Source organism: Streptomyces sp. NPDC036813, assembly GCF_055609245.1.
Genome location: NZ_JBVJPV010000017.1, coordinates 1 through 57671 on the forward strand (window position 1 = coordinate 1; position 57671 = coordinate 57671).

General features: G+C 71.1%; 45 protein-coding genes and 5 tRNA genes (1 of these 50 running past the window's edge). 33 read left to right on the top strand and 17 right to left on the bottom strand.

Going from position 1 to position 57671, the window contains the following annotated elements; all coding sequences use genetic code 11:
* Positions 1-231: 231 nt before the first annotated feature.
* Positions 232-1236 (bottom strand): aldo/keto reductase, encoded by a 1005-nt coding sequence (locus ACZ67Q_RS30385; RefSeq protein WP_471188646.1) that lies wholly within the window; start codon positions 1234-1236, stop codon positions 232-234.
* Between the two features lie 76 nt (positions 1237-1312).
* Here ACZ67Q_RS30385 and ACZ67Q_RS30390 point away from each other — a divergent pair, with 76 nt between their 5' ends.
* The 6 genes from ACZ67Q_RS30390 (at position 1313) to serA (ending at position 11506) form a co-directional block, all read left to right on the top strand.
* Positions 1313-2278, top strand: coding sequence for a 2-hydroxyacid dehydrogenase (locus ACZ67Q_RS30390; protein WP_471188648.1), 966 nt, complete (start codon positions 1313-1315; stop codon positions 2276-2278).
* Positions 2279-2802: 524 nt separating this feature from the next.
* Positions 2803-5919 carry a putative bifunctional diguanylate cyclase/phosphodiesterase gene (locus ACZ67Q_RS30395; RefSeq protein WP_471188650.1) on the top strand — a complete coding sequence of 1039 codons (3117 nt, stop codon included), beginning with the start codon at positions 2803-2805 and terminating at the stop codon, positions 5917-5919.
* Positions 5920-6132: 213 nt separating this feature from the next.
* Positions 6133-7992: an acetolactate synthase large subunit gene (locus tag ACZ67Q_RS30400; protein WP_471188653.1), complete on the top strand. Its 1860-nt coding sequence runs from the start codon at positions 6133-6135 to the stop codon at positions 7990-7992.
* 21 nt (positions 7993-8013) lie between these two features.
* A complete protein-coding gene (gene ilvN / locus ACZ67Q_RS30405; RefSeq protein ID WP_361627826.1) occupies positions 8014-8538 on the top strand; it encodes an acetolactate synthase small subunit in 525 nt (174 codons plus the stop codon).
* Positions 8539-8656: 118 nt separating this feature from the next.
* Positions 8657-9655 carry a ketol-acid reductoisomerase gene (ilvC, locus tag ACZ67Q_RS30410; protein ID WP_471188656.1) on the top strand — a complete coding sequence of 333 codons (999 nt, stop codon included), beginning with the start codon at positions 8657-8659 and terminating at the stop codon, positions 9653-9655.
* 261 nt (positions 9656-9916) lie between these two features.
* Positions 9917-11506: a phosphoglycerate dehydrogenase gene (gene serA, locus ACZ67Q_RS30415; RefSeq protein WP_471188658.1), complete on the top strand. Its 1590-nt coding sequence runs from the start codon at positions 9917-9919 to the stop codon at positions 11504-11506.
* Positions 11507-11583: 77 nt separating this feature from the next.
* On the opposite strand, the gene ACZ67Q_RS30420 is transcribed toward serA, so the two are convergent.
* Complete coding sequence (locus ACZ67Q_RS30420; protein ID WP_471188660.1) at positions 11584-13107, bottom strand: MFS transporter; 1524 nt, start codon at positions 13105-13107, stop codon at positions 11584-11586.
* Positions 13108-13204: 97 nt separating this feature from the next.
* Between ACZ67Q_RS30420 and ACZ67Q_RS30425 the strand changes: the two genes are divergently transcribed.
* The gene (locus tag ACZ67Q_RS30425; protein ID WP_471188663.1) at positions 13205-13795 is read left to right on the top strand and encodes a TetR/AcrR family transcriptional regulator; all 591 of its coding nucleotides are present in this window, start codon (positions 13205-13207) and stop codon (positions 13793-13795) included.
* A gap of 104 nt (positions 13796-13899) precedes the next feature.
* On the opposite strand, the gene ACZ67Q_RS30430 is transcribed toward ACZ67Q_RS30425, so the two are convergent.
* On the bottom strand, positions 13900-15117 hold the full coding sequence (locus tag ACZ67Q_RS30430) for a PucR family transcriptional regulator (protein ID WP_471188665.1): 1218 nt from the start codon (positions 15115-15117) through the stop codon (positions 13900-13902).
* A 162-nt stretch (positions 15118-15279) separates the two neighbouring features.
* Here ACZ67Q_RS30430 and ACZ67Q_RS30435 point away from each other — a divergent pair, with 162 nt between their 5' ends.
* Positions 15280-16206 (top strand): proline dehydrogenase family protein, encoded by a 927-nt coding sequence (locus tag ACZ67Q_RS30435; RefSeq protein ID WP_471188668.1) that lies wholly within the window; start codon positions 15280-15282, stop codon positions 16204-16206.
* A gap of 41 nt (positions 16207-16247) precedes the next feature.
* Positions 16248-17879: an L-glutamate gamma-semialdehyde dehydrogenase gene (pruA, locus tag ACZ67Q_RS30440; protein ID WP_471188671.1), complete on the top strand. Its 1632-nt coding sequence runs from the start codon at positions 16248-16250 to the stop codon at positions 17877-17879.
* Between the two features lie 72 nt (positions 17880-17951).
* Here pruA and ACZ67Q_RS30445 read toward each other — a convergent pair whose 3' ends face one another.
* Positions 17952-18158 carry a DUF5988 family protein gene (locus ACZ67Q_RS30445; protein ID WP_471188673.1) on the bottom strand — a complete coding sequence of 69 codons (207 nt, stop codon included), beginning with the start codon at positions 18156-18158 and terminating at the stop codon, positions 17952-17954.
* An 869-nt stretch (positions 18159-19027) separates the two neighbouring features.
* On the opposite strand from ACZ67Q_RS30445, the gene ACZ67Q_RS30450 reads away from it, so the two are divergent.
* The 3 genes from ACZ67Q_RS30450 to ACZ67Q_RS30460 all read left to right on the top strand — a co-directional run bounded on the left by ACZ67Q_RS30450 (position 19028) and on the right by ACZ67Q_RS30460 (position 21640).
* On the top strand, positions 19028-19159 hold the full coding sequence (locus ACZ67Q_RS30450; RefSeq protein ID WP_361627802.1) for a hypothetical protein: 132 nt from the start codon (positions 19028-19030) through the stop codon (positions 19157-19159).
* An 82-nt stretch (positions 19160-19241) separates the two neighbouring features.
* Positions 19242-20285, top strand: a complete 1044-nt coding sequence (locus tag ACZ67Q_RS30455; RefSeq protein ID WP_471188676.1) for a 3-isopropylmalate dehydrogenase — start codon at positions 19242-19244, stop codon at positions 20283-20285.
* 266 nt (positions 20286-20551) lie between these two features.
* Positions 20552-21640 (top strand): branched-chain amino acid aminotransferase, encoded by a 1089-nt coding sequence (locus tag ACZ67Q_RS30460; RefSeq protein ID WP_103782915.1) that lies wholly within the window; start codon positions 20552-20554, stop codon positions 21638-21640.
* 117 nt (positions 21641-21757) lie between these two features.
* On the opposite strand, the gene ACZ67Q_RS30465 is transcribed toward ACZ67Q_RS30460, so the two are convergent.
* Positions 21758-23200 carry a cytosine permease gene (locus ACZ67Q_RS30465; RefSeq protein WP_471188679.1) on the bottom strand — a complete coding sequence of 481 codons (1443 nt, stop codon included), beginning with the start codon at positions 23198-23200 and terminating at the stop codon, positions 21758-21760.
* Positions 23201-23346: 146 nt separating this feature from the next.
* Between ACZ67Q_RS30465 and ureA the strand changes: the two genes are divergently transcribed.
* The 7 genes from ureA to ACZ67Q_RS30500 all read left to right on the top strand — a co-directional run bounded on the left by ureA (position 23347) and on the right by ACZ67Q_RS30500 (position 31197).
* Positions 23347-24051 carry an urease subunit gamma gene (gene ureA / locus ACZ67Q_RS30470; protein WP_471188682.1) on the top strand — a complete coding sequence of 235 codons (705 nt, stop codon included), beginning with the start codon at positions 23347-23349 and terminating at the stop codon, positions 24049-24051.
* The gene (locus tag ACZ67Q_RS30475) at positions 24048-25760 is read left to right on the top strand and encodes an urease subunit alpha (protein ID WP_471188685.1); all 1713 of its coding nucleotides are present in this window, start codon (positions 24048-24050) and stop codon (positions 25758-25760) included. Before ureA ends, ACZ67Q_RS30475 begins: the two co-directional genes overlap by 4 nt.
* Before the next feature lie 11 nt (positions 25761-25771).
* Positions 25772-26812 (top strand): agmatine deiminase family protein, encoded by a 1041-nt coding sequence (locus tag ACZ67Q_RS30480; RefSeq protein ID WP_471188687.1) that lies wholly within the window; start codon positions 25772-25774, stop codon positions 26810-26812.
* A 34-nt stretch (positions 26813-26846) separates the two neighbouring features.
* Positions 26847-27455, top strand: coding sequence for a TetR/AcrR family transcriptional regulator (locus tag ACZ67Q_RS30485; protein WP_471188690.1), 609 nt, complete (start codon positions 26847-26849; stop codon positions 27453-27455).
* Positions 27456-27570: 115 nt separating this feature from the next.
* Positions 27571-28839, top strand: a complete 1269-nt coding sequence (locus ACZ67Q_RS30490) for a TolB family protein (protein WP_471188692.1) — start codon at positions 27571-27573, stop codon at positions 28837-28839.
* A gap of 307 nt (positions 28840-29146) precedes the next feature.
* On the top strand, positions 29147-30757 hold the full coding sequence (cimA, locus tag ACZ67Q_RS30495) for a citramalate synthase (RefSeq protein WP_471188696.1): 1611 nt from the start codon (positions 29147-29149) through the stop codon (positions 30755-30757).
* 14 nt (positions 30758-30771) lie between these two features.
* Positions 30772-31197, top strand: coding sequence for a VOC family protein (locus ACZ67Q_RS30500; protein ID WP_471188699.1), 426 nt, complete (start codon positions 30772-30774; stop codon positions 31195-31197).
* 15 nt (positions 31198-31212) lie between these two features.
* On the opposite strand, the gene ACZ67Q_RS30505 is transcribed toward ACZ67Q_RS30500, so the two are convergent.
* Positions 31213-31809 carry a GPP34 family phosphoprotein gene (locus ACZ67Q_RS30505; protein ID WP_471188702.1) on the bottom strand — a complete coding sequence of 199 codons (597 nt, stop codon included), beginning with the start codon at positions 31807-31809 and terminating at the stop codon, positions 31213-31215.
* Positions 31810-31876: 67 nt separating this feature from the next.
* Positions 31877-33742 (bottom strand): ricin-type beta-trefoil lectin domain protein, encoded by a 1866-nt coding sequence (locus tag ACZ67Q_RS30510; protein WP_471188704.1) that lies wholly within the window; start codon positions 33740-33742, stop codon positions 31877-31879.
* A 236-nt stretch (positions 33743-33978) separates the two neighbouring features.
* Between ACZ67Q_RS30510 and ACZ67Q_RS30515 the strand changes: the two genes are divergently transcribed.
* A complete protein-coding gene (locus ACZ67Q_RS30515; RefSeq protein WP_471188707.1) occupies positions 33979-36996 on the top strand; it encodes a glycoside hydrolase family 3 protein in 3018 nt (1005 codons plus the stop codon).
* A gap of 51 nt (positions 36997-37047) precedes the next feature.
* Positions 37048-38418: a hypothetical protein gene (locus ACZ67Q_RS30520; RefSeq protein WP_471188709.1), complete on the top strand. Its 1371-nt coding sequence runs from the start codon at positions 37048-37050 to the stop codon at positions 38416-38418.
* 86 nt (positions 38419-38504) lie between these two features.
* On the opposite strand, the gene ACZ67Q_RS30525 is transcribed toward ACZ67Q_RS30520, so the two are convergent.
* Positions 38505-39122, bottom strand: coding sequence for a YceI family protein (locus tag ACZ67Q_RS30525; RefSeq protein WP_471188712.1), 618 nt, complete (start codon positions 39120-39122; stop codon positions 38505-38507).
* 345 nt (positions 39123-39467) lie between these two features.
* On the opposite strand from ACZ67Q_RS30525, the gene ACZ67Q_RS30530 reads away from it, so the two are divergent.
* Together ACZ67Q_RS30530 and ACZ67Q_RS30535 are read left to right on the top strand one after the other, a co-directional pair.
* Complete coding sequence (locus ACZ67Q_RS30530; protein WP_471188715.1) at positions 39468-41063, top strand: acyl-CoA carboxylase subunit beta; 1596 nt, start codon at positions 39468-39470, stop codon at positions 41061-41063.
* A 56-nt stretch (positions 41064-41119) separates the two neighbouring features.
* Positions 41120-41314, top strand: coding sequence for an acyl-CoA carboxylase subunit epsilon (locus ACZ67Q_RS30535; protein ID WP_471188717.1), 195 nt, complete (start codon positions 41120-41122; stop codon positions 41312-41314).
* A 164-nt stretch (positions 41315-41478) separates the two neighbouring features.
* Here the strand turns inward: ACZ67Q_RS30535 and ACZ67Q_RS30540 are convergent, their stop codons facing one another.
* The 8 genes from ACZ67Q_RS30540 to ACZ67Q_RS30575 form a co-directional block, all read right to left on the bottom strand.
* A complete protein-coding gene (locus ACZ67Q_RS30540; RefSeq protein WP_026084856.1) occupies positions 41479-42060 on the bottom strand; it encodes a GTP-binding protein in 582 nt (193 codons plus the stop codon).
* The gene (locus ACZ67Q_RS30545) at positions 42041-42613 is read right to left on the bottom strand and encodes a DUF742 domain-containing protein (RefSeq protein WP_103781643.1); all 573 of its coding nucleotides are present in this window, start codon (positions 42611-42613) and stop codon (positions 42041-42043) included. The genes ACZ67Q_RS30540 and ACZ67Q_RS30545 overlap by 20 nt, the downstream gene beginning before the upstream one ends.
* Positions 42614-42711: 98 nt before the next feature.
* Positions 42712-43125: a roadblock/LC7 domain-containing protein gene (locus ACZ67Q_RS30550; protein ID WP_004983065.1), complete on the bottom strand. Its 414-nt coding sequence runs from the start codon at positions 43123-43125 to the stop codon at positions 42712-42714.
* 10 nt (positions 43126-43135) lie between these two features.
* Positions 43136-46387, bottom strand: a complete 3252-nt coding sequence (locus ACZ67Q_RS30555; protein ID WP_471188722.1) for a sensor histidine kinase — start codon at positions 46385-46387, stop codon at positions 43136-43138.
* A gap of 429 nt (positions 46388-46816) precedes the next feature.
* Positions 46817-47404 (bottom strand): GTP-binding protein, encoded by a 588-nt coding sequence (locus ACZ67Q_RS30560; RefSeq protein ID WP_469816281.1) that lies wholly within the window; start codon positions 47402-47404, stop codon positions 46817-46819.
* The gene (locus tag ACZ67Q_RS30565) at positions 47385-47780 is read right to left on the bottom strand and encodes a DUF742 domain-containing protein (protein ID WP_361627748.1); all 396 of its coding nucleotides are present in this window, start codon (positions 47778-47780) and stop codon (positions 47385-47387) included. Before ACZ67Q_RS30565 ends, ACZ67Q_RS30560 begins: the two co-directional genes overlap by 20 nt.
* Positions 47781-47891: 111 nt before the next feature.
* Positions 47892-48305, bottom strand: a complete 414-nt coding sequence (locus tag ACZ67Q_RS30570) for a roadblock/LC7 domain-containing protein (protein ID WP_023546525.1) — start codon at positions 48303-48305, stop codon at positions 47892-47894.
* A 9-nt stretch (positions 48306-48314) separates the two neighbouring features.
* Positions 48315-52097: a sensor histidine kinase gene (locus ACZ67Q_RS30575; RefSeq protein ID WP_471188745.1), complete on the bottom strand. Its 3783-nt coding sequence runs from the start codon at positions 52095-52097 to the stop codon at positions 48315-48317.
* A 613-nt stretch (positions 52098-52710) separates the two neighbouring features.
* Between ACZ67Q_RS30575 and ACZ67Q_RS30580 the strand changes: the two genes are divergently transcribed.
* The 9 genes from ACZ67Q_RS30580 to ACZ67Q_RS30620 all read left to right on the top strand — a co-directional run bounded on the left by ACZ67Q_RS30580 (position 52711) and on the right by ACZ67Q_RS30620 (position 56712).
* Positions 52711-52893 carry a hypothetical protein gene (locus ACZ67Q_RS30580; RefSeq protein ID WP_471188747.1) on the top strand — a complete coding sequence of 61 codons (183 nt, stop codon included), beginning with the start codon at positions 52711-52713 and terminating at the stop codon, positions 52891-52893.
* Between the two features lie 181 nt (positions 52894-53074).
* Entirely contained in the window at positions 53075-53860 is a 786-nt protein-coding gene (locus tag ACZ67Q_RS30585) for a fumarylacetoacetate hydrolase family protein (RefSeq protein ID WP_471188749.1), read from the top strand.
* Positions 53853-55337 carry a glutamate--tRNA ligase gene (gltX, locus tag ACZ67Q_RS30590; protein ID WP_471188752.1) on the top strand — a complete coding sequence of 495 codons (1485 nt, stop codon included), beginning with the start codon at positions 53853-53855 and terminating at the stop codon, positions 55335-55337. The genes ACZ67Q_RS30585 and gltX overlap by 8 nt, the downstream gene beginning before the upstream one ends.
* A gap of 86 nt (positions 55338-55423) precedes the next feature.
* Positions 55424-56155, top strand: a complete 732-nt coding sequence (locus ACZ67Q_RS30595) for an HAD family hydrolase (RefSeq protein WP_471188754.1) — start codon at positions 55424-55426, stop codon at positions 56153-56155.
* Between the two features lie 92 nt (positions 56156-56247).
* A tRNA-Gln gene (locus ACZ67Q_RS30600) sits at positions 56248-56319 on the top strand.
* Positions 56320-56340: 21 nt separating this feature from the next.
* Positions 56341-56413, top strand: a tRNA-Glu gene (locus ACZ67Q_RS30605).
* Positions 56414-56442: 29 nt separating this feature from the next.
* Positions 56443-56515, top strand: a tRNA-Glu gene (locus ACZ67Q_RS30610).
* 21 nt (positions 56516-56536) lie between these two features.
* A tRNA-Gln gene (locus ACZ67Q_RS30615) sits at positions 56537-56608 on the top strand.
* A 28-nt stretch (positions 56609-56636) separates the two neighbouring features.
* Positions 56637-56712, top strand: a tRNA-Glu gene (locus tag ACZ67Q_RS30620).
* A gap of 67 nt (positions 56713-56779) precedes the next feature.
* Here ACZ67Q_RS30620 and ACZ67Q_RS30625 read toward each other — a convergent pair.
* On the bottom strand, positions 56780-57424 hold the full coding sequence (locus ACZ67Q_RS30625; protein ID WP_471188756.1) for a MerR family transcriptional regulator: 645 nt from the start codon (positions 57422-57424) through the stop codon (positions 56780-56782).
* An 82-nt stretch (positions 57425-57506) separates the two neighbouring features.
* On the opposite strand from ACZ67Q_RS30625, the gene ACZ67Q_RS30630 reads away from it, so the two are divergent.
* Positions 57507-57671, top strand: the 5' end (the start) of a protein-coding gene (locus ACZ67Q_RS30630) for a DUF4188 domain-containing protein (RefSeq protein WP_471188759.1). It continues 345 nt past the right edge of the window; 165 of the gene's 510 nt are visible here — the first part of the coding sequence; it begins with the start codon at positions 57507-57509; its stop codon lies off the right edge, out of view.

Here is a 57671-nt window from a genome sequence, read left to right on the forward strand (position 1 = left end):
GCACCCGCAGCCGAAGAACAACCAGGCGCCGCAGGCACACGCACCCGCAGCCGAAGAACAACCAGGCGCCGCAGGCACACGCACCCGCAGCCGAAGAACAACCAGGCGCCGCAGGCACACGCACCCGCAGCCGAAACACAACCAGGCGCCGCAGGCACACGCACCCGCAGCCGAAACACAACCAGGCGCCGCAGGCACACGCACCCGCAGAAGACACCCCCGCAGCCACCCTCAGTCCCAAGACCCCCGAGCCCCCGGCAACCCCCCCAGCTCCAAAAGGTCCGCAGAACTCAACCCCACCCCCACCGCCCCCGCGTTCTCGGAAACCCACCGCTCCCGCTTGGCCCCCGGCACCGGCACCACATGCCGCCCCTGCGCCAGCACCCACGCCAGCGCCACCTGCGCCGGCGTCACAGACTCCCCGTGCCGCCGCGCGACCCTCCGCAGCCCTGCGACGATCGGCTGGTTCGCCGCCATCATCTCCGCCGTGAACCGCGGATGCCGCGCCCGCATGTCGTCCGGCTCGAACCCCTCGCCCGGCGTCAACGTGCCCGTGAGGAACCCGTTCCCCAGCGGCATCGCCGCCAGGAAACCCACCCCGCGCGCCTCACACCACGGCAGCAGCGTCCGCACCGCCTCCGGCGACCACACCGACAGCTCCGCCTCGACCGCGCTCACCGGAAACACCTGCTGCACCCGCTCCAACTGCCGCAGCGTCCCCTCGTACAGACCGCGCCGGCCACCGCCCCGCCGCCCACCGCGCACCCCCACCGCGCACAGCCCCAGCGCCCGCACCTTCCCGGCCTGCACCAGTTCCGCCATCGCGCCCCACGTCTCCTCGACGGGCACCTCGGGGTCGGCACGGTGAAGCTGGTAGAGATCGATGACATCGGTCTGCAGCCGCCGCAGCGACGCGTCGCACGCCCGCTTCACATACCCCGGCCGCCCGTTCGCCACGATGTGCTGATCACCCACGAGCAGCCCGACCTTCGTCGACACGAACGCGTCCGCCCGCCGCTCCTTCAGCACCCGCCCGAGCAGCAACTCGTTCGTGAACGGCCCGTACATGTCCGCGGTGTCCAGCAGCGTCGAGCCCAGATCGAGCGCCCGGTGAACCGCCCTGACCGACTCCTCGCCCCGCTGCCGCGACCCGCTGTACGCCCAGCTCATCGGCATGCATCCGAGTCCGACGGCCCCCACGGAGAGTGCCGCCGCGCCGATCGTCCTGCGCTCCACCTGTGCGTGACCCTCCCTCTCCTGGCGTCCCCAACCTAACCTCTGCGCCTGCGGACACCTGACATAGCCTCCACTCATGACTGCTGACGTGACCGCCGACGTGTGGCTGCCCATCCCGCCCGACGAGATCGAGGGCCTTCCGGAGGGCCCGGCCTACCGTTTCTGGAACGGCGAGCCGGAGTTCCCCGCCGACCCGGCCGACTGCGCCTTCTACGTCGTGCCGTACATGAAGCCGAGCGGTGTCGGCGTACGCCCGCTGCCCGAGATGCGCGGTGTCCAGGTCGTCCAGACGCTGTCCGCCGGCATCGACCACGTCCAGCCCGGCCTGCCCCACCTCCGCCCCGGCGTCCGGCTGTGCAACGCCCGCGGCGTGCACGAGGCGAGCACCGCCGAACTGACCCTCACCCTCATCCTGTCCTCCCTGCGCGGCATCCCCGACTTCGTGCGGGCGCAGGAACGAGGCGAGTGGCTCGGCGGCTTCCGCCCCGCACTCGCCGACAAGACCGTCCTCATCGTCGGCTACGGCTCGATCGGCGCCGCGATCGAGGACCGGCTCGTGCCGTTCGAGCTCGCGCGGGTCGTGCGCGTCGCACGCTCCGCGCGCACGACGGAGCGCGGCCCTGTGCACCCGCTCACCGATCTGCCCGCCCTGCTGCCCGAGGCGGACGTCGTCGTGCTGTCCACCCCGCTCACCGACGCCACCCGGCACCTCGCCGACGCCGAGTTCCTGGCCCGGATGAAGGACGGCGCCCTGCTCGTCAACGTCGCGCGCGGCCCCGTCGTCGACACCAAGGCGCTGCTCGCCGAACTGGAGAGCGGGCGTATCACCGCGGCCCTGGACGTCACCGACCCCGAGCCGCTGCCGCGCGACCACCCCCTGTGGCGTGCGCCCGGCGTGCTCATCAGCCCGCATGTCGGAGGCCCCACGTCCGCCTTCATGCCCCGCGCGAAGCGGCTGCTCGTCGACCAGTTGACCCGTTTCGTGAACCGCGAGCCGCTGCGCAACGTGATCCTTACGACGGGGGAGGACGGCGGCGCGTAACCGGCCCCGGAGCCACACAAGCCCCACCGGCTCCGGTTCGGGTACCCTCCGCAGTCTCCCGAACGCGGGCCGTTCCCATGTTCCCACTGGTCGTCACGGAGCGTAGAGGAACTATGTCCCTGAGTGACGAGACTGGTGTATCGTCCGGACAGGGGCTGCGCCGCGCGCCGTTCGGCGCCGGGGATGGACATCTCAGAGTTGTGAGGGGGGCGACGGGCGATGTACGGCCTTTGGACCGATGACCCGACGCTGTCGGACCGCCGACGACGACCCTGGCGCACGGCGGCACGCACAGGGGGTCACCACGCCGACCACACCACGCACAAGAGCCGAACCGGCCATACCGGCCACAACGGCCAGCACCACGGCGGCCATCCGCACCACGGCGGCAGCCGGCGCAGCCACCGCAGTCACCACAGCCGGCACGCCCCGCACTCCCGCAGGCCCGGCGCCCGCAGGAGGAACGCCCACCCACCGCACCGGGACCCCCGGGACCCGGGAACGGCGCGGACCGGGAGGCCACGGTGAGCTCGCCCCCGCCCTCCGTGACCACCCTGGACGGCGCGCTGCGCACGCCGCCGCCCGTACCCGCGCCGCTGTCACGCCCGCCCGCCGGTGACGGCGCGCGCAACTTCGTCCACCAGCTGCTCCTGGCCCTCGTCTGCGCGGCGTACGCCGTCTGCTCCTCGTTCGACTGGGGCTCGCGGGAACTCGCTCTGATCATGGGCGACTTCGGGCTCGCCGTCGCGGCGGGTGCGGCGTCGGTCTCCTGCTTCTTCTACGCCCGCATCCGCCGGGTCCGCTTCCGGCCCGCCTGGATGCTGTTCGCCTTCTCCTCGGCCATGGCCGCCCTCGGCAACGGCGTGTGGGGCTGGTACGAGGTCGTGCTGGACCGGCCCGTGCCCAGCCCCTCCATCGCCGACCTGTTCTTCCTGTGCTTCGCGCCGCCCGCCATCGTCGGTCTGCTGGTGCTGGCCAAGCGGCCGGTGTCGAAGGCCGGTTGGGTGTGCCTGGCGCTGGACGCCTGGCTGATCGCCGGCTCGCTGCTCACCCTGGCCTGGAGCCTCGCGCTCGCCCAGGCGGCGAAGTTCGACGGCCCCAGCGTCACCCACGCGGCCCTGTCGCTGGCGTACCCGCTGCTGGACATCGCGCTGGTCAGCATGGTGCTCGTGCTGCACTTCCGGCGGTCGGCGGTGAACCGCACGGCCGTCAACACGGCGATCGGCGCGCTCGCCCTGACGGTGATGTGCGACGCGCTGTTCACGTCGCCGCTGCTGCACAACAACTACCGCTCGGGGCAACTGCTCGACGCGGGCTGGTTCGCCGGCTCACTGCTGCTCGCCTACGCTCCCTGGGCCGCGCCCCGGCACCCGCGAGGGAAGGCCGCCCACGGGCACACCCGCGTGGTCCACGAGCACCTGCCCGGCAGCCGGCGCGGCGAGCACCCCGGAAGCCCACGCGCCGAGCACCCCGCAGAGCACCACCCCGGCGGGCAGCGCGGCGGCCACCATCCGGTGCCCGAGACCTATGCGCCCGCCCTCGCGGCAACGGCCCCGGCTCCCGCGAGCCCGCCGCCCGCGCACGGGGCCGCCCCGGCCGGCGACCACGGCCGGTACATGGCCACCCGGCCCATCACCGGCTCCCTCGCCGCCCTCACGCCGTACCTCGCGGCCGCGGTCTGCACGCTGGGGATCCTCTACAACGTCCTCAACGGCCACAGCGTCTCGCGCGTGGTGCTGCTGACCGGCGGCACGGTCGTGCTCGCGCTCGTGGTCCGCCAGGGCATCATGCTGCTGGACAACATCACCCTCACCCAGGAGCTGGCGCAGAAGGAGAACCACTTCCGCTCCCTGGTGCAGGGCTCCAGCGACGTCATCATGATCGCCGCGCCCAGCGGCATCCTCCGGTACGTCTCCCCGGCCGCCGCCGGCGTCTACGGCTGCCCGGCCGAGGACCTGGTGGGCACGGAACTGGCCGGCCTGATCCATCCCGAGGACCTGGGGTGCGTGGTGCACGAGGTGCGCCGTTTCCTCGCCGCCAACCCGCAGGAAGAACCCACCACCCGCATCGAGTGCCGCTTCCGCTCCGGTGACGGCGGCTGGCTCAACGTCGAGTCGACCGTCAACCGCCACCAGGGCGGCCTGATCTTCAACAGCCGGGACGTCACGGAGCGCGTGCGCCTGCAGGCACAGCTCCAGCACAACGCCGAGCACGACCCGCTCACCGACCTGCCCAACCGATCGCTGTTCACCCGGCGCGTGCAGCAGGCGCTGTCCGGCCGCCGGGCCAGCGACCGCGGGCTCGCGCTGCGCAACACCGCGGTGCTCTTCATCGACCTCGACGGCTTCAAGGCCGTCAACGACACCATCGGCCACCAGGCCGGCGACGAACTGCTCGTGCAGGCCGCCCGAAGACTGCAGGACGCGGTCCGGCAGGGTGACACCGCGTCCCGGCTCGGCGGCGACGAGTTCGCGGCGCTGATCGCCGGCGACAACACCCGCGACCGAACCGAGCGGGAGCGCCACATCCTGGAGCTCGCCGACCGCCTCAGGCTCACGCTCTCGCAGCCGTACGAGATCGACGGCAGCGACGTCCGGGTCGCCGCCTCCATCGGCGTCGCCTTCGCCGAGCCGGGCCTCGGCGCCGGTGAGCTGCTGCGCAACGCCGATCTCGCGATGTACCGCGCCAAGGCGGGCGGCAAGGGCCGCGTCGAGCTGTACCGGCCCCAGATGCAGCAGGACGTCGTGCGCAAGGCGGAGCTGGCCGGCCGGCTCAGGGCGGCGCTGCACGACGGCGAGTTCTGTCTGCTGCACCAGCCGGTGGTGCGGCTGGAGGACGGCCGGATCACGGCGGTGTCCGCGCAGGCGCGCTGGCGTTCCTCGCAGGGCGTGCTGTTCACGCCCGCCGAGTTCCTGCGGGTCGCGGAGGACAGCGACAAGACCGCCGAGCTGGGCCGCTGGATGCTCCAGGAGGCCGTCGAGCAGGCGGCCGAGCGCACCGGTTCCGGCCGCGCCGTGCCGGTGGCCGTACGGGTCTCGGCGCGGCGGCTGCTGGACCGGTCGATGCCGCTGGGTTCGATCGAGGCCCTGCTGACCCGGCACGGGCTGCCCTCGGGGGCCCTGGTGATCGAACTGGCCGACCTGGACCCCCGAGTGCCGCTGGAGGAGCTGGAGCGGCGTCTGGCGGCCCTCAAGCGGCTCGGCGTACGCATCGCCCTGGACGGCTTCGGCAGCGGCTACGCGGCCATCACGGCGCTCAGGCGCCTGCCCGTCGACGTGCTGAAGCTGGACCGCGGCCTGGTGGAGGGGATCGTGGAGTCCGCCCGTCTGCACAAGATCACCGGCGGGTTGTTGCGGATCGCCGCCGACCTCGGGCTGCAGTCCGTCGCGGAGGGGGTGGACCTGCCCGAACAGGTCGTCGCCCTGCGCGCGATGGGCTGCACCCACGGCCAGGGCATGGCCTTCGCCGGCCCGCTGGACGAGTACCGGCTGCGCAGAGCGCTCACTTCCGGCCACTGCCCGGTGCCGCGCGGACCCGCGGAGCCGGCGTTCGCGGGCGGATTTCGCGCAGGTGTTCCGGCCGTTCTGGGAGGCGGGACGGCTTTGCGCTCACATGATGAGACTCCCGTCCCACCCACTTGACACCGGGTGCGTGCCGGGGGGAGGGTCAGTGCCATGCGCACCCGAATTCTCGTACTTGGACAGCGCGTCGGCTGACGCTGAGCCCTGATCGCTCAGCGACCCCCACCCGGCGCGCTCCCCTCGCTTGCCTTACGGCACGAGGGGTTTTTTGTTGCACAGGCAGCAAACGCACACCGCCCAAACTTCGCAAAAACCCTCAGCATCGAGAAGAGAATGCCGATGACCGAGCAGGCCACCGGGGCCCATCATCCGCAGCCGCGGCCCCGTTCCGGAGGACAGCAGCCTTCGCCCGTCGAGCACGTCACGGGTGCGCAGTCCCTCATCCGCTCCCTCGAGGAGGTCGGCGCGGACACGGTATTCGGCATTCCGGGCGGTGCGATCCTTCCCGCCTACGACCCGCTGATGGACTCCACCCGGGTGCGCCACGTCCTGGTCCGCCACGAGCAGGGCGCCGGCCACGCTGCCACCGGCTACGCGCAGGCCACCGGCAAGGTCGGCGTCTGCATGGCCACCTCGGGCCCCGGCGCCACCAACCTGGTCACGCCGATCGCCGACGCGCACATGGACTCCGTGCCGATGGTCGCGATCACCGGCCAGGTCGCGTCCACCTCGATCGGCACGGACGCCTTCCAGGAGGCGGACATCGTCGGCATCACCATGCCGATCACCAAGCACAACTTCCTCGTCACCAAGGCCGAGGACATCCCGCGGGTCATCGCGCAGGCGTTCCACATCGCCTCCACCGGCCGCCCGGGCCCGGTCCTGGTCGACATCTCCAAGGACGCCCTCCAGGCGAAGACCACCTTCACCTGGCCGCCCACCATGGACCTGCCCGGCTACCGCCCGGTGACCAAGCCGCACGCCAAGCAGATCCGCGAGGCCGCGAAGCTCATCACCGCCGCGAAGCGCCCCGTCCTCTACGTCGGCGGCGGCGTCCTGAAGGCCAAGGCCACCGCCGAGCTGAAGGTCCTCGCCGAACTGACCGGAGCGCCCGTCACCACCACCCTGATGGCGCTCGGCGCGTTCCCCGACAGCCACCCGCTGCACGTGGGAATGCCGGGCATGCACGGTGCGGTCACCGCCGTCACCGCGCTGCAGAAGGCCGACCTGATCGTCGCCCTCGGAGCCCGCTTCGACGACCGTGTCACCGGCAAGCTGGACAGCTTCGCGCCGTACGCGAAGATCGTCCACGCCGACATCGACCCGGCCGAGATCGGCAAGAACCGTGCCGCGGACGTGCCGATCGTGGGCGACGCCCGCGAGGTCATCGCCGACCTGATCCAGGCCGTGCAGAAGGAGCACAGCGAGGGCAACCAGGGCGACTACAGCGCATGGTGGAAGGACCTCAGCCGCTGGCGCGACACCTACCCGCTCGGCTACGACCAGCCCGAGGACGGCTCGCTGTCCCCGCAGCAGGTCATCGAGCGCATCGGCCAGCTCGCCCCCGAGGGCACGATCTTCGCCGCGGGCGTCGGCCAGCACCAGATGTGGGCCGCGCACTTCGTCAAGTACGAGAAGCCGGCGACCTGGCTGAACTCCGGCGGCGCCGGAACCATGGGCTACGCCGTCCCGGCGGCCATGGGCGCCAAGGCCGGCGCACCCGACCAGACGGTGTGGGCGATCGACGGCGACGGCTGCTTCCAGATGACCAATCAGGAGCTGACCACCTGCGCCCTGAACGGCATCCCGATCAAGGTCGCCATCATCAACAACGGCGCCCTCGGCATGGTCCGCCAGTGGCAGACGCTGTTCTACAACCAGCGCTACTCCAACACCGTCCTGCACTCCGGCCCGGAGCACGACGGCAAGGCGCCCGCCCAGGGCACCCGCGTCCCCGACTTCGTCAAGCTGTCGGAGGCCATGGGCTGCCACGCGATCCGCTGCGAGGACCCCGCCGACCTCGACAAGGTCATCGAAGAGGCGAACTCCATCAACGACCGCCCGGTCGTCATCGACTTCATCGTCCACCAGGACGCCATGGTCTGGCCGATGGTCGCCGCCGGCACCTCCAACGACGAGATCATGGCCGCCCGGGACGTCCGCCCCGACTTCGGCGACAACGAAGACGACTGACGGCAAGGAAGAGCAGAAACCATGTCCAAGCACACGCTCTCCGTCCTGGTGGAGAACACGCCGGGCATCCTCGCCCGCATCGCCGCCCTGTTCTCCCGGCGCGGCTTCAACATCGACTCGCTCGCGGTCGGCGTCACCGAGCACCCCGACATCTCCCGCATCACGATCGTGGTCGGTGTCGAGGAGCTGCCGCTGGAGCAGGTGACCAAGCAGCTCAACAAGCTGGTCAACGTGCTCAAGATCGTCGAGCTGGAGCCGTCGCAGGCCGTGCAGCGCGAACTCGTCCTGGTGAAGGTGCGCGCCGACAACGAGACGCGCTCCCAGATCGTCGAGATCGTCCAGCTCTTCCGCGCCAAGACCGTCGACGTCTCCCCGGACGCCGTCACGATCGAGGCGACCGGCTCCAGCGACAAGCTGTCCGCGATGCTGAAGATGCTCGAGCCGTACGGCATCAAGGAACTCGTGCAGTCCGGCACGATCGCCATCGGCCGCGGCGCCCGTTCGATCACGGACCGGTCGCTGCGCGCCCTGGACCGGTCGGCGTAAGGCCGGATTCGGGCGGTCGGGTGACACCGGCCGCCCGTATACCGAGACCCCGAAACTTCCCCTCCCCCCGCCGTCATACGGTGGGACGCAACACCCGTACACAAGGAGAGAACCCAAAGTGGCCGAGCTGTTCTACGACGCCGACGCCGACCTGTCCATCATCCAGGGCCGCAAGGTCGCGGTCATCGGTTACGGCAGCCAGGGCCACGCCCACGCGCTGTCGCTGCGTGACTCGGGTGTCGACGTGCGTGTCGGTCTGCACGAGGGCTCCAAGTCCAAGGCCAAGGCCGAGGAGCAGGGCCTGCGCGTGGTGACTCCGGCCGAGGCCGCCGCCGAGGCCGACGTCATCATGATCCTGATCCCGGACCCGATCCAGGCCCAGGTCTACGAGGAGTCCATCGCTCCCCACCTGTCGGACGGCAAGGCGCTGTTCTTCGCCCACGGCTTCAACATCCGCTTCGGCTTCATCAAGCCCCCGGCCGGCGTGGACGTCGCCCTGGTCGCCCCGAAGGGCCCGGGCCACCTGGTCCGCCGCCAGTACGAGGAGGGCCGCGGCGTCCCCGCGATCGCCGCCGTCGAGCAGGACGCCACCGGCAACGCCTTCGCGCTGGCCCTGTCGTACGCCAAGGCCATCGGCGGCACCCGCGCCGGTGTCATCAAGACGACCTTCACCGAGGAGACCGAGACCGACCTGTTCGGTGAGCAGGCCGTCCTCTGCGGCGGCGCCTCCGCCCTGGTGAAGGCCGGCTTCGAGACCCTGGTCGAGGCGGGCTACCAGCCCGAGATCGCCTACTTCGAGTGCCTGCACGAGCTGAAGCTGATCGTGGACCTCATGTACGAGGGCGGCCTGGAGAAGATGCGCTGGTCCGTCTCCGAGACCGCCGAGTGGGGCGACTACGTCACCGGCCCGCGCATCATCACCGACGCCACCAAGGCCGAGATGAAGCAGGTCCTCGCCGAGATCCAGGACGGCACCTTCGCCCGGACCTGGATGGACGAGTACCACGGCGGTCTGAAGAAGTACAACGAGTACAAGCAGCAGGACGCCGAGCACCTGCTGGAGACCACCGGCAAGCAGCTGCGCAAGCTGATGAGCTGGGTGAACGAGGAGGCGTAAGCCTCGGGCGAAGGGGCCGGAGCGAGACCGCTTCGGCCCCTTCGGCGAACCTCGGGTAACGTCGGTGGTACGGCGTTGTCCACCCCGTCCAGCCACGGATGGGTGATCCTTCCGCGGAGGCGTATTACGGCCCCCGCCACGCCACTAGACTGCTGCACAACACGCGTCAGGCCCACAGCGTCGTGCGTCTTCCGCGGTAGCCCCCCTCCACCGCCTGCGGCCGTCGGGACGGCCGTCCGCATCGCACATGTGAGGACTCACGTGAGCTCGAAACCCGTCGTACTCATCGCTGAAGAGCTGTCGCCCGCCACCGTCGACGCCCTCGGTCCGGACTTCGAGATCCGGCACTGCAACGGCGCGGACCGCGCCGAACTGCTGCCGGCCATCGCCGAGGTGGACGCGATCCTGATCCGCTCGGCCACCAAGGTCGACGCCGAGGCCATCGCCGCCGCGCGCAAGCTCAAGGTCGTCGCCCGCGCGGGCGTCGGCCTGGACAACGTCGACGTCTCCGCCGCCACCAAGGCCGGCGTGATGGTCGTCAACGCCCCCACCTCCAACATCGTGACCGCCGCCGAGCTGGCCTGCGGTCTGATCGTCGCGACCGCCCGTCACATCCCGCAGGCCAACGCCGCGCTGAAGAACGGCGAGTGGAAGCGGAGCAAGTACACGGGCGTGGAGCTGGCCGAGAAGACCCTCGGTGTCGTCGGCCTCGGCCGCATCGGCGCGCTGGTGGCCCAGCGCATGTCCGGCTTCGGTATGAAGGTCGTCGCCTACGACCCCTACGTGCAGCCGGCGCGCGCCGCGCAGATGGGCGTGAAGGTCCTCTCCCTGGACGAGCTGCTCGAGGTCTCCGACTTCATCACCGTCCACCTGCCGAAGACCCCCGAGACGCTCGGCCTGATCGGCGACGAGGCCCTGCGCAAGGTCAAGCCGAGCGTGCGGATCATCAACGCCGCGCGCGGTGGCATCGTCGACGAGCAGGCCCTGTACTCCGCCCTCAAGGAGGGCCGGGTCGCCGGTGCCGGTCTCGACGTGTACGCCAAGGAGCCCTGCACGGACTCCCCGCTGTTCGAGTTCGACCAGGTCGTGTGCACCCCGCACCTCGGCGCGTCGACCGACGAGGCCCAGGAGAAGGCGGGCATCGCGGTCGCCAAGTCCGTCCGCCTCGCGCTCGCCGGTGAGCTGGTCCCGGACGCGGTGAACGTCCAGGGCGGTGTCATCGCCGAGGACGTCAAGCCCGGTCTGCCGCTCGCCGAGCGCCTCGGCCGCATCTTCACGGCGCTCGCGGGCGAGGTCGCGGTCCGCCTCGACGTCGAGGTGTACGGCGAGATCACCCAGCACGACGTGAAGGTGCTCGAGCTGTCCGCGCTCAAGGGTGTCTTCGAGGACGTCGTCGACGAGACGGTCTCCTACGTCAACGCCCCGCTGTTCGCGCAGGAGCGCGGCGTCGAGGTCCGCCTGACCACCAGCTCGGAGTCGGCCGACCACCGCAACGTCGTCACCGTGCGCGGCACGCTCGGCACCGGCGAGGAGGTGTCGGTCTCCGGCACGCTGGCCGGCCCCAAGCACGTCCAGAAGATCGTCGCGGTCGGCGACTACGACGTGGACCTGGCGCTCGCCGAGCACATGGTCGTGCTGAAGTACGAGGACCGTCCCGGTGTCGTCGGCACCGTCGGCCGCATCCTCGGCGAGGCGGGCATCAACATCGCCGGCATGCAGGTCGCCCGTGCGGCGGTCGGCGGCGAGGCGCTCGCCGTCCTCACCGTCGACGACACCGTGCCGGCGGGTGTGCTGGCCGAGGTCGCCGAGGAGATCGGTGCCACCTCGGCCCGCTCGGTGAACCTGGTCTGATCCACCTGGTCCGACCCCTGCCGCAACGCCGGGTGGGGCTGAGGAGAACCTCAGCCCCACCCGGCGTTCGTGCGTCGTCAGGCGGCGATCTCGACCTCCGCCTGCTCCCGCACCCGTACGCCCCGCAGGGTGACGGCCGCGGCCACGCCCGCCCCCGCGAGCAGTACCGCACCCGCGATCGCCGCGCCCTGCATCCCGCTGGTGAACGCCTCCCGTGCCACCGCGGCCAGTCCCGGCACCTTCCCGGCGACGGCCAGCGCGCCGCCCAGGGTCTCGCGGGCCGCGTCCGGTGCCGAGGCCGGGATGCCGTGACGGTAGAGGGCCGTTCCGATGGAGCCGAGCACCGCCATTCCCAGCGCACCACCGAACTCGGCGCCCGTCTCCAGCAGGGAGGAGGCGGAGCCCGCCCGCTCGGCCGGGGCGGTGCCCAGTGCGAGATCGGTCATCTGGGAGATCACCATGACGATCCCGGAGGCCAGCACCCCGCACGCGGCCAGGACCAGCCACATCGAGTCGGTGCCGGCGAGGGCCAGCATCCCGTATCCGGCGGCGCCGATCAGGAAGCCCGCGGTGACGACATAGGCCCGCTCGACGCCCTTCTGCACCAGCGAGGTGGCCAGCGGCGCCGCCATGCCGATCGGCACCGACGGCAGCAGCGCCCACAGGGCCGCCTCCATCGCGCTCTTGCCGAGCACCGACTGCAGGTACTGCGTGGTGAAGAAGGCCGAGCCCATCATCCCGAAGGACGAGACCAGGTTGAGGACGACGGCCGGCGCGAACCCCCGTCCGCGGAACAGCTCCGGCGAGATCATCGGTGACACGGCCGTGCGCTGGCGGTGGACGAAGAGCGCGGCGAAGAACAGGCCGACGGTGATCGAGACGACGTACTCCGCGTGCCAGCCCTCGGACGGGATCTCCTTCAGGCCGTAGATCACGGGCAGCACGGCGGCCATGGACAGCGGCACGGACACCCAGTCGAAGCGGCCGGGCCGGGGGTTCTTCGACTCGGGCAGCAGGACGGGCCCGAGGACCAGCAGCAGTGCCATCGCGGGCAGGTTGACCAGGAAGACCGAGCCCCACCAGAAGTACTGGACGAGGACGCCGCTGAGCACCGAGCCGAGCGCGATGCCGCCCGTCATCACGCCGGACCACATCCCGATCGCCTTCGCGCGCTGCGCGGGGTCGGTGAACATCGTGCGGACGATCGCCATGGTGGACGGCATCAGGGTGGCCCCGCCGATGCCGAGGACGGCGCGGGCCGCGATCAGGGTCTCGGCGCTGTCCGCGTACGCGGCGACCAGTGAGGCGGCGCCGAACGCGGCCGCGCCGATCAGCAGCAGCCGGCGGCGTCCGATGCGGTCGCCCAGCGAGCCCATCGTCATCAGCAGGCCGGCCAGCACGAACGCGTAGATGTCGAAGATCCACAGCTGCTGGGTGCCGCTCGGCGCCAGATCGGCGCTGATCGCGGGGATCGCGAAGTACAGCACCGAGACATCCATCGAGACCAGCAGCAGCGGAAGCATCAGCACGCCGAGGGCGGTCCATTCACGGCGTCCGGCTCGGGCGGCCGGGAGCGGGGTGGTGCTCTTCGGGTTCGTCATGGCAGTGACTGTACGCACGTATTAAACGGTTGTCTAGAACGCTTGTGTAAGTCAGTCGTATAGGACGTCTGTATGGATCGGCGGTAGGCTGCCCGCCATGGGACACCGTGAGGATCTGCTCGAGGGCGCCAAGCGCTGCCTGCTCCAGAAGGGCTTCCTGCGCACGACGGCGCGCGACATCGTCAAGGAGTCGGGGACCAACCTGGCCTCGATCGGCTACCACTACGGCTCGAAGGACGCCCTGCTCGTGCAGGCGTACGTCGAGCTGATCGAGGGCGTCGGCGAGACCTTCGACCCCGGCCGGGGCGCGGACGCGGGGACGGCCGCCCCGCCCGGATCGCTGGAGCGGTTCCAGGAGATGTGGGCGGCCATCATCCGGGCCGTGCCCGAGTCGCGGGCGATCTGGCTGCTCAGCTTCGAGCTGCTCTTCCAGGGCGACCGGCTGCCCGAGGTGCGCAAGCTGCTGGCCGAGGCCCAGGTGGAGGGCCGCAAGGGCATCCTGGCGATGTTCAACGGCGTCCCCGAGAGCGAGCTGGACGAGGCGTCGGTCGACACCGAGGGCCGCTTCTACCAGACCCTGCTCAACGGCCTGATGGTCCAGTGGCTCTTCGACCCGGACTCGGCGACTGACGCGGACCAGCTCACCGAGGGTTTGCGCCGGGTCATCAGGGGTGCTGCGCCGAACTGACACCGAGGGAAGCCCGCGAAGTGGGCGCGGGGAACTGCGCGACAGACCATGACGAAACCGCAGACGAAACCCGGCCCAAGCGGCGCAGACGCAGGCGCCGCAGGTCAGAGCCGCGCAGCCTTCAGCGCCATGTGCAGCAGCAGCCGGTCCTCCCCGTCGTCCAGGTCCAGGCCCGTCAGCTGCTCGACCCGGGACAGCCGGTAGTACAGGGTCTGCCGGTGGATGCCCAACTGGGCCGCCGTGCGCCCCGCCTGGCCCGCGCAGTCGAGGAACACCTCGGTGGTGCGGGCCAGTTCGCGGTGGGCGGCGGTGAGCAGCGGCGCCACCACCGGATCCGCGGCCGTCGCCGGCGGCAGGGAGATCAGCAGCCGGTACGGCCCGATACCGGACCACTCGGCGACGGGGCCGAAGCGTGCGTCGGCCAGCGCCGCGCGCGCCGCCGCCGACGCCTCCTGCCAGGCCGCGCCCAGCTCGGCGATGCCGGTGCGGGCCGCGGCGATCCCGGCGACGGCCCCGGCGGCGACGGACGCCGAGGCGCCGACACCGGCGCCCGCCCGCTCCCGCAGCCGTGTGGCCACCGACACCGCCGGCGTCACCGTCTGCGTCGACCGCAGCCGCACCAGCACCGCCAGACAGTGCTCGGTCACGCCCCACGGCACCGTGCACAGCGCCTCGGCCCCCGGCAGGGTCCGCACCGACGGCGCCTCGGCCGGGTCGGCCGACGGCCAGGGCGCCACGCACACCACCGTGTGCGGCCCGTCCGCCCGCACCCCCAGCGCCGTGCGCAGCTCCGCCACCGCCGCGTCCCGCTGCCAGCCCGGCTCCGCAGCCAGCACCGCCCGCAGCTCCCGGGTCAGGTCGGCGCCGTGCTGCGCCTCGTCCGCGAGCAGCGCGCCGATGCGGGCCGTCACCTCCATGGCGGCGGCCAGCTGGGCGTCGCTCGGCCCGGGTTCGCCGTCCAGCAGCCAGACGTAGCCGAGGACGACCCCCCGATGGCGCACCGGCAGGCAGATCCGGCCCCGGTACACCCCGGCGTCCGGGGTCGGCGGGATACGGACCGGGCCGGTGGCCCGGGTGATGCCGAAGCCCTCGAACCAGGCGCGGACGGCCGCCGTGGAGCGCCGGGTGAGGATCGAGCGGGTGCGCACCGGGTCCAGGACCGTCGGATCGAGGTCGCCCTCGTCGTCGTAGGCACCGAAGGCGATCAGTTCGAAGTCACGGTTCTCCAGGGTCGCCGGAGCGCCGAGCAGCTCCGAGATCTCGTCCACGAGCTCCTGATAGTCACCCCTGTGTTCCGCTGTCACCCGGGCATTCTCCCGCATCTCGCCCCGGCCTTCATACATCTGTCTGAGATCCCGGGCACGGATGCGTGACAGCTGTCGATGGCAGACGATCGGAGCAATCCTTAGGTTTCACGGTGGTTCTCCGTGCCGTACCCGGATCGTGGGTTTTCGGCCTGGTTTTGTTCGTAGTGGAGGTGCCCCGTGCTGGGTCCCGTGATTCTCGCCGCGTCGCGCAGCGACCGGATGCGACGCCTGATCTCGGCGGCCCCGGTGACCAAGCAGGTCGTCGACCGCTTCATCCCCGGGGAGACGGTCGACGACATCGTCCCGATCATCGAGGACCTCACCGCCAAGGGCCTGGAGCTGACGATGGACGTCGTCGGCGAGGACATCACCAGCCCCGAGCAGGCCGCCCACGCCCGGGACGCCTACCTGGCGCTGATCGACCACCTCAAGGACCTCCAGCTCGGCGAGCGCGTGGAGATGTCCGTCAAGCTGTCCATGTTCGGCCAGGCCCTCTCCGGCGGGCACGAGCTGGCGCTCGCCAACGTCCGCCCGGTCGTCGAGGCCGCCGCCGCGATCGGTACGACCGTGACGCTCGACGCCGAGGACCACACCACCCTCGACTCGATGTTCGCCATCCACGAGGAGCTGCGGAAGGACTTCCCGCAGACCGGCTGCGTCATCCAGGCCTACCTCTTCCGCACCGAGGCCGACGCCCGCCGGCTCGCCGCCGCGGGCAGCCGGGTCCGCCTGGTCAAGGGCGCCTACAAGGAGCCCGCGTCCGTCGCCTACCAGGACAAGCACGAGATCGACAAGGCGTACGTCCGGGTCCTGCGGATCCTGATGGAGGGCGAGGGATACCCGATGATCGGGTCCCACGACCCGCGCCTGATCGCCATCGCCCAGGAACTCGCCCACCGCGCCGGGCGCAAGCTCGACGAGTACGAGTTCCAGATGCTGTACGGCATCCGCGGCGATGAGCACCTGCGGCTGGCCGCCGAGGGTCACCGCATGCGCGTCTACACGGCCTACGGCACCGACTGGTACGGCTACTTCATGCGCCGCCTGGCGGAGAAGCCGGCGAACCTGCAGTTCTTCCTGCGCAGCATGGTCAGCAAGGGCTGAGCCCGCACCCCCACCCGCTCAGTTAAGGAGTTACGGAACCCATGGACGCTGTGACCCAGGTCCCCACCCCCGTCAACGAGCCGGTGCACGGCTACGCCCCCGGCTCGCCCGAGCGTGCCCGGCTGGAGGCCAAGCTCAAGGAGCTGGCCGAGAACCCGATCGACCTGCCCTGCACCATCGACGGTGAGCAGCGGATGGGCGGCGGCGAGCCGTTCCAGGTCGTGCAGCCGCACAACCACAAGGCCGTCCTGGGCACCTTCCGCCACGCCACGAAGGCGGACGCGCAGGACGCCATCGACGCGGCCCTCGCGGCCGCCCCCGCCTGGCGTGCGCTGTCCTTCGACGACCGCGCGGCGATCTTCCTGCGCGCCGCCGAGCTGCTGTCCGGCCCGTGGCGCGAGACGCTGGCCGCGTCCACCATGCTCGGCCAGTCCAAGACCGCCCAGCAGGCCGAGATCGACACCCCGTGCGAGCTGGTCGACTTCTGGCGCTTCAACGTCCACTACGCGCGGCAGATCCTGGCCGAGCAGCCCCCGGCCAACTCCCCGGGCGTGTGGAACCGTCTGGACCACCGTCCGCTCGAGGGCTTCGTCTACGCGATCACGCCGTTCAACTTCACGGCCATCGCGGGCAACCTGCCCACCGCGCCCGCCCTCATGGGCAACGTCGTGGTGTGGAAGCCGTCCCCGACGCAGACTCACGCCGCCGTGCTGCTCATGCGGCTGCTGGAGGAGGCGGGCCTGCCCAAGGGCGTCATCAACCTGCTCACCGGCGACGGCATCGAGGTCTCCGAGGTCGCGCTGAACCACCGCGACCTGGCCGGCATCCACTTCACCGGCTCGACCAAGACCTTCCAGTACCTGTGGAAGACGGTCGGCGCCAACATCGAGAAGTACCGTTCCTACCCGCGTCTGGTCGGCGAGACCGGCGGCAAGGACTTCGTCGTCGCCCACCCGTCGGCCGACCCCGCGGTGCTGAAGACCGCCCTGACCCGCGGTGCCTTCGAGTACCAGGGCCAGAAGTGCTCGGCGACCTCCCGGGCCTACATCCCGGCGTCGATCTGGAACAACGGCTTCAAGGAGCAGTTCGCGGCCGAGGTCGACGGCATCGCCATGGGTGATGTCACCGACCTTTCGCACTTCATCGGCGCCGTCATCGACGAGCGCTCCTTCGCCAAGAACAAGGCCGCGATCGACCGGGCCGCGGCCGACCCCTCCTGCACGATCGTCGCGGGCGGGTCCTACGACGACTCGGTCGGGTACTTCGTCCGGCCGACCGTCATCGAGTGCAGCGACCCGGAGAACGAGGTCTTCACGACGGAGTACTTCGGGCCGATCCTCGCGGTGCACGTCTACGAGGACGACAAGTACGACGAGATGCTCGAGCAGATGGAGTCCGTCTCCGACTACGCGCTGACCGGGTCGGTCATCGCGGGCGACCGCGCCGCCGCCGCGTACACCGCGAACAAGCTGCGGTACGCCGCCGGCAACTTCTACATCAACGACAAGTCGACCGGTGCCGTGGTCGGCCAGCAGCCCTTCGGTGGCGGGCGGGCCTCCGGGACCAACGACAAGGCGGGTGCGCCGCAGAACCTGCTGCGGTGGACGCTGACGCGGGCCATCAAGGAGACCCTGGTGCCGCCGACCGAGTACGGCTACCCGCACATGGGCTGACGGCCCCTCGGGGTACGCGAACGGGCCGGGTCTTCCGCACGGGACCCGGCCCGCCGGCGTTCCGTCTTCCGGCTATTCGGCGATCTCCGTGCGCTCCCACCACTCGTACACCGGGAGCCGGCCCTGGTCCGTCTCCTGGTGCCGTGTGGTGGACCGGAAGTGCTCGTAGCCGCCCCGGTGGGGGACCTTCAGCTCCGTTCCCGGCGGAGTGATCGGCACGATCCGCTCCGCGAGGTCGTCGGGGCCGCCTTCCAGAACTGCTTTGGCCGTGTTGGTCATGGGCTGAGGGTTCCCGGGGGTGGGTGGGGTGTCCCGGGCGGGGGTGAGGATCAGTCGTCCGGGGGAGCGGGTGCCTGCGGCGTCGGGTGCGTTGTCGTCTGCGGGTGCGGGTGCCTGCGGCGCCTGGTCGTGGTTCGGCTGCGGGTGCGGGTGCCTGCGGCGGCTGGTTGTTCTTCGGCTGCGGGTGCGTGTGCCTGCGGCGCTGGGTGCGTTGTCTTCTGCGGGTTTCGTTGTGGCTGGTCGCGCCGTTCCCCGCGCCCCTTTTTGTGCCTGCGGCGGCCCGTTGCGGTGCGTGGTCGGTTGCTGTCGCGCCTGCGGTTCGTTGTGGGGCGGGGCCGGGGGGGGGGGGGGGGGGGGGGGGCCGGGGGGGGCCGGTGGGGGGGGGGGGGGGGTGGGGGGCGCGCGGGGGGGGGGTGGGGGGGGGGGGCGGGGGGGGGGGGTGTCCGTCCTCGGTCCGGCCGGCCGTTTTCGAGGACGGCGCCGTTGCCCGGCGCCGGACGCTGCGGGCGGACACCCCCCACCCCGGCCCCTGTCCGCCGTCGGCGAGTGCGGCCCGTCGTCGCCACCGGCTCGTTGCGCGTCGCCGCTCGGGTGGGTGCAGCGCCGGGGGCCGCGAACTCCGGACGCGTGAATGCCCAGGTCATCGCCGTGGGACGCAGTTCGCCGTCTCAGATAGTAGGAAGTCCGAGTAATTGTGGAGACAGATGCGCGGTCCTGTCCTAGCTTTGTAGGAGCCGAACGTCTCGCTAGACCAAGCGATGGGCGGACGTGAGCCGGGCCCGATGCAGGCAACCCCTGCGGCACCGCTGCTCCCCGCCACCTCCGGCGTCTCGTTACCCCTCTGTATTGCCCGAAGGAGTCGATCCCTCATGGCCGAGACGACCGTCCGCCGCCGCGTCCGCCACTCCTCCCGCACGAGCGAGGCCGACCGCAAGAACGCCGCCGCCGCCCTCCAGCGCGCTCTCGACCGCCGTGACAACGGCGGCGCCACCGGCCACTGAAAGACCCCGCAGGCACGCCCGCTCCTTGTCCGGATGGCGGACGGTCCGTGTCATCCCATGGGACGAGGAGTAGGGTGCCCGCATGTCTCGCAGCATCGATCTCGCAGTGATCCCCGGTGACGGCATCGGGCAGGAAGTCGTGGCCGAAGGCCTCAAGGTCCTCTCCGCCGTCCTCCCGCAGGATGTGAAGCTGGAGACCAAGGAGTACGACTTCGGCGCCCGGCGCTACCACTCCACCGGTGAGACCCTCACCGATGACGACCTGGCCCAGCTCAAGGAGCACGACGCCATTCTGCTGGGTGCGATCGGCGACCCGAGCGTGCCGTCCGGGGTGCTGGAGCGCGGTTTCCTGCTGAAGCTGCGGTTCGCCTTCGACCACCACGTCAACCTGCGTCCGAGCAAGCTGCTCCCGGGTGTCGCCACTCCGCTCGCCGGTGAGCCGCAGATCGACTTCGTCGTCGTCCGTGAGGGCACCGAGGGGCCGTACACCGGCAACGGCGGCACCATCCGCAAGGGCACCGAGCACGAGGTCGCCACCGAGGTCTCCGTGAACACGGCCTTCGGGGTCGAGCGGGTCGTGCGGGACGCCTTCGCGCGTGCTCAGGCGCGGCCTCGCAAGAAGCTGACGCTGGTGCACAAGAACAACGTGCTGACCTTCGCCGGTCACCTGTGGACGAACATCTTCAACAAGGTCGCCGCGGAGTACCCCGAGGTGACCACCGAGTACATCCACGTCGACGCCGCCACCATCTACCTGGTGACCCAGCCCGAGCGGTTCGACGTCATCGTCACCGACAACCTCTTCGGCGACATCATCACCGACCTCGCCGCGGCCGTCTCCGGCGGCATCGGCGTCGCGGCTTCCGGCAACATCAACCCGAGCCGCGAGTTCCCGTCCATGTTCGAGCCGGTGCACGGCTCGGCCCCGGACATCGCCGGCCAGGGCAAGGCCGACCCCAGCGCCACGGTCCTGTCCGTCGCCCTGCTGCTGCGCCACCTCGGCTACGACGCCGAGGCCGCCCGGATCGAGGACGCGGTCGCCGCCGACCTCGCCGAGCGCGTGGGCAAGCCCGCCCGCTCCACGTCAGAGATCGGCGACGCGCTCGCCGTACGCGTAGCCGGCTGATCCGGTGCGCTCCTGAAGAACCACTTCGAAGCCGCCGGGTCGCCTTGACGCACCCGGCGGCTTTCGCTGTGCGGCGCCGGGTGGAACCATCGACCCCCTGGGTCCGCCCCACCCGGATTCCTTCGGTCGCCGTCCCCGCGCGATAATCGAACGCGGAGCCGCGATATGAGGGGAAGCTCGGACGTCCTAGCACTGGCCGGAAAAGGCCCTTGCGGGGCCTTGAGGAGCGCGGCCCGTCACGACAACCGGTGAAGGACAAACCACTCATGACGACGCCCACGATCGAGCTCAAGCCCTCCGCCCACCCGCTGCCCGCCGCGGAGCGCGAGGCGATTCTCGCCAGCCCCGGGTTCGGCCGCCACTTCACCGACCACATGGTGACGATCAAGTGGACGGAGGGCCGCGGCTGGCACGACGCGCAGCTCGTTCCGTACGGCCCCATCTCCCTCGACCCCTCCTGCCACGTGCTCCACTACGGGCAGGAGATCTTCGAGGGCCTCAAGGCGTACCGCCAGCCCGACGGCTCGGTCGCGGTCTTCCGGCCGGAGGCCAACGCCCGCCGCTTCCGCAACTCCGCCCGCCGGATGGCGATGGCCGAGCTGCCCGAGGAGCTGTTCATCGCCGCCCTGGACGCGCTGCTCTCCCAGGACGCCGACTGGGTGCCGCCGCACGGCGGTGAGGAGTCGCTCTACCTGCGGCCGTTCATGTTCGCCTCGGAGACCGGCCTCGGCGTGCACCCGGCCAACGAGTACCTGTTCATGCTGATCGCCTCCCCGTCCGGCGCCTACTTCGCGGGCGGCGTCAAGCCGGTCACCATCTGGGTCTCCGAGGACCACGTCCGCGCCGTCCCGGGCGGCACCGGCGACGCCAAGACCGGCGGCAACTACGCCGCCTCCCTGCTGCCCCAGGCCGAGGCCGCCGCCAACGGCTGCGACCAGGTCGTCTACCTCGACGCGGTGACCCGCACCAAGGTCGAGGAGTCCGGCAGCATGAACGTCGCCTTCGTCTACGGCGACCGGATCGTCACCCCGGCCCTGACCGGCTCCATCCTCGAGGGCATCACCCGCGACTCCCTGCTCCAGGTCGCCCGTGACCTCGGCTACACCGCCGAGGAGGGCGTGGTCACCCTCCAGCAGTGGCGTGAGGACGCCGCCTCCGGCGCGCTCACCGAGGTCTTCGCCTGCGGTACCGCCGCCGTCGTCACCCCGATCGGGCACGTCAAGACCAAGTCGGACGCCTGGAGCCACGGCGACGGCACCCCCGGCCCGGTCACCCTCCGGCTGCGCGAGGCCCTGCTCGGCCTCCAGCGCGGCATCACGGAGGACAAGCACGGCTGGATGCACAAGCTCGGCTGATCCGGTGCACGAACACCAGGGCCGCCCCGGACATCTCGTCCGGGGCGGCCCTGGTGTTTCGAGGCCCGGGCCGGCCGTCCGTCCTCGGCCGGCCCGGGGGTTTGGGGGGTCTGGGGGTCAGTGGTCGGCGGTCACCGTCTCGGCCGGTGCCGCGGGGACGGCCGGGAGAGCCGGCACGCCCGCGCCCCGGGCCGTCAGCGCCAGGTAGACGACGCCGCCGACCAGGCCCGACAGCAGGAAGCTGCAGTCCACACCGCCGGTGAACCTCAGCAGCGGGCCCTCGTACTCCGGCAGCGACACCGCGAGCAGGCCGACGAACGCGCCGATGGCCCAGGAGACGGCGGCCTGGACGTTCCAGCCGGCCCGGTACCAGTAGATGCCGCCGTGCGAGCGGCGGTTGAAGACCTGGAGCGCGTCCGCGTCGTACCGGCCGCGGCAGCGGGCGAAGCCGATGAGGGTGATGACGGCCCAGGGGGTGCCGATCGCGGTGAGCAGCAGCACGAACGACGTCATCGCGGCCTGCGCGTCCCACAGGAAGTGGCCGACGAAGACACAGGCCGTGGCGACGATCGCGACGGTGAGGGTGGCGCGGGCGCGGGAGGCGCGCGGCAGGATCGCGTCCAGGTCGAGGCCCATCGAGTACAGCATCAGACCGGCGTTGCCGACCGAGCCGGCGGAGGCGGCCAGCAGCAGGGGGATCAGGTACCAGGTGGGGGAGGCGTTCACCAGCGGGCCGGCGTAGTCGAGCGCGGCCCGGGCGCCGTAGGCGGTGAAGGTGCCGAAGAGCTGCGGCACCAGCAGACCGAGGATCAGACCGAGCCAGGTGGCGTGCAGGATGCGGCGCGGGGTGTGACGGGCGGGGGAGATGTATCGGGTGTAGTCGCCGAGCAGGGTGATGAAGGCGATCGGCCCGGACAGGCCCGCGGCCACCGCCGACAGCAGCCAGGTCGGCCAGTAGCCGCCCAGCAGATAGCCGCCGGCCTCGGGCAGCGCGGCGGTGGAGAAGTGCGGGGCGTAGGCGAGCAGGCCGAGGGCCAGCAGGGCCGTCATGCCGACGGCCAGCACGCGCGACATGGTCAGCAGCACCTTGTAGCCGTACACGGCGCCCGCGACGGTCGCCCCGGCCAGCAGCGCGTAGATCACGCCGTAGGAGATCCCGTCGGCCGGGAGGCCGAAGAGGCGGCCGAGCACGCTGACCGAGACGTCGCCGCCGACCCACACCGTCAGGGCCGTGTAGCCGAGGGCGAGCAGCAGGCCCACGATCGAGCCGATCAGCCGGCCGCGCACGCCGAACTGGGCGCCGGAGGACGTGGACAGGTTGGTCGCGGTGCGCAGCGAGATCAGCGCCAGCGGCGCGGTCAGCGCCGTACCGATGACCGTGCCCGCGAGGATCGAGGTGATCGAGGACCAGAAGTCGAGGCCGAAGGAGGCGGGCAGCCAGCCGAAGACGATGACGCCCAGGCAGAGGTTGGAGCCGAGGAGGATCGAGACGAGGTCACGCGGTCCGCTGGTGCGTTCCTCGTCGGGGATCGTGTCGACTCCGCGCTGTTCGATGGGCATGGTGTGGGTCTCCTTCGACGGCCACCTGATGTTTAGAGCGACGTTCAATGTGACGTGTGCAAAGGTGGCTCGTCAATATTTCCGTTGCGTGAATCTGGTGTTTAGAGTGGTGCTCTAAAGCGAGGAAGGCAAGGAGGTGCCGCGAGGTGAGACTGACCCCCACGGAACGTGACCGGCTGCTGCTCTTCGGAGCGGCCGAGCTGGCCCGAGCCCGCCGGGCCCGCGGGCTCAGGCTGAACGTCCCCGAGGCGACCGCGCTGATCGCGGACACCGTCTGCGAGGCCGCCCGGGACGGCAAGCGGCTCGCCGAGGCCATCGAGGCGGCCCGCTCGGTGCTCGGCCCGGACGACGTCCTGCCCGGCGTCGCCGACGTCGTCACCGAGGTCATGGTCGAGGCCGTCTTCGACGACGGCTCCCGGCTCGCGGTCGTCTCCGACCCGATCGGTGGCGGGCTGGGGGAGGACGGGCCGGGCGCGCTGCTCGCGGGCCCGATGCACTCCGACCCGGAGCCGGTGGTCGAGTTGACGGTCACCAACACCGCGACCGTGCCGGTGTCGGTCACCTCGCACTTCCACTTCTTCGAGGCCAACCCCCGCCTGGACTTCGACCGCGAGCAGTCCTACGGCATGCGGCTCGCCGTCCCCGCCGGATCCTCCGTGCGCTTCGGGCCGGGCGAGACGCACGAGGTCGGCCTGGTGCCGATCGGCGGCGAGCGGATCGCGATCGGCTTCGCCGGTCTGGTCGACGGACCGCTGGACGCGCCGGGCGCGAAGGACGAGGCCCTGCGCCGGGCCGCCGCCTGCGGCTACCTCGGCGTACCGGACACCACGAAGAAGGAGGCCGAGCGATGAGCCGCCCCGGAGGCCACCCCGCCGAAGCCCGCCGGCTCACGCCGCAGGAGTACGCGGCCACCCACGGCCCCCGTGCCGGTGACCGCGTCCGTCTCGGCGACAGCGGGCTGACCATCAAGATCGAGTCCGACGCGCAGAAGTACGGCGACGAGTTCCTCGCCGGCTTCGGCAAGACCGCCCGCGACGGACTGCACCTGAAGGCCGCCGCCGTCCGTGAGACCTGCGACGTCGTGATCAGCAACGTCGTCGTGATCGACGCCGTGCAGGGCATCCGCAAGGTGTCCATCGGCATCCGCGAGGGCCGGATCTGCGGCATCGGCCGGGCCGGCAACTCCGACACCCTCGACGGCGTCGACGTCGTCGTCGGCACGGGCACGTCGATCGTCTCCGGCGAGGGCCTGATCGCCACCGCCGGTGCCGTCGACACCCACGTCCACCTGCTGTCGCCGCGCATCATGGAGGCCTCGCTCGCCTCCGGCGTGACCACGATCATCGGGCAGGAGTTCGGCCCGGTGTGGGGCGTCGGCGTCAACTCGCCGTGGGCCCTGCGCCACGCCTTCAACGCCTTCGACGCCTGGCCGGTCAACATCGGCTTCCTCGGCCGTGGTTCGTCCTCGCACGGCGCCCCCCTGATCGAGGCGCTGGCCGAGGGCGGCGCCTCCGGTTTCAAGGTGCACGAGGACATGGGCGCCCACACCCGTGCCCTGGACACCGCGCTGCGGGTCGCCGAGGAGCACGACGTGCAGGTCGCCCTGCACAGCGACGGCCTCAACGAGTGCCTGTCGGTGGAGGACACCCTCCGGGTGCTGGAGGGCCGCACCATCCATGCCTTCCACATCGAGGGCTGCGGCGGCGGACACGTCCCCAACGTGCTGAAGATGGCCGGCGTGCCGAACGTCATCGGCTCGTCCACCAATCCCACGCTGCCCTTCGGGCGGGACGCGGTCGCCGAGCACTACGGCATGATCGTCTCCGTCCACGACCTCAAGCCCGACCTGCCCGGCGACGCCGCCATGGCCCGTGACCGCATCCGCGCCGGCACGATGGGCGCCGAGGACGTACTGCACGACCTGGGCGCGATCGGCATCACCTCCTCCGACGCCCAGGGCATGGGCCGGGCCGGCGAGACCGTGCGCCGCACCTTCGCCATGGCCGGCAAGATGAAGGCCGAGCTGGGCGATCCCGGCGTGGGCCACGACAACGAGCGCGTCCTGCGCTACATGGCCAAGCTGACCATCAACCCGGCCATCGCGCACGGCCTCGCCCACGAGGTCGGCTCCCTGGAGGTCGGCAAGCTCGCCGACATCGTGCTGTGGCGGCCGGAGTACTTCGGCGCCAAGCCGCAGCTCGTCCTGAAGTCCGGCTTCCCCGCCTACGGCGTCGTCGGCGACCCCAACGCGGCCACCGACACCTGCGAACCCCTCGTGCTGGGGCCGCAGTTCGGCGCCTTCGGGGCCACCGCTGCCGACATCTCCGTCGCGTTCGTGGCCCAGGCCGCCGTCGACCAGGGCAACGACACGATGCCCACCCGCCGGCGCCGGGTCGCCGTGCGCGGCACCCGCGGCATCGGCCCGGCCGACCTGCGGCTCAACTCCCGTACCGGACAGGTCGACGTGGACCAGCGCACCGGCCTGGTCACCCTCGACGGCGAGCCGCTCAGCTCGCAGCCGGCCGACTCCGTCTCCCTCAACCGCCTCTACTTCCTCTAAGGACGCCCTGGATGAGCACCCCCGCCGCCGACGGCTTCTCCATGCCCGCCGAGTGGACCCCGCACGAGCGGACCTGGATGGCGTGGCCGAGCCCCAATCCCACCTTCGACGACCCCGAGGACCTCGCCGCGTCCAGGATCGCCTGGGCGTCGGTCGCCCGCGCGATCCGCCGCTTCGAGCCGGTCACCGTGGTCTGCGGTCCCGGCCAGTCCACCGAGGCCGCCACCCTGCTCGGCGAGGGCATCGACGTCGTCGAGCGCGAACTCGACGACGCCTGGATGCGCGACATCGGCCCCACCTTCCTCACCAACGGCCGCGGTGAACTCGCCGCCGTCGACTGGACGTTCAACGGCTGGGGCGCCCAGGACTGGGCCCGCTGGGAGCACGACTCCAAGATCGGCGCCTACGTTTCCGACCTCGCCGGCGCGAAGACGTACGCCTCGCAGCTGGTCAACGAGGGCGGTGCGATCCACGTCGACGGCGAGGGCACCGTGCTGCTCACCGAGACCGTGCAGCTCGGCCCGGAGCGCAACCCGCACTGGACCAAGGAGCAGGTCGAGGCGGAGATCCACGCCCACCTCGGCACCAGCAAGGCGATCTGGCTGCCGCGCGGCCTGACCGGCGACTACCCGCCCTACGGCTTCGGCACCCTCGGCCACGTCGACATCGTCGCCGCCTTCGCCCGCCCCGGCGTCGTCGTCGCCCACCACCAGCCCGACCCCGCCCACCCGGACTTCGAGGTCACCAAGGAGGTCATCTCCCTCCTGCGCTCCCAGACCGACGCCCGGGGCCGCGCGCTGGAGGTGGTCGAGGTGCCCGCCCCGACCGTGCTGGAGGCCGACGGCCACTGGGCCGACTACTCCTACATCAACCACTACCTGTGCAACGGCGGCGTCGTGCTGTGCGGCTTCGACGACCCGCGCGACGAGATCGCGGCCGGCATCTTCCGCAAGCTGTTCCCCGAGCGGACGGTGACCCTGGTGGACGCGCGTACGATCTTCGCGGGTGGAGGCGGCATCCACTGCATCACCCAGCAGCAGCCGAAGATCTGATCCACGGCACCCTTTCGACACACAGGAGCAGCAGATGGCCGGTGCGGCCCGTGCGCGCAGAAACGCGCCGCCGCGCGAGGAGGTCCTCGCCTCCGCCATGGACATGATCGCCGAGCGCGGTCTGGAGAAGCTCACCATGGCGGGGCTGGGCCGCGAGGTCGGCATGAGCAGCGGCCATCTGCTCTACTACTTCCGCTCCAAGGACGAACTGCTGCTGCGGACCCTGGAGTGGAGCGAGGGCCGCCTCGGCGCCGAGCGCGCCCGGCTGCTGTCGAGCGGCGGAACCGCCCGCGAACGGCTGGCGGCCTACGTCGACCTGTACGTACCCGACGGCCACCGCGACCCGCACTGGACGCTGTGGCTGGAGGTGTGGAACCGCTCGCAGAACGCGGACGACGACGCCCGGGTCCGGCAGGCCGCCATCGAGGGCGCCTGGCACCGCGACCTGGTCGCCCTGATCGCCGAGGGCATCTCGCACGGAGAGTTCCGCGCCGTGGACCCCGACCGCTTCGCCTCCCGGCTGCGCGCCCTGCTGGACGGCTTCTCCATCCATGTGGCGATCGGCCTGCGCGGCACCGACCGGGCGCAGACTCTCGGCCACGTACGGGAGTTCATCGACGAGGCACTCCTCGCGGACGCCTGAGCCCTCGCCCGGGTTGTACTCACTTCGGGCGATTGACCCCGTGTGCCGTGCTGCGGTTGCCTTGAGGTGAGCCCTCGGCGCGGGGCCGGGGGAGCAGCGTCACCCAGGGGGAAGAGTGCACGCCATCACACGGGGGACCACCGTCGCGGTGCTCGCGGCGGCCACGGCCGGACTGTCGCTGACCACGACGGCATCGGCCGCACCGGCACCGCGCACCGAGCGGGTCACGGTGTCGGCGAGCGGCCGGCAGCTCACCGGGGACTCGGACGGACCACGGCTGAGCGACGACGGCCGCTACGCCGTATTCGCCTCGTACGCCCCGGACGCGGTGCCCGGCGACACCAATGGGCGGCCGGACGTGTTCGTCCGGGACCTGCGCCGCGGGAGCGTCGAGCGGGTCAGCGTGGCGTCCGGCGGCGCGCAGGCGTCCGGCGGCAGCGACACCGCGCGCATCAGCGGGGACGGCCGGTACGTCGCGTTCGTCTCCGACGCTCCGGACCTGGTGTCCTGGCCCAAGCCGCCGACGCCGTACGCGCACGACGTGTACGTCCACGACCGCCGCACCGGCCGCACGGAACGCGTCAGCGCGGGCGCCGACGGCGGCTCCGGTGGGGTCGCGGACAGCCTGGAGATGTCCCGCGACGGCCGCTATCTCGCCTTCACCGCCGCCGCGACGCGGATCGAGGGCCCCGGCACACCACCGCAGACGCGCGCCTACGTCCACGACCGGCGCACCGGCGAGACCCGGACGGTCAGCACCCACCTGCCGGCCGACTGGTCCGTGCAGCACCTCCGGCTGAGCGCCGACGGCAGTCATCTCGCCTACATCCAGCGCCATCCGCGCGGCGGGCCCGGCCAGTTGTGGCTGGCCGACCTGCGCACCGGCACCCAGCAGCAGCTGAACCTCACCCCGAAGGGCGAGCCCACGCACGGCTCACCGGCCGGCCTGTCCCTGTCCGAGGACGGCAGGACGGTGGCGTTCTCCTCCTACGACGACAGCGTGGTCCCCGGGGCCCCGGCGTCCACCTGGGAGCTGTACGTGCGCGACACCCGGACGCGCACCACCCGGTGGATCACCCACGACGGCGAGGGCGGGCTGGGTGCGGGCACGCTGAGCGCCGACGGCCGCCGGCTGGCGTACACCCGGACCGTCGCCCTTGCCGACGACGAAAGCGCCGACAACGTCTACGTGCGCGACCTGGCCACCGGCCGGACCACCCGTGTCACCGGCAGCGTCACCGGCGGTCCGCTCACCGAGGGCTACACGGCGGCCTCCGCCTTCAGCCGCGACGGACGGCTGCTCGGCCTGTTCTCCACGTCCGGCCGGCTCGTGGCCGGAGACACCAACGGCAGCGGCGACGGCTTCGTGCGGCGCCTGCGCTGACCGCGGTGCGTTCGCATCCTGAGACGGGCGGTGAGCGCGGGGGCGGATTGTGCCAGACTGCCCCCGTGCTCTCGTTCGCCACGATTATTGGCAGCAGGCGCGCCGGTCCGCAGTGACCGCCACGTACGACCAGGTACGGGCGGCCACCGTCGTCCTCGACCCGCGCGCAGACCTCTCGCACCCGCGAGAGGTTTTTCTGTTTCCTGGCCCACCTTCAGCCGGGAGCCAGGCGTGAGGGACCATTGGGGGGACGGTGGAGCCGGTCATTCCGGTAAGACCGAAGATCCACAACAGGAGCCTTGAGACCATGACCGAGACGGCAACCAGCGAGCTCGACGACTCGTTCCACGTCTTCGACACCACCCTGCGGGACGGCGCCCAGCGCGAGGGCATCAACCTCACCGTCGCCGACAAGCTCGCGATCGCACGGCACCTGGACGACTTCGGCGTGGGCTTCATCGAGGGCGGCTGGCCCGGCGCCAACCCGCGCGACACCGAGTTCTTCGCCCGCGCACAGGCGGAGATCACCTTCCGCCACGCCCAGCTCGTCGCCTTCGGCTCCACCCGCCGCGCCGGTACGACCGCCGCCGAGGACCCTCAGGTCAGGGCGCTGGTGGAGTCCGGTGCCCCCGTGGTCACCCTGGTCGCCAAGTCCCACGACCGGCATGTGGAGCTGGCGCTGCGCACCACGCTCGACGAGAACCTCGAAATGGTCCGCGACACCGTGTCCTACCTGCGCTCGCAGGGTCGCCGGGTCTTCGTCGACTGCGAGCACTTCTTCGACGGCTACCGCGCCAACCCCGAGTACGCCAAGGCCGTCGTACGGGCCGCCTCGGAGTCCGGCGCCGACGTCGTCGTCCTGTGCGACACCAACGGCGGCATGCTGCCCGCGCAGGTCAACGCCGTCGTCTCCACCGTCATCGCCGACACCGGCGCACGGCTCGGCATCCACGCCCAGGACGACACCGGGTGCGCGGTCGCCAACACCCTCGCCGCCGTCGACGGGGGCGCGACCCACGTGCAGTGCACCGCGAACGGGTACGGCGAGCGGGTCGGCAACGCCAACCTGTTCCCCGTCGTCGCCGCGCTGGAGCTGAAGTACGGCAAGAAGGTGCTGCCCGAGGGCCGGCTGCGGGAGATGACCCGTATCTCGCACGCCATCGCCGAGGTCGTGAACCTCACGCCCTCCACGCACCAGCCCTACGTGGGCGTCTCCGCCTTCGCGCACAAGGCCGGACTGCACGCCTCCGCGATCAAGGTCGACCCGGACCTCTACCAGCACATCGACCCCGAGCGGGTCGGCAACACCATGCGGATGCTGGTCTCCGACATGGCCGGCCGCGCCTCCATCGAGCTGAAGGGCAAGGAGCTCGGCATCGACCTCGGCGGCGACCGCGAGCTGGTCGGACGGGTCGTCGAGCGGGTCAAGGAGCGCGAGCTCAAGGGCTACACCTACGAAGCCGCCGACGCCTCCTTCGAGCTGCTGCTGCGCACCGAGGTCCAGGGCAAGCCGCTGCGCTACTTCGAGGTCGAGTCCTGGCGCGCGATCGTCGAGGACCGGCCCGACGGCACCCACGCCAACGAGGCCACGGTGAAGCTGTGGGCCAAGGGCGAGCGGATCGTCTCCACGGCGGAGGGCAACGGCCCGGTCAACGCCCTCGACCGCGCGCTGCGCGTGGGCCTGGAGAAGATCTACCCGCAGCTCGCCCAGCTCGACCTCGTCGACTACAAGGTCCGCATCCTCGAAGGGGTGCACGGCACGCAGTCCACGACCCGCGTGCTGATCTCCACCTCCGACGGCGCCGGCGAGTGGTCCACGGTGGGCGTCGCCGACAACGTCATCGCCGCGTCGTGGCAGGCGCTGGAGGACGCGTACACGTACGGGCTGCTGCGGGCGGGCGTCCACCCGGCCGAGTAGGCCACAGTGGAGGCATGACCTCTTCGGACGGCGACCTTCTGGGCCGGGCCCGCGTGGCGACCCGGCTGCCCGCCCGGGACCTGGAGCGGGCCCGGCGGTTCTACGCGGACAAGCTGGGCCTCAGGCCCGTGGACGAGCGGCCCGGCGGGCTGCTGTACCGGTGCGGTGGGGTGGACTTCGTCGTGTTCCGCTCGACGGGGTCCGCGCCCGGCACGTTCACGCAGATGGCGTTCGAGGTGGACGACATCGAGGCGGTCGTCGCCGCGCTGCGGCGGCGCGGGGTCGTCTTCGAGGACGTCGACGCGCCCGGACTGCGCACCCGGGACGGGATCGCCGAGGTCGAGGGCAACTACCCGAGCAAGGGCGCGCGGGGCGAGCGCGGGGCATGGTTCCGCGACAGCGAGGGCAACCTGCTGGCCGTGGGCCAGCCGGTCGCGTAGGGCCCGCACCGCTCGTCAGGCGCCGCGCCAGATGTTGGCGTAGGCGTCGTCCTCGATGCGGCGGCGCTGGCGTACGGCCGCCAGCTCGGTCAGTGCGTTGCGGACGGCGGCGACGACGGTCACGACCGCGTCGTCCAAGTCCGGGGTGTCCTCCTCCGTGGCGTCCGCGGGGATGCCGAGGGCCGCGGCGAAGGCCGCCAGGACGGGTTCGCGGAAGGCCCATCGGTCGGCGGCACGACGCCGCTCCGGGGAGTCAGGCGGGGGCTCGGGGCGGCTCCGCGAGGGCAGCCAGCGGTGTCCGCCGCCGCGCTCGGCCCGGGTGTCGGCGGCGTAGGCGGCGGCCAGGCCGCGTCCCCGGCGCCACAGCCAGTCCTCGACGGACTCGTACGGCGTGTCATGGCGCAGGGCCGCGGCCGCCTCGTCCAGCAGCCGGTCACCCGTGGGCCGCCGCAGGCCGGGCAGGATCCGGTCGTCGTCCAGGTGGACGCTCTCGTCGGCGATCAGGTCGGCCAGCTCGGCCCCGGCCAGCGCGAGCGACAGATCGCCCTGCGCCACCGGCCGCCCCGAGGGCACGTCCACGGCGGTGAGCAACAGATCGCGGGCTGTACTCATACGACCTCCAGGTCGACGCCGTCGGCTGCCTCCATCATCCCCCCGGGTGCGGGTGTCTGTCGTGGCGCTACTGCAGGCGCCACTTCTGGTTGGCGGCGCCCGTGCAGGACCAGATCTGGAGCCGGGTCCCGTTCGCCGACGTGTTGTCCGTGACGTCCAGGCACTTGTTCGCCGGGAGGTTCACCACGTCGCCGGTCGTGGCGTTGTACGACCACTGCTGGGCACCGGAGCCGTTGCAGTCGTACAGCTGGACCTTGGCGCCGTCCGTCGTCGAAGCGGAGGTGACGTCCAGGCACTTGCCCAGCGCCTGGATCGTGCCGTCGGACCTCACCGTCCACTGCTGGGCCGTGGTGCCGTTGCAGTCGTAGAGCTGGACCGCCGTGCCGTTGGCGGTGGAACCCCCGGCCACGTCCAGGCACTTGTTCGCGAGGCCGACGAACGCGCCTGTGCGGTCGCTGCCCTGGCCTTGCGTGCCGGACCAGGTGAAGGTCGCCGACGTCTTGCCCGGGAGGGAGTAAGTGGCGTGCTGGGAACCCCAGTCGATGGTCAAGGCGCGGGGGGAGGCGGAGTCGTTGTAGGCGATGAGGGCCTTCGAGCCGTCGGGGTTGCGCCAGGCCACGTTCGGCAGGGCCGAGGAGGACGTGGAGGCGATGCGCTGCGCGCCGGGGCGGACGAACTTCGTCAGGTGCCCCATGTCGTAGTACTCGACCGTGTAGTCCACCTGGCCGCTGCGCGCGTCGCCGTTGTGGACCGTGACCAGGCCGGTGCAGGTGCCGCATCCGCCGTTGTGCGGGCCCATGTTCTGGTCCACCGCCAGGGACCACTTCGTCACCGACTTCGCCCAGTTGCGGGTGTAGTCGATGATGTCGAGCAGGTCCTCACGCTGCTGGTTCGCGATCCAGGTGCCGCCCGAGTGCTCGGTGCCGAAGGCGTCCAGCTGCGGGTACTGGTTGTGCACGGTCGTCTGCTTCGCGATGTCGCCGCCGTAGCCGTGCCAGGCGATCCCGCCGAAGTTCGGGTGGGTGCGGACCGCCGCGTCGTCGACCGTCTGGGCGGCGTAGGCGTCGTAGGTGTCCCAGTTCCAGTCGTGGGCCAGGACCTTCGTCGGCAGTCCTGCCGACCGGAGTTTCGGCAGCAGCTCGTTCTTGGTGAAGTACGCCAGGCCGCTCGCGTTCCAGCTCATCGACGGGTAGCCCGAGCAGCAGGTCGGCTCGTTCTGCGCCGTCACATAGGAGACCGGTACGCCCTGGTCGCGGTAGGCCTCAAGGTACTTCACGAAGTAGGAGGCGTAGGCGCCGTAGTCCTCCGCCTTCAGCCAGCCGCCGTTGAGCTGTCCGCTGTCCTTCATCCAGGCCGGGGCCGTCCAGGGCGAGGCCATCACCGTGAGCGACGGGTTGAGCTGGAGGGCCTGTCTGGTCAGCGGGACGACGTCGGCGAGGTCGTGCGCGATCGAGAAGCGGGTGAGGGAGGGGTCCGTCTGACCGGCCGGGACGTCGTCGTACGTGTAGCCGTAGCGCGCCAGGTCCGAGGCGCCCATCGGATTGCGCAGGAAGGACAGGCCGATGCCGTCCGTGGGGGAGAACAGCTTGCGCAGCGTGGCGTCCCGGGTGGCCGGGGAGAGCGCTCCGCTGCTGTTCATCAGCCACGCCGCGGTGTCGGTGAAGGACGCACCGCCGCCGGTGAAGGTCTGGTAGCGGGTGTTCTCGTCGACGGTGATGTTCTCGCCGCTGCCGCCGGTGCCGGCCTGGAAGGCGAACGGCGTCTGCGGTTCCAGGCCGCGTACGACGTGCCGGCCGCCGGAGTCGTCGGTCGTGGTCAGCCAGGCCGTGACCGGCTCGCCGGCCGCCCGCGCGGGCAGGGTGGCCGCCGTGACGCCGGCCGCGGTGAGCAGTCCGGCGAGCAGCAGGCGCAGGGCCGTGGGGGCTTTCCTCATGTGCGCCGCCCTTCTGGAGGTGGGGGATGGGGCGTGCGAGCCGTGAGTAAATGACGACGGACAGCGCGCGTCAAGGGGCTGTGCGTTCAGTTTTCGAAGCTTCAACGCCTCGGAACGCGCCAGTAGTTGGCTGCGTATCAGTTCTGGTGTGAAGTCTTGACGGCGGGCCGGGAGACCCGTTAACTCACGCCCTGAACTAAGCCTTGAGAGGTACCTCCAGAGCCGAGGGAAGGTCCATGCGAAGAACCGCCCTGCTCGCCTCCACCGCCGTCCTGGCGGCCCTGCTCCCCTGGGCGTCCGCCCGGGCCGCCGACGCACCCGAACCCGCCCCGGTCCCGGTCGACCGCTTCGAGGGCGAGGTGCCCTTCGCCCAGCCGCCCGCCGAGTCCATCTTCACCTGGGGCGGCGACGCCGACGACCCGCCCGCCCTGAGCCTGGCCGACCGCTCCGACGCCCCCGAGGGTCAGAAGGTCCTCGCCGGCGCCTACGACATCAGCGGCTACGGCGGTTTCACCCACGACTTCGCCGCGAACGAGCCGCCGCACGACTGGTCCGCCCACCGGGGCATCCGGTTGTGGTGGGAGGGTCACGGCACCGGGAAGAAGACCGCCTTCGAGGTCAAGGACGGCGGGGCGAACGGCGAGGCCTCCGAGCTGTGGACCACGTCCTTCACCGACGACTTCACCGGCTGGAAGCGGATCGAGCTGCCCTTCACCGACTTCACCTACCGCACCGACTACCAGCCCGTCGGCGGCATCGACCACGTCCTCGGCCTCACACGGATGTGGGGCTACGCCGTCACCCTGCCCACCGGCCTGCGCGGCACCTTCGCCATGGACGGCGTGGAGCTGTACGGCACGCCCGACCAGTCGCTGCGCGCCTCCGTCACCACCGACGCCGCCGTCCACCCGGTCCGGGAGGGCGGCACCGCGTCCGTGAAGGTCACCGTCGCCACGACCGGCGAGGAGCCCCTCACCGACCCGGTGACGGTCACCTACGCGACCCGGGGCGGCACCGCCACCGCCGGTCAGGACTACACGCCGGTCTCCGGCACCCTCACCTTCCCGCCCGGCACCGCCTCGGGCACCACGCGGACCATCGAGGTGTCCACCCGCAAGGACCGGAACGCCGAACCCGCCGAGACCGTCCCGCTCGCGCTCACGGTCACCGGCGCCAAGGCACCCGCCGAGACCCCGCAGATCGTGATCGACGCGCACGGACTGCCCTACCTCGACGCGAAGTTGCCCGTGCGCAAGCGCGTCGCCGACCTGGTGTCCCGGATGTCCCTGGCGGAGAAGGCCGGCCAGATGACCCAGGCCGAGCGCGGCGCGATGACCGACCCGGGCGACATCGCCGGCTACGCCCTCGGCTCGCTGCTCTCCGGCGGCGGCTCCACCCCCACGCCCAACACCCCGGCGGCCTGGGCACAGATGATCGACGGCTTCCAGCTGCGGGCTCGGGCCACCCGCTTCCAGATCCCGCTGATCTACGGCGTCGACGCCGTGCACGGCCACAACAACCTGACCGGCGCCACGATCATGCCGCACAACGTCGGGATCGGCGCCACCCGTGACCCCGCGCTGGCACAGCGGACGGGCGCCGTGACCGCGGCCGAGGTCCGCGCCACCGGCATTCCCTGGGACTTCGCGCCCTGTCTGTGCGTCAGCCGTGACGAACGCTGGGGCCGCTCCTACGAGTCCTTCGGCGAGGACCCGGCCCTCGTGCAGTCCATGGAGACCGTCATCCAGGGTCTTCAGGGCCGTGCCGACGGCCGGGACCTCAGCCGCGACGACAAGGTGCTCGCCACCGCCAAGCACTTCGCCGGCGACGGCGGCACCGCCTACGGCTCCTCGACCACCGGCACGTACACGATCGACCAGGGCGTCACCACCGTCACCCCGCAGCAGCTGGAGGACATCCACCTGGCGCCGTTCGAGACCGCCGTTCAGCGGGGCATCGGCACGGTCATGCCGTCGTACTCCTCCCTCGACATCGTCGGCGACGGCAAGGGCGCGGTGAAGATGCACGCCCGCGGCGACATGATCAACGGGGTGCTCAAGGACCGCATGGGCTTCGACGGCTTCGTCATCAGCGACTGGAACGCCCTCGACCAGCTACCCGGCGACTACGCCGCACACGTCCGCACCTCGGTGAACGCCGGCGTCGACATGATGATGGTGCCGTACGGCTACAAGGACTTCACCGGCGCACTCGCCGCCGAGGTGACGGCCGGCCGGATCAGCGAACGGCGGATCGATGACGCCGTCGCCCGCATCCTCACCGAGAAGTTCCGGCTCGGGCTCTTCGAGCACCCCTACGCCGACACGAGCGGCGCGTCGCGGATCGGCTCGGACGCGCACCGGGCGGTGGCCCGCGAGGCCGCCGCGAAGTCGCAGGTGCTGCTGAAGAACGACGGCGGACTGCTGCCCCTCAAGCCCACGCAGAAGGTCTACGTCGCCGGCTCGAACGCCGACGACCTCGGCAACCAGACCGGTGGCTGGACCATCACCTGGCAGGGCTCCTCCGGCGCCGTCACGCAGGGCACCACCATCCTGCAGGGCATGCGCAAGACCGGCGCGGCGATCACCTGGTCCAAGGACGCCTCCGCCCCGACGGCCGGCTACGACGTGGGTGTGGTCGTCGTCGGCGAGACCCCCTACGCCGAGGGCGTCGGCGACGTCGGCAACGGACACGACCTTCAGCTGAGCGCCGCCGACCGGGCGGCCGTCGACCGGGTGTGCGCGGCGATGAAGTGCGCGGTGCTGCTCGTCTCCGGCCGTCCCCAGCTGATCGGCGACCGACTGGGCGAGATCGACGCCCTGGTCGCCTCCTGGCTGCCGGGCACCGAGGGCGACGGCGTGGCCGATGTGCTCTACGGCAGGCGGCCGTTCACCGGGCAGCTGCCGGTCACCTGGCCGCGCTCGCAGGCGCAGCTGCCGATCAACGTCGGTGACGGCTCCTACGACCCGCAGTATCCGTACGGCTGGGGTCTGACGACCCTGACGAGGGTCCCGCCGGGCGGCGCGGCCGCGCTGCAGGCGCTCGGGGTCGCTGCCCGGGCCGCCGAACGTGCGGGCGCGGACGCCGCCGGCCGCGCGCTGGTCGGCAAGGCCCGGCTGATCGTCCAGGACAGGGCGGGGCAGCACCTCACCCCGGCGGTGTCCAAGCCGTTCGCCGAGGCCGACCACCTGCTGCTGACCGGGCGGTACGCACAGGCCGTGGAGAAACTGTCCGCGGCCTACCGGGCCGCCTGATTCCGCTCAGCGCGGACGAGCGTTCTGGGTCGCTTCGGGTACGTTCGATACATGAAGGCCGTCGAACGGACCCGAAGCCTCCCGGCGCTGCTGGCGGCCGCCCTGCTCGCCGCCTGCGCGGTGCTGTGGGCACCGGCCCCGCACGCCGTCGCCGACTCCGATCTGTCCACGATCGGGCGGGCGCTGCGCGAGAACCCCGTCTATGTCGACCCGGCCGCCTCGGCGCAGTTGTCGGCCGCGGACGCCGACACCCTGGCGAAACGGATCAAGGGTGCCGACAAGCCGCTCTTCCTGGTCGTGCTCCCCGCCGACTACCCGACCAAGAGCCTCTTCACGAACCTGCGGACGGCCACCGGCATCACCGGGCTGTACGCCGTCCGGCTCGGCGACCGCTTCGACGCCCGGGCCGACTCCTCGGTGCTGCCGCGGGCGGCCGTGCAGAACCTCGTGACCAGCGTGCAGGGCGACCGCGACGCCCGTACGCAGCTGACCGACTTCAGCGACCGGGCCGTGGCCAACATGGGCGGCTCGGCGCCCTCCGGCTGGGGATCCTCCGGGAACGGCGGCGGGGTGTCGACCACCGCGCTCGTCGCCACGGCCGCCGTGGTCGTCGTGGGCGGCGCGGGTGCCTACGCCCTGGTGCGGCGCGGCCGGCGCCGTCGCGAGGAGGAGCAGCGGGCCGCCCTGGAGAAGCTGCGCGTGGTCGTCGACGAGGACATCACCGCCTTCGGCGAGGAACTGGACCGGCTCGAGTTCCACCCGGCCGAACCGGGCGCCGACGACGCGATGCGCGCGGACTACGAGCGGGCCCTGGACGCCTACGAACAGGCGAAGTCGCTGATGGCGGCGGCGCGGCGGCCCGAGGACGTGCGGGCTGTCACCCAGGCGCTGGAGGACGGCAGGTTCTCCCTGGCGCAGCTCGCCGCTCGCCGCGAGGGACGGCCGCTGCCGCAGCGCCGGCCGCCGTGCTTCTTCGACCCGCGCCACGGCCCCTCGGTCGCCGACGCCACCTGGACCCCGCCCGGCGGCGCGGCGCGTGAGGTGCCGGTGTGCGCCGCCGACCGGACCCGGCTCGCGGACGGCCGCGACCCGATGGTCCGCGAGGTCGACACCGACTACGGCCGCCGCCCCTACTGGGATGCGGGCCCGGCCTACGGCCCCTGGGCGGGCGGCTACTTCGGCGGCGGCCTGCTGCCCGGCCTCCTGGTCGGCACCCTGCTCGGCAGCATGATGGCCACCCCGTCCTACGCGGCGGACTACGGCACCGGCTACGGCGACTTCGGCGCCGGCGGCTACGACGGCGGTGACGCGTCGGGCGCCGACTTCGACTCGGGTGACTTCGGTGACTTCGGCGGCGGAGGCGGTGACTTCGGCGGGGGCGGCGACTTCGGCGGAGGCGGTGACTTCGGCGGCAACTTCTGAGCCGTCGGCCCCCGCAACGCGGCACGGGCCCCCGGTTCCGCCGGGGCGGCGGAAGTCGGGTGGCCCGTGCTGTGCCGGTGTTCGGGTCAGGCGTTGCGGATCGCGGAGATGTCGAAGACCAGCTTGATCTTGTCGGAGACCAGGACGCCACCGGTCTCCAGCGCCGCGTTCCAGGTCAGGCCCCACTCCGAGCGCAGGATCTCTGCCTTGCCCTCGAAGCCGACGCGCTCGTTGCCGAACGGGTCCTTCGCGGCGCCGTGGAACTCCAGGTCGATGGTGAGCGGCTTGGTGACACCGAGGATCGACAGGTCGCCGGTGATGCGGTAGTCGTCGCCGCCCAGGGCCTCCGCCTCGGTGGAGCGGAACGTCATCGTCGGGAACTCGTCGGTCTTGAAGAAGTCCGCGGACTTCAGGTGACCGTCACGGTCGGCGTTGCCCGTGTCGATGCTGTCCATCTTGATGTCGAGGGAGGCCGTCGAGCGCGCCGGATCGGCGCCGTCCAGGTGCAGCGAGCCGGAGAAGTCGAGGAAGGAACCCTTGACGTTGGTGACCATCGCGTGGCGGGCGACGAAGCCGATCGTGGTGTGGCTCGGGTCGATCGTGTAGTCGCCGGTCAGGGCCGCGAGGTCCGGGCCGACGGGCGCGGTGGCGCCGGCGGGGGCGGCGGTGGTCTCGGGGGTGTTCTTGCGGCCGAAGATGCCCATGACGTGCTCCTTGGGGACGGTTGGGGGCGGAATGTTGAATGTTCAACGATGCCAACGACTTCGACGGTAGACCTATTCCGTTCAAAGTTCAACAGTATCGGCGGAGGTAGTCTTTCCGGGTCGCGGTCCGGGCCCGGATTCACTCCGGTGATGGCATGCGAGCGCCCCGATGTGAGGCGGCTCTCGCCCGCCGGATTTGTGCGACCCCCACAACGTCAACGCCCTCTGAGCAGTCGGAACGCCTGCATCCCCGCCGAGTTCTGTTCAGGGGTACCAGGAAAACGGGCCGGAGACTGTACGGAGTCGACGGCTCGCTTTCCTTGGCGTCCTTCGTAAGGTCGCTACATGACCGTTTTGGAAGAGACGACGGGTGAGCCCACCGGCGAGCCGACGGACGCGCGCGGGCGGGTCGCCGAACTGCACGAGATCCGTGCCCAGGCGTTGGCCGGTCCGAGCGAGAAGGCGACCGCGGCCCAGCACGCCAAGGGCAAGCTGACGGCTCGGGAGCGCATCGAGCTGCTCCTGGACCCGGGGTCCTTCCGGGAGGTCGAGCAGCTGCGCCGGCACCGGGCGAGCGGTTTCGGGCTGGAGGCGAAGAAGCCGTACACGGACGGTGTGATCACCGGCTGGGGGACGGTGGAGGGCCGTACGGTCTTCGTCTACGCCCATGACTTCCGGATCTTCGGCGGCGCGCTGGGCGAGGCCCACGCCACGAAGATCCACAAGATCATGGACATGGCCATCGCGGCCGGTGCGCCGCTGGTGTCGCTCAACGACGGCGCCGGCGCCCGCATCCAGGAGGGTGTGAGCGCGCTCGCCGGGTACGGCGGCATCTTCCAGCGCAACACCAAGGCTTCCGGTGTCATCCCGCAGATCTCGGTGATGCTCGGCCCGTGCGCGGGCGGTGCGGCCTACAGCCCGGCGCTGACGGACTTCGTGTTCATGGTCCGCGACACCTCGCAGATGTTCATCACCGGCCCGGACGTGGTCAAGGCCGTCACCGGTGAGGAGATCACGCAGAACGGCCTCGGCGGCGCGGACGTGCACGCGGAGACCTCCGGTGTGTGTCACTTCGCCTACGACGACGAGGAGACCTGCATCGCCGAGGTGCGGTACCTGTTGTCGCTGCTGCCGCAGAACAACCGGGAGAACCCCCCGCGGGTGGAGTCCGGTGACCCGGTGGAGCGGCGCGGCGAGGTGCTGCTGGACCTGGTTCCGGCGGACGGCAACCGGCCGTACGACATGACCAAGGTGATCGAGGAGATCGTCGACGACGGCGAGTACCTCGAGGTGCACGAGCGCTGGGCCCGCAACATCATCTGCGCGCTGGCCCGGCTGGACGGCCAGGTCGTCGGGATCGTCGCCAACCAGCCGCAGGTGCTGGCCGGTGTCCTGGACATCGAGGCCAGCGAGAAGGCCGCGCGGTTCGTGCAGATGTGCGACGCCTTCAACATTCCGATCATCACGTTCCTGGACGTCCCGGGCTTCCTCCCCGGTGTCGACCAGGAGCACGGCGGGATCATCAGGCACGGCGCCAAGCTGCTGTACGCGTACTGCAACGCGACCGTGCCGCGGATCTCGCTCATCCTGCGCAAGGCCTACGGCGGTGCCTACATCGTGATGGACTCCCAGTCCATCGGCGCCGACCTCACCTACGCGTGGCCGACCAACGAGATCGCCGTGATGGGCGCCGAGGGCGCGGCCAACGTCATCTTCCGCCGGCAGATCGCCGACGCCGAGGACCCCGAGGCCATGCGGCAGAAGATGGTCAAGGAGTACAAGGCCGAGCTGATGCACCCCTACTACGCGGCCGAGCGCGGCCTGGTCGACGACGTCATCGACCCCGCCGAGACCCGCGAGATCCTCGCCCGCTCCCTCGCGATGCTCCAGACGAAGCACGCCGACCTGCCCTCGCGCAAGCACGGCAACCCTCCGCAGTAACCCAGCGGACCCACCGCGGCAACCCCGCGGACCCCTTACTCACGGAGACTGACACCATGAGCACAGCCGACATCCGCGTCGAGAAGGGCCACGCCGAGCCCGAGGAGGTCGCCGCCATCACGGCCGTCCTCCTGGCCCGCGCGGCCGCCCGCCCCGCCGAGACCGTCCCCGTCCACCGCGGCCGCCCGCGCGCCGGCTGGCGCCGCCTGGAGCGCGAGAGCGGCTTCCGCGCCCCGCACAGCTGGCGCTGACGCACGCACGAAGGGCCCCTCTCCGAGGAGAGGGGCCCTTCTTCGTGTCCCGAAGGAGCGTGGGAGGGTGTCCGCGATCCGAGGCTCCGCCGCGGGACGCGATCGGCCACGAGCTGCCCGCAGACGGCGTGTCACCGCAAGGGGCAGCCCGGGCGCCGGACCACCTACCGCAGGCGCGCCATGAGCGCGTGCTCGACGAGCGTGATGAGCGTCGACTTGGCGTCGGCGCGGTGCCGGGCGTCCGTCGTGATGATCGGGGTGTCGGGGCCGATCTGCAGGGCCTCGCGCACCTCGTCCGGCTGGTAGGGCTGCTGCCCGTCGAAGCCGTTCAGCGCGATCACGAACGGCAGGCCGCTGTTCTCGAAGTAGTCGACGGCGGGGAAGCAGTCGGCCAGGCGCCGGGTGTCCACGAGCACCACCGCGCCGATCGCGCCGCGCACCAGGTCGTCCCACATGAACCAGAAGCGGTCCTGTCCGGGCGTGCCGAACAGGTAGAGGATCAGGTCCTGGTCCAGGGTGATACGGCCGAAGTCCATGGCCACCGTGGTGGTGGTCTTGTCTCCGGTGTGGGTGAGGTCGTCGATGCCCGCGGACGCGGACGTCATCACGGCCTCCGTGCGCAGCGGGTTGATCTCCGAGACGGCGCCGACGAACGTGGTCTTGCCCACGCCGAAGCCGCCCGCCACCACGATCTTCGCGGAGGTGGTGGAGCGGGAAGGACCGCCGCTAGAGCTTGCGAAGTCCACTGAGCACCCTTTCGAGCAGTGTCACGTCTGGCTGGCCGCCGGCGTTCTCGTCGCCGCCGGGCTGATGGATGGCGACCAGTCCCGCCTCCGCCAAGTCGGCGACGAGGATCCTGGCCACGCCGAGCGGGATCGTCAGCAGGGCCGAGATCTCGGCCACCGACTTGATCTCGCGGCACAGGTTGCAGATCCGCTGATGCTCGGGCAGCTGGCCCTGCATCTGGTGCGGAGCAGCGGTGGTGTGCACCAGCGCCTCGATGGCGAGCTGGTAGCGCGGACGCGTCCGGCCGCCGGTCATGGCGTACGGACGCACCAGCGGGTTGTTCGACGCCCCGGCGGGCGCCGGCTCGGGGGTGCGACGCTGCGGCTGCACGGGCTGGATACGCGGGGCCGGCGGCTGGTCGTACGGCGACGGGCCGGGGCCCTGGGGCATGTACGGCTGCCGGTGGCTCGGGGCGGAGGGGTAGGCGTACGGGTTCGCGGAACCGTCGCCGTGGCCCTGGCCAGGCCCGTACGACCAGTTGCCCGAAGACGAACCGCCTGGGGGTGTTGCCACTTTCTCTCCTCCTCCGAGCGTGTCTGGCATCCCACCACGTGGAAGCCCGCGTCCCGAAACCTTACGGCCCCGGGACGCCAAAACGCACCGTCCCCCCGTCAGTTGAGCAGGCTGCCCTGGAGCTCGGCCCGCAGGTCCGGCGTCAGGACGGTACCCGCCCGGTCCACCAGAAGGGCCATTTCGTACCCGATGAGACCGATGTCCGCCTCCGGGTGCGCCAGCACCGCAAGCGAGGAACCATCGGAAATGGACATGATGAACAGGAATCCCCGCTCCATCTCCACAACCGTCTGGTTCACGCTGCCGCCCTCGAAGATCCGGGACGCACCGGCGGTCAGCGAGGTCAGACCGGAGGCGACGGCCGCGAGCTGATCGGCGCGGTCGCGGGGGAAGCCTTCGGACATCGCCAGAAGGAGTCCGTCGGCGGAGACCACCACCGTGTGGGACACCCCCGGGGTGTTGTCCACGAAGTTGGTGATCAACCAGTTCAGGTTCTGTGCCGCCTGGCTCATCGGGCTCACACTAACGCTCCTGGTTGTAGGTGCTGTCAGGACCGAAGCCCTGGCCGTTCGTTTCACTGCCTGCGCTCGCGCTGCGTCCACGCTGGACGCCCCGGCGCAGGTTGCTCAGCCTGCCCCGGACGTCCTCCGGGGCGCGGGAGACCTGTGGGCCCCCCTGGGGGGTGGTTTCGGCGGCGCCGTCGACCAGGTTGGCCTTGGGAATCCGCCGCGGCAGGCCGGAGGCCGTGACCCCGCCTGCCTTGGGCTTCCGGAGCTGCGCGGCCTGCTGCCAGCGGTCGTCGTTCGCCGACCGCCAGCTGCCATTGTCGCCGTTGTTCTCCGGAGTGGGCGCCGGCGCTTCCTGGTTCACGCGCTGGGCGGAGCCGTTCGAACCGCTCGCGTGGGATCCGCGGCGCGGCAGCCCGGCGTCGGTCAGCTCGTGGACGGCGGAAGTGGCCGGTCCCGGACGGTCGAAGCCTACGCGGTCCTGCTGACTCGCGTCAGCGGTCCGCTGCGGTTCCGCTTCCGGTGCGTCCGCAGCGTACTGGGACCCGTAGCCGTTCTGGTAGCCGCTGTGCTGGGGCCAGTCGTCCTGGTAGGACGTCTGGTCGAAGCCCGAAGGGTTCTCCGGAGCGGCGGCGTGCGCCGGCGCGGACTCCTCCTGCGCGGGCTCCGCATACGAGCGCTCGGGGTAGCCGCCGGCGGTGCCGAAACCGTCGTTCTGCGGTACGTGCCCGTTCTGCCCGTAGTAGGACTCCTCGTACGACGGCGCCTGCTGTCCGTCGTAGCCGCCCCGGTGCTCCTCGTACGCCGTGTGCTGGTCGTACCCGGTGCCCTGCTCGGGGAAGCCGCCCTGGTGGGCGTCGTAGGCCGGCTGCTGCTGGGTCCCGGAGCCGAAGTCGTCGGCGTACCCGCCCTGCTCGTGGCTCTGCTCCTGCGGCTCGCCTTGCCCCTGGGCCTCCAGGGCCGCGCGGCGCTCCTCGCGCATCAGGGAGCGGCCGACCGGGTCCAGATCGCGCAGATCGTCGGGGACCTCGGTGTAGCGGCTGTCGTCGAAGCCCAGTTCGGCGGCCGTGCGCATCGGCTGGCTGAAGTTCTCACCCTGGAAGTTCTGCTCCGGGATGATCTGCGAGACGGTGAACTCGTCGCGCTGGACGTGCTGTTCGCCGCCACCGCCGTGCGTGATCGCGTCCGGCAGCATGACCAGCGAGGTGGTGCCGGCCTGCTCGCCCGAGGGGCGCAGCTGGACCCGGATGCCGTGCCGGTCGGACAGTCGGCCGACCACGAACAGGCCCATGCGCTGCGAGATCGCGGCGTCCACGGTCGGCGGGTTGGCCAGCTTGTGGTTGATGTCGGCGAAGTCCTCGGCGGTCAGGCCGATGCCCTTGTCGTGGATCTCGATCATCACGCGGCCGTCGGGGAGACGGGTCGCGGTGACCCGGACCTTGGTCTGCGGGGAGGAGAACGTGGTGGCGTTCTCCAGCAGCTCGGCCAGCAGGTGCACGAGGTCGGTCACGGCCCGGCCGTGGATCTCGGCCTCCGGGACGCCCTGCAGCTCGATGCGCTCGTACTGCTCCACCTCGGAGGAGGCGGCGCGCAGCACGTCGACGAGCGGCACCGGCTGGTCCCAGCGGCGGCCCGGCTCCTCACCGGCGAGGACCAGCAGGTTCTCGCCGTTGCGGCGCATACGGGTGGCGAGGTGGTCCAGCTTGAAGAGGTTCTCCAGCTGGTCCGGGTCTGCCTCGTTGTTCTCCAGGTCCGTGATCAGGGTCAGCTGGCCCTCGATCAGCGACTGGTTGCGGCGCGAGAGGTTGGTGAAGATCGCGTTGATGTTGCCCCGCAGCAGGGCCTGCTCGGAGGCGAGCCGGACCGCCTCGCGGTGCACTTGGTCGAAGGCGCGGGCGACCTCACCGATCTCGTCGGTGGTGGTGATCGGGATCGGGGCGACCCGGGTGTCCACGCGGCCGGGGTCGGTGCGCGAGAGCTGGTCGACCAGCATCGGCAGGCGCTGCTCGGCGATGCCGAACGCGGCGTTGCGCAGCTGGCGCATCGCGCGGCTCATCTGGCGGGCCACGGCACCGGCCAGGATGAAGGCGAGCAGCAGGGCGACCACCACGATGGCGCCGGTGACGATGGCGTCCTGCTTGGCGTTGTCGGCGATGCTCTGCGCGTCGGCCACTGCCTTGTCGACCAGTTCGGTCTCGACCTGGCGGTAGCCGTCGAACTTCGCGGTGGAGGCGCCCATCCAGGTCTGCGGCGTCACGCCCTTGGCCGCCAGCTCCTCGGAGCTGAAGGTGCCGGCGGCGATGCCCTGGAGCATCTTGTCGGCGACGGGCATGGCGGTGTAGGCGCCACCCTGCGTGGAGCTGTTGTCACCGGCGTTGACGGCGGCGCCCCGGTCACCGACCTTCTGACGCTGCTGCGCCATGACCTGGTCGAGGCGGTTGACGTCGGCCTGGGTGGCGCCCGAGACGAACTCGTTGACGGCGATGCCCTCGAGGTAGCGGTACGTCGCGAGGGAGACGCGCTGCTGCGCGGCCACGCTCTGCTTCTCGGCGGGCCGGATCAGCAGGTGCACGCCGATCGCGCGCTGCAGCGACGTCGCGGCCTTGGCGAGGGAGACGGCGTAGACGGTACGGCCGTAGGAGGTGACGTTGCCGGTACCGAGGCTCAGCTCGTTGGCGAACTCCATCAGGGAGTGCTGGACGAGGACGTAGCCCTCTTCCGTCTTCACCGGGTCCATCGGCTTGGTGAAGGCGGCCTGACGCAGCGCGGACAGCTTGTTCTCGTTGGAGCGGAACAGCTGCATACGGCGGTCGAGGGCGGCCGTGTGCGGCAGGTTCTTCGCCGCCTCGTCGAACTTCCCCTTGGCGGAGTCGGTGGCGGCGCGCAGCTGCTTGACCTCGGCCGTCTCGCCCTTGCCCTGGAGCAGGTCGGGCGCGGTGAGGTCGCGCTCGTCGAGCAGGGCCTGGCCGTAGTCCTCGGCGGCGCGCACCAGGAGCGCGACGTTCTCCGCGTCCTCCGCGTTCTGCCAGGTGTCGATCGAGCTCTTGACCTGGAAGCCGCCCATGACGAGGCCGACGAGCACCGGTATGAGCAGGATCGCGTTCAGCCTGGTCGGCACCCGCCAGTTGCGGGGGGAGAAGCGGCCGCCGCTCGGGGCCGGCGCCGCCGACGGTTCCGAACCGGGCACAGGGGCGGGCGCCGCTGTGCGCGGCGGCGGGGTGAAGTTGCCCCGCGCCGCCGGCTCGGGACTGTTCTTGCTTCGCCTCACTCGACCAACAACCTCTCGGCGGTCGGCACCTTCGTCGTGCCGCAGTGTGTCCGTGCCCGGTCGGCCAAGGACTCCCGGTACGCCTACCAGTACGTCTTTGACTATTGGGCAGTTCAGGCATTCCAGCACGACGACCTGCGCTCTTCCAAACAGCGGAATGCGCGGGCTCGAGGTGATGTAAGCCCCACATAAAACGGTCATAAAGAGCGAGCCCCGTCAAAAGACGGGGCGTTCGTGCGCACAGCGACACCGGTCGACCGCGACGCGTGGCGGTTCTCCACGATTCCTCTGCCGAACTGTTATGAACACCGGAGCCGGCCGTGTCAAAGGCCACAGCCGGCTCCGCAGGGGCCTACGACAACTGCCGTATCGCCCTTCCGACTTGAGTGTCGGTCCCGTGTCGTACCGGTGTGCGTACCGGTGTGCGCGCTAACGCAGTCGTGCCATCAGGGCGTGCTCCACCAGCGTGATCAGGGCTGACTTGGCGTCGGCGCGGTGCCGGGCGTCCGTCGTGATGATCGGGGTGTCGGGGCCGATCTGCAGGGCCTCGCGGACCTCTTCCGGCTGGTAGGGCTGCTGTCCGTCGAAGCCGTTGAGGGCGACGACGAAGGGCAGGCCGCTGTTCTCGAAGTAGTCGACGGCGGGGAAGCAGTCGGCCAGGCGCCGGGTGTCCACGAGCACCACCGCGCCGATCGCGCCGCGCACCAGGTCGTCCCACATGAACCAGAAGCGGTCCTGTCCGGGCGTGCCGAACAGGTAGAGGATCAGGTCCTGGTCCAGGGTGATACGGCCGAAGTCCATGGCCACCGTGGTGGTGGTCTTGTCTCCGGTGTGGGTGAGGTCGTCGATGCCCGCGGACGCGGACGTCATCACGGCCTCCGTGCGCAGCGGGTTGATCTCCGAGACGGCGCCGACGAACGTGGTCTTGCCCACGCCGAAGCCGCCCGCCACCACGATCTTCGCCGAGGTGGTCGAGCGCGCGGTCGTCGCCTGACCGCTAGAGCTTGCGAAGTCCACTGAGCACCCTTTCGAGCAGCGTCACGTCCGGAGCACCGGTGGCCTCGTCGCCGCCCGGCTGGTGGATCGCGACGAGACCGGCCTCGGCGAGGTCCGCGACGAGAATGCGGGCCACGCCCAGCGGCATGTTGAGCAGCGCGGAGACCTCCGCGACCGACTTCACCTCACGGCACAGATGGCAGATGCGCTGGTGCTCCGGGAGCAACCCCATGAGCGCAGCCGGGTCGGCCGTGGTGCTGATCAGCGCCTCGATGGCGAGCTGGTAGCGCGGCCGGGTCCGGCCGCCGGTCATGGCGTACGGCCTGACCAGCGGCTGGTCGCCCTCTTCCTCGTACGACCCTGCGTACGGATCATGATGGGCGGTGGGCGGGGTCATGAATCCTCCGGGCGAGACAGCAAGTCGGTCGGGCTGGCCGTCGGACGGGGCCGGTGGGGGGATTGTGGCGGCCGGACGGTTTTTCGGTGACGCGTATGGATCACGGGCCGGTCAGTGGAGCAGACTTCCCTGGAGCTCGGCGCGCAGGTCGGGCGTGAGCACCGCGCCCGCGCGGTCGACCAGGAGCGCCATCTCGTAGCCGACGAGGCCGATGTCGCACTCGGGGTGCGCGAGCACGGCCAGCGACGAGCCGTCCGAGACGGACATCAGGAACAGAAAGCCCCGTTCCATCTCGACGACCGTCTGTGCCACGGTGCCGCCCTCGAAGATCCGCGAGGCACCGGCCGTCAGCGAGGTGAGCCCGGACGCGACGGCCGCCAGCTGGTCGGCACGGTCGCGCGGGAAGCCCTCGGACATCGCCAGCAGCAGACCGTCGGCGGACACGACGACGGTGTGGGACACCCCTGGGGTGTTGTCCACGAAGTTGGTGATCAACCAGTTGAGGTTCTGTGCCGCCTGGCTCATCTGGCTCAACTAACGCTCCTGCTGGTGAGTGGGGCTCGGGAAGCTGCCGGTCTGGCCGCTGCCGGCCTGACGGCCCTGAGCGATGCCCCGACGGAGATTGGTCAGCCGTCCGCGCACGTCCTGCGGCGCGCGCGAGACCTGCGGACCGGCCTGGTTCTGCTGTTGCTGAGCCGTGCCCGGCACGAGGTTCGCCCGGGGCACGCGGCGCGGCAGACCGGAGGTGGTGACTCCACCCGAGGCGGGCTGACGCACCCGCTCCGCCTGCCGGACGAGATCGTCGTTCGGCGAGCTGCGCCAGCCGCTCTGGGCCGGACGCTGCTGGGGGGCCGCGGGAGCCGGCGCCTGCGGCTGCTGTTGCGGGGCCGGAGCGGCACTCTGCTGCTGCTCGTCCTCGCGGCCGCCGCGGAACCAGTTGGTCTCCAGCGTGTCGTACAGCGGGGTACGGCCGTCACCCGGACCGCTGGCCGGCGGCAGCGCCTCCGGCTCACGCCGGACCGGGCGCTGCTGCGGAGCCTGCGGCTCGGAGTACGCGGGCCGCTGCTGCGGGGCCTGCGGCTCCCCGTGCGCCGGGCGCTGCTGCGGGGCCTGCGGCTGCGGGTAGCCGTAGCCACCCGGCTGCGGCTGCCCGAACGGGTCGCCGGCCGCGGGCTCCGGGCGCGCGGGCAGGGCATGCCGGCCCGTGGTGGAGCCGTCCTGCTGCGGCGCGGGGAACTGGCCGGTCGAGCCGTCGCGCTGGGGCGCGGGGAACTGGCCGGAGGAGCCGTCGTCGTACGCCTGCGGGGGCGCGAACCGGCCCGCGGCAGGCCCGGAGTCACGGCCGCCGGGGGCACCCGGGGTGCCGAAGATGTCGGAGCGGACGAACGGGTCGCCGCCCTGGTGCGGCGCGCCGAAGTCCGGACGGGCGAACTCGGAGGTGCTGCCCGGGCCCTGCGCGTCGTCCCCACGGCCCACCGCCGGGATCTCGGCGGTCGCGCCGGGGCCCTGACGGTCGTCGATCCGCGGCATCCGCGAGGTCTGCGAGACCTCCGGCTCCTCGTGACCGCGCGGGGTGTCCAGCGAGGCACGCGACACCGGCGGCTCGCCGCTCTGGTCGCTCCAGCTCGGCGTACGCGGCTGCTGCGGGGCGCTGCCGGGCAGCTCGGCCCGGGCACCGTCGCGCGCCGGCAGCTGCGGACGGCGACGCCGGCCGCCCTTCTCCGCGCCCGCGTCGTCGGCGGGGCGCTGCGGCGGCACCGGGCCGCGCGACGCTCCGAAGGGCTCCTGGCCGGGCGTACCCGGACCGGTGGGCTGCAGACCCTGCGGCGCGGCCGGCTGGCCGAAGGGCGCACCCGTACCGGCCGGCGCGGGCCGGCCCTGCTGCGGACCGCCCTGCGGCTGCGGACCGCGGGGAGCGGACGGCGCACCCGGACGGGCACCGTCCCGGCCGGGCAGCGCGGCGCGCGGCCCCTGGCCGGCGCCCAGCAGACCGCCGTTGCCGGCGCCCGGGGCACCCGCGGAGGGCGAGGCGCCGAAGGCTCCGCCGCCCTGGCCGCCACCGTTGTTCCCGGCGGCCTGGCGGCGTGCGGCGGCCGCACCGGCGGCGGCCTGCGCGGCGGCGGGACCACCGGTGGAACCCTGGCCGGGCTTCGGAGGCTGCGGCTTCTTGCCGCCCTGCGCGACGTCGACCGGCAGCATGACCAGCGCGGTCGTACCGCCGGAGTCGGACGGGCGCAGCTGGATGCGGATGCCGTGGCGCTGCGAGAGGCGGCCGACCACGAACAGACCCATGCGGCGGGAGACGGAGACGTCCACGGTGGGCGGCGAGGCGAGCCGCTCGTTGATCGCGGCGAGGTCCTCGGGGGAGAGGCCGATACCGGTGTCGTGGATCTCGATCAGCACGCGGCCGTCGGGCAGCGCGTGACCGGTGACCTTGACCTTGGTCTGCGGGGAGGAGAAGGAGGTGGCGTTCTCCAGCAGCTCGGCGAGCAGGTGCACGAGGTCGTTGACGACCCGGCCGGCGACCTCGGTCGTCGGCACGGAGGCCAGCTCGATGCGCTCGTACTGCTCCACCTCGGAGGCGGCGGCGCGGAGCACGTCGACCAGCGGGACCGGGCGGGTCCAGCGCCGCCCCGGCTCCTCACCCGCGAGGACGAGGAGGTTCTCACCGTTACGGCGCATACGGGTGGCGAGGTGGTCCAGCTTGAACAGCGAGGACAGCTGGTCCGGGTCGGCCTCGCGGGACTCCAGCTCGGAGATCAGCGACAGCTGGCGCTGGATCAGACCCTGGGAGCGGCGCGAGAGGTTGGTGAACATCGCGTTGACGTTGCCCCGCAGCAGGGCCTGCTCGGCGGCGAGGCGGACCGCCTCGCGGTGCACGTCGTCGAAGGCCGCGGCCACCTGGCCGATCTCGTCCCGGGAGTGCACACCGACCGACTCCACGGAGGTGTCGACGTCCTGCGGGTCCGACTCCGACAGCTGCTTGACCAGCTCGGGCAGACGGTCCTGGGCGACCCTGGTGGCGGTCTCCTGGAGCCGGCGCAGCGAGCGGATCATGGACCGGGCCACGACGAACGCGCCGACCAGGGACACGCCGAGCACGAGCAGGATCAGCGCACCGGAGATGATCGCCTCGCGCTCGGAGTCGCTGCGCAGCTCGCGGGCCTTCTGCTCCATCTCGCTGAGCAGCGTCAGCTCGATGTTCGACATCTGCTGGAGCTTGGTGCCGCTGTCGTCCAGCCAGTCCTTGTAGGACCGCTTGTCCAGCTTCTTCAGACCACCGATGTCCTGGACCGCGCGGCTCGCGTAGGTGTCGGCGTCCTCGATGATCGGGTTGCCCTCTTGGATGGGCTTGAGCAGCTCCTCGGCGTTCTTGTCGCCGTAGATGCTGCGGAAGGTGCTCAGCTCCGACTTCTGGCCCTCGGTCGCCGACTCCGCGTAGTTGCGGTCGTTCTCGGAGAGGTCGCCGTAAGTGGTGTTGCTGGCGGGCAGGGCGGCCGCGATGACCGCGCGCTGCATGGAGGCGTACTCCTTGGCGGAGGAGAACGCGGCCAGCGCGCGGGTGCGCTGGATCATCTCCGGGTTGCTGGTGGCCTCGGCCATGTCCTGGGACAGGTCCAGCAGGTGGGTGATCAGCCGGTGGTAGGCCTCGACCGTCTGCGAGGAGTTGCCCTGAGCCGTGTAGGCCTCCTGGCGGATCCTGCCCAGGGTGTTCAGGTCCCGGGCGATGGCGACGACGCTCTCGCGGACACCCTGCAGGTTGCCGTCCTCGACCTGCTCCGAGGCGTCGATGAAGTTGTCCTTGGCGCGGTCGGTCTTGTCCCGCAGCCCCTTGACGGTGGGGTCCTCGGCCTTGGAACCGTGCGCCAGCGGACCGGCGGACTCGTCGCGCTCCTCCTGGAGCGCCGCGGCCAGCTCGGTGGCCTGCTTGGTCATCTCGGTCAGCAGCTTCATGTTCTCGAGCTGCTGGATGTTGTCCATCGACTCGCTGATGCGCAGGGCACCCAGCGTGGTCGCCGCGACCACGGGGAGCGCGAGCAGTGACACCAGTCGAGTGGAGATGCGCCAGTTGCGCAGGGCTATTCGCGTGCCGGGGCCGGAGGGGCCCTGCGGCGGCTTGACCTTGGGGGTGGCGGGGCTCGGCGCCGACACGGTCACCCCCGGGCGACCGGGGCGCTCACCGCCGTCACCGGACGGGGCCGCCTGGCCCGGGTTCTGGGCGTGCTGGGGCGAGGAGCTGACGGCCATGGGGCCAGTCCCGCCGTGCGGCTCCGGCTCCGCCGAAGCGCTGCCATCCCTCTTGAAACGTCCCTGCACTAGCGTCGCAACCTCTGGACCAGGCGTCCCTCCGCAGATACGAAGGAACGGTGTCGGCGTCTTGGGAGAGCGCCCTGAATACGTCTCCCGGGTGGTCGTGAGTGACCGGCGCTGGATTCCCCCTCTCGCCGCCCACCTTGTCGGGAGCGACGCTGCTCGGCGCCCCCTGTGCGCCGGCTCGATCCTGCGGCGGTCCGTGGCATTCCAGCACAGTGCAGGATCTCCAACAAGGTTCGTGGGTCGTTGTGTGACGTCCGTGACAGCACGTGAGGGCCGGGTTACCAGGTGTGGAAAGTGATCCTGTACGAATCGGGCGTATCCGAGCGAGTCGCCGGAGCAGCGGCGGTGTCCCAGTCGCCATGATCAGGAGCGGAATGAGGGCTTCAGGGGGCCAATGTCCGTTTCGCTGGGGTGATCCGCGGGTCGGAATTGACCGCTTTGAGCGGTGATTCGTGAGCAAACTCACACGAGGATCATGTGGTCTTCACGTCTTCGACGGGAATGCGCAGGTTTGGCCTCGTGCTTGACAGGAGGTGACGTTCTGACAATCCGCGCGCACGTGAGGTAGCTTGGCCCCCTCCCAGCGCCCCGAGACGAACAGGTCTTGTTAACCGTGAAGACGACGATGATGTTCCGCCCGCTTGCCAACCCGCGGCGCACGACGCTGGCGCACCTGGACGCAGCCGACGAACTGCAGATCCCGGAGCAGCCGGAGCACTCCATCGATCTGCCGGCGCAGACCGCCAACCCGCGGCGCACGGTCCTCATGGACATCCCGGTGACCGCCGCGCAGTGAGCGCACAGCGGTGATACGACAGCGAAGGGCGCCCGCACCGAGCGGGCGCCCTTCGTCGTGCCGCGGGCGCGCCAGGCGGGCCGCACGGGGTGATGCGCGCGGTTGCGGAGTGTTCACCGCGTTAGCCTGGAGCGTCAGACTTCAGCCAGCTCAGTGACAAGTTAAGGGGCGCAAGGATCCCGTGCGCATCGCCAGGTTCTCCATCGACGGGAACGTCGCTTTCGGCGCGGTCGAAGGCGACAAGCCGGACGAGCTCGTCCTCGACATCATCAAGGGCATCCCGTTCGCGGACTTCGAGCTCTCCGGCACCAAGGTCCCGCTGAGCAAGGTGCGGCTGCTGCCTCCCGTGCTGCCCAACAAGGTCGTCGCCTTCGGCCGCAACTACGCCGAGCACGCCCGTGAGCTGGGCAACGAGGTGCCGGACGCCCCGTTCGCCTTCTTCAAGCCGTCCACCTCGGTGATCGGCCCCGGTGACGCGATCCAGTACCCGCCCTTCACCGAGGACCTCCAGCACGAGGCCGAGCTGGCCGTCGTCATCGGCCGTATGTGCCGCGAGGTCCCGCGCGAGCGCGTGGCGGACGTGATCTTCGGCTACACCTGCGCCGTCGACGTCACCGCCCGCGACGTGCAGAAGCGCGAGAAGCAGTGGGCACGGGCCAAGGGCTTCGACAGCTCCTGCCCGCTCGGCCCCTGGGTCGAGACGGACCTGGACCTCGCGACCGCGTCCGACCTGACCATCCAGCTCACGGTCAACGGCGAACAGCGCCAACTGGGCCGCACGAGCGAGATGATCCATGACATCGCGGATCTGATCGTCAACATCTCCGAGGCCATGACGCTGCTGCCCGGCGACGTCATCCTCACCGGCACCCCGGCAGGGGTCGGCCCCCTGAACGTCGGCGACGAGGTCGCCGTCACCATCGAAGGCATCGGCACTCTCACCAACAAGGTTGTCAAGCGTGGCTAGCGCATCCGGCTCTCCCGTACGCGTCCGTTTCTGTCCCTCGCCCACCGGTAACCCCCACGTGGGCCTGGTCCGCACCGCCCTGTTCAACTGGGCGTTCGCGCGGCACCACCAGGGCACCCTGGTCTTCCGCATCGAGGACACCGACGCGGCCCGCGACTCCGAGGAGTCCTACAACCAGCTGCTCGAGGCGATGCGCTGGCTCGGCTTCGACTGGGACGAGGGCCCCGAGGTCGGCGGCCCGCACGCGCCGTACCGCCAGTCGCAGCGCATGGACCTCTACAAGGACGTCGCGCAGAAGCTGCTGGACGCCGGCCACGCCTACCGCTGCTACTGCTCCCAGGAGGAGCTGGACACCCGCCGTGAGGCCGCCCGCGCCGCCGGCAAGCCCTCCGGCTACGACGGCCACTGCCGCGAGCTGAGCGCCGAGCAGGTCGAGCAGTACCAGGCGCAGGGCCGTGAGCCCATCGTCCGCTTCCGTATGCCGGACGAGACGATCACCTTCACCGACCTGGTGCGCGGCGAGCTGACCTTCACCCCGGAGAACGTGCCGGACTACGGCATCGTGCGCGCCAACGGCGCCCCGCTGTACACGCTGGTCAACCCGGTCGACGACGCCCTGATGGAGATCACCCACGTCCTGCGCGGCGAGGACCTGCTCTCCTCCACCCCGCGCCAGATCGCGCTGTACAAGGCGCTGATCGAGCTGGGCATCGCCAAGGAGATCCCCTCCTTCGGCCACCTGCCGTACGTGATGGGCGAGGGCAACAAGAAGCTGTCCAAGCGCGACCCGCAGTCGAGCCTGAACCTCTACCGCGAGCAGGGCTTCCTGCCCGAGGGCCTGCTCAACTACCTGTCGCTGCTGGGCTGGTCGCTCTCCGCGGACCAGGACATCTTCTCGATCGAGGAGATGGTGGCGGCCTTCGACATCTCCGACGTGAACCCCAACCCGGCGCGCTTCGACCTGAAGAAGTGCGAGGCGATCAACGCCGACCACATCCGCATGCTGGACGTGAAGGACTTCGCCGAGCGCTGCCGCCCCTGGCTCAAGGCCCCGTTCGCCACCTGGGCGCCGGAGGACTTCGACGAGACCAAGTGGCAGGCCATCGCCCCGCACGCGCAGACCCGCGTGAAGGTGCTCTCGGAGATCACCGACAACGTCGACTTCCTCTTCCTCGCCGAGCCGGTCTTCGACGAGGCGTCGTGGACGAAGGCGATGAAGGAGGGCTCCGACGCTCTGCTGCGCACGGCCCGCGAGAAGCTTCAGTCGGCCGACTGGACCTCCCCGGAGTCGCTGAAGGAGGCCGTCCTGGCCGCCGGTGAGGCGCACGGCCTCAAGCTCGGCAAGGCCCAGGCCCCGGTCCGGGTCGCCGTCACCGGCCGCACCGTCGGCCTGCCGCTCTTCGAGTCCCTGGAGGTCCTGGGCAAGGAGAAGTCCCTCGCCCGGATCGACGCGGCGCTGGCCAGGCTGGCCGCGTAAGGCACACCACGCGGCCGACCCGCGGCACAGGGGCGGTATCCGGAAACACCCGGGTACCGCCCCCGTTGTGTGGTTACCGTCGCCCCATGAGCATCCGAGCCGTGGTCTGGGACGTCGACGACACCCTCTTCGACTACACGAGCGCCGACCGCGCGGGCATGCGCGCCCACCTGGTCGCCGAGGGACTGCTCGAGGCCTTCGGCACGGCGGAGCAGGCGCTCGCGCTCTGGAAGGAGGCCACCGAGCTGCACTGGGCGCGCTTCTCGGCCGGGGAGGCGACCTTCGAGGCGCAGCGCCGCGACCGGGTGCGCACATTCCTGGGCGCGGAACTGAGCGACGCGGAGGCCGACGACTGGTTCCTGCGTTACGTCGGTCACTACGAGTCCGCCTGGGCCCTCTTCCCGGACGCCGTGCCCGCCCTGGACGCCCTCGCCGCCGGCTACCGGCACGCGGTGCTGTCCAACTCGAGCCTCACCGTCCAGGACCGCAAGCTGCGCGTCCTCGGCGTCCACGGCCGCTTCGAGACCATCCTGTGCGCGGCCGAGCTGGGCGTCTCCAAGCCCGAGGCGGCCGCCTTCCACGCGGCCTGCGCCGCCCTGCGCCTCGCCCCGCACGAGGTCGCCTACGTCGGCGACCATCCGGACATCGACGGGCGCGGGGCGGCGGAGGCGGGTCTGCTGTCGGTGTGGATCGACCGTGACGGGGCGCGTACCGGCGGTGAGGGGCCGCGGGGTCCGCACCGGATCTCGACCCTCGCCGAACTCCCGGCGGTGCTCGGCGGGGATACCCGTTTTGGAGCCCGGTCCACCTTCAGGTAATGTTCTTCCTGCGCCGCCGGGGAGCGGGCCGAAAGGCCGGAACCCGGGGGAGCGAAACTAGAACGAGATCCCCGCAGGGGCTTGAGTTCCAGTGGCCTATGGTGTAATTGGCAGCACGACTGATTCTGGTTCAGTTAGTCTTGGTTCGAGTCCAGGTAGGCCAGCTCGCAGAGCTTATCTGCAAAGCCCCCGTTGTGTAGCGGCCTAGCACGCTGCCCTCTCAAGGCAGTAGCGCCGGTTCGAATCCGGTCGGGGGTACTGATCTCGATCATGTCGGGATCGCTAGGGCCCCCGTTGTGTAGCGGCCTAGCACGCCGCCCTCTCAAGGCGGTAGCGCCGGTTCGAATCCGGTCGGGGGTACTGACTGGTCTAAACCATCATTGGTCTATGGTGTAATTGGCAGCACGACTGATTCTGGTTCAGTTAGTCTTGGTTCGAGTCCAGGTAGACCAGCTCGGACCTGCGGAAACGCAGTGTCCAGGCCCCCGTTGTGTAGCGGCCTAGCACGCCGCCCTCTCAAGGCGGTAGCGCCGGTTCGAATCCGGTCGGGGGTACCACGAGAAGGCCCTTCGCTTCGGCGGAGGGCCTTCGTCGTGCCCGGTGCCCGGCACGGCGCCCCGCCGGCTAGTCGAAGCCGTACCGCCGCGTCGACTCCTCTTCCTGGGCCAGCCGGTGCAGCGCCTGCAGCAGCGGCTCGTTCAGGATCGCGCCCAGGATCGCGAACTCCACCCGCTCGGCCTCCGACGGATACGCCGCCATGTTGTCCAGGTCCAGGGTGGCGGTCCGGTGCATCAACTCGGCGTACGGCACGAGCTGTTCGGCTCCCCAGTCGTAGCCGAGCCGGCGGAACGCGGCCACGGCCACGACCAGCGAGCGGTAGGAGGGGGAGATGGTCGCGAGGAGCTCGGCGTTGCGCCAGCCGACCCGGTCCAGGAGTGCGGCGACCTCCCGCTGAGCGGCCTGCACGTACTCGTCGTCCGCGTCCGGCTCCGGCACCTGCGGCAGCGCCCACAGGGACGCGCCCAGCCGGATCGACCGGCCCAGCGAGTCGTCGTCGACATGCCCCAGAACCTCGCGCACCGTGGCCACGGGGACCCGGCCGACCTGGATCATCGCGCGCACCAGCCGCAGCCGGCGCAGATGCTCCTCGTCGTACTCGGCCGTCGTCGCATTGATCTGCCGGCCGGGCGGCAGGAGCCCCTCCCGCAGGTAGTACTTGATCGTCGCGGTGGAAACCCCGCTGCGCTCGCTCAGTTCCGCCAGCCGCATCCCTTGCGTCCCTCCTTGGGTAACGGCACTATCCAAGCACGGGCGATTGTTGGACAGCGTCGCTCACCGACGAGGGGGCTCGATGTTCGGGAAGCAGATCACGGCCGGGCGCACCACCGCGGACACGGAGGGCGACGTCGTCGTCCTGCTGATCGGGATGCGCATCAACCACTTCTGGGCGGTGCACCAGTGGCTGCCGGTGTTCCTGGCGATGCCGCGCATGCTGCGCGAGCTGAGCAAGGACCGC

What these genes read in the sequence shown, in the direction of transcription:
- ACZ67Q_RS30390 (WP_471188648.1), top strand. Translation starts at nt 1,313, where the DNA reads ATGACTGCTGACGTGACCGCCGACGTGTGGCTGCCCATCCCGCCCGAC.
- ACZ67Q_RS30400 (WP_471188653.1), top strand. Translation starts at nt 6,133, where the DNA reads ATGCCGATGACCGAGCAGGCCACCGGGGCCCATCATCCGCAGCCGCGG.
- ilvN (WP_361627826.1), top strand. Translation starts at nt 8,014, where the DNA reads ATGTCCAAGCACACGCTCTCCGTCCTGGTGGAGAACACGCCGGGCATC.
- ACZ67Q_RS30420 (WP_471188660.1), bottom strand. Translation starts at nt 13,107, where the DNA reads ATGACGAACCCGAAGAGCACCACCCCGCTCCCGGCCGCCCGAGCCGGA.
- ACZ67Q_RS30425 (WP_471188663.1), top strand. Translation starts at nt 13,205, where the DNA reads ATGGGACACCGTGAGGATCTGCTCGAGGGCGCCAAGCGCTGCCTGCTC.
- ACZ67Q_RS30430 (WP_471188665.1), bottom strand. Translation starts at nt 15,117, where the DNA reads ATGCGGGAGAATGCCCGGGTGACAGCGGAACACAGGGGTGACTATCAG.
- pruA (WP_471188671.1), top strand. Translation starts at nt 16,248, where the DNA reads ATGGACGCTGTGACCCAGGTCCCCACCCCCGTCAACGAGCCGGTGCAC.
- ACZ67Q_RS30445 (WP_471188673.1), bottom strand. Translation starts at nt 18,158, where the DNA reads ATGACCAACACGGCCAAAGCAGTTCTGGAAGGCGGCCCCGACGACCTC.
- ACZ67Q_RS30450 (WP_361627802.1), top strand. Translation starts at nt 19,028, where the DNA reads ATGGCCGAGACGACCGTCCGCCGCCGCGTCCGCCACTCCTCCCGCACG.
- ACZ67Q_RS30455 (WP_471188676.1), top strand. Translation starts at nt 19,242, where the DNA reads ATGTCTCGCAGCATCGATCTCGCAGTGATCCCCGGTGACGGCATCGGG.
- ACZ67Q_RS30460 (WP_103782915.1), top strand. Translation starts at nt 20,552, where the DNA reads ATGACGACGCCCACGATCGAGCTCAAGCCCTCCGCCCACCCGCTGCCC.
- ACZ67Q_RS30465 (WP_471188679.1), bottom strand. Translation starts at nt 23,200, where the DNA reads ATGCCCATCGAACAGCGCGGAGTCGACACGATCCCCGACGAGGAACGC.
- ACZ67Q_RS30475 (WP_471188685.1), top strand. Translation starts at nt 24,048, where the DNA reads ATGAGCCGCCCCGGAGGCCACCCCGCCGAAGCCCGCCGGCTCACGCCG.
- ACZ67Q_RS30480 (WP_471188687.1), top strand. Translation starts at nt 25,772, where the DNA reads ATGAGCACCCCCGCCGCCGACGGCTTCTCCATGCCCGCCGAGTGGACC.
- ACZ67Q_RS30485 (WP_471188690.1), top strand. Translation starts at nt 26,847, where the DNA reads ATGGCCGGTGCGGCCCGTGCGCGCAGAAACGCGCCGCCGCGCGAGGAG.
- cimA (WP_471188696.1), top strand. Translation starts at nt 29,147, where the DNA reads ATGACCGAGACGGCAACCAGCGAGCTCGACGACTCGTTCCACGTCTTC.
- ACZ67Q_RS30500 (WP_471188699.1), top strand. Translation starts at nt 30,772, where the DNA reads ATGACCTCTTCGGACGGCGACCTTCTGGGCCGGGCCCGCGTGGCGACC.
- ACZ67Q_RS30505 (WP_471188702.1), bottom strand. Translation starts at nt 31,809, where the DNA reads ATGAGTACAGCCCGCGATCTGTTGCTCACCGCCGTGGACGTGCCCTCG.
- ACZ67Q_RS30510 (WP_471188704.1), bottom strand. Translation starts at nt 33,742, where the DNA reads ATGAGGAAAGCCCCCACGGCCCTGCGCCTGCTGCTCGCCGGACTGCTC.
- ACZ67Q_RS30515 (WP_471188707.1), top strand. Translation starts at nt 33,979, where the DNA reads ATGCGAAGAACCGCCCTGCTCGCCTCCACCGCCGTCCTGGCGGCCCTG.
- ACZ67Q_RS30520 (WP_471188709.1), top strand. Translation starts at nt 37,048, where the DNA reads ATGAAGGCCGTCGAACGGACCCGAAGCCTCCCGGCGCTGCTGGCGGCC.
- ACZ67Q_RS30525 (WP_471188712.1), bottom strand. Translation starts at nt 39,122, where the DNA reads ATGGGCATCTTCGGCCGCAAGAACACCCCCGAGACCACCGCCGCCCCC.
- ACZ67Q_RS30530 (WP_471188715.1), top strand. Translation starts at nt 39,468, where the DNA reads ATGACCGTTTTGGAAGAGACGACGGGTGAGCCCACCGGCGAGCCGACG.
- ACZ67Q_RS30535 (WP_471188717.1), top strand. Translation starts at nt 41,120, where the DNA reads ATGAGCACAGCCGACATCCGCGTCGAGAAGGGCCACGCCGAGCCCGAG.
- ACZ67Q_RS30550 (WP_004983065.1), bottom strand. Translation starts at nt 43,125, where the DNA reads ATGAGCCAGGCGGCACAGAACCTGAACTGGTTGATCACCAACTTCGTG.
- ACZ67Q_RS30565 (WP_361627748.1), bottom strand. Translation starts at nt 47,780, where the DNA reads ATGACCCCGCCCACCGCCCATCATGATCCGTACGCAGGGTCGTACGAG.
- ACZ67Q_RS30570 (WP_023546525.1), bottom strand. Translation starts at nt 48,305, where the DNA reads ATGAGCCAGGCGGCACAGAACCTCAACTGGTTGATCACCAACTTCGTG.
- ACZ67Q_RS30595 (WP_471188754.1), top strand. Translation starts at nt 55,424, where the DNA reads ATGAGCATCCGAGCCGTGGTCTGGGACGTCGACGACACCCTCTTCGAC.
- ACZ67Q_RS30625 (WP_471188756.1), bottom strand. Translation starts at nt 57,424, where the DNA reads ATGCGGCTGGCGGAACTGAGCGAGCGCAGCGGGGTTTCCACCGCGACG.